Source organism: Priestia sp. TRM10 (assembly GCF_057808375.1).
In genome coordinates this window covers 57,672-115,342 of record NZ_JBJZOT010000012.1, presented here as the reverse complement: position 1 = coordinate 115,342, position 57,671 = coordinate 57,672, and the positions used below count along the sequence as shown (strand labels likewise).

56 protein-coding genes and 3 pseudogenes (1 of these 59 only partly in view) are annotated in these 57,671 nt (G+C 34.9%); 49 read left to right on the top strand and 10 right to left on the bottom strand.

Features of this window, described 5'->3' with window-relative positions; genetic code table 11:
* Position 1 precedes the first annotated feature (1 nt).
* The 26 genes and pseudogenes from ACK3CR_RS11225 (at position 2) to ACK3CR_RS11100 (ending at position 22,356) form a co-directional block, all read left to right on the top strand.
* Positions 2-244 (top strand): hypothetical protein, encoded by a 243-nt coding sequence (locus ACK3CR_RS11225; protein WP_488975434.1) that lies wholly within the window; start codon positions 2-4, stop codon positions 242-244.
* A gap of 20 nt (positions 245-264) precedes the next feature.
* Positions 265-552 carry a hypothetical protein gene (locus tag ACK3CR_RS11220; protein WP_113715398.1) on the top strand — a complete coding sequence of 96 codons (288 nt, stop codon included), beginning with the start codon at positions 265-267 and terminating at the stop codon, positions 550-552.
* A 98-nt stretch (positions 553-650) separates the two neighbouring features.
* Positions 651-1,778, top strand: a complete 1,128-nt coding sequence (locus ACK3CR_RS11215) for a hypothetical protein (RefSeq protein ID WP_488975433.1) — start codon at positions 651-653, stop codon at positions 1,776-1,778.
* Between the two features lie 34 nt (positions 1,779-1,812).
* Positions 1,813-2,286, top strand: coding sequence for a hypothetical protein (locus tag ACK3CR_RS11210; RefSeq protein ID WP_488975432.1), 474 nt, complete (start codon positions 1,813-1,815; stop codon positions 2,284-2,286).
* Positions 2,283-4,898 (top strand): VirD4-like conjugal transfer protein, CD1115 family, encoded by a 2,616-nt coding sequence (locus ACK3CR_RS11205; protein WP_488975431.1) that lies wholly within the window; start codon positions 2,283-2,285, stop codon positions 4,896-4,898. The genes ACK3CR_RS11210 and ACK3CR_RS11205 overlap by 4 nt, the downstream gene beginning before the upstream one ends.
* Positions 4,899-4,913: 15 nt before the next feature.
* Entirely contained in the window at positions 4,914-5,123 is a 210-nt protein-coding gene (locus tag ACK3CR_RS11200; protein ID WP_046218185.1) for a hypothetical protein, read from the top strand.
* A 38-nt stretch (positions 5,124-5,161) separates the two neighbouring features.
* Complete coding sequence (locus tag ACK3CR_RS11195; protein WP_488975429.1) at positions 5,162-7,609, top strand: pLS20_p028 family conjugation system transmembrane protein; 2,448 nt, start codon at positions 5,162-5,164, stop codon at positions 7,607-7,609.
* Positions 7,610-7,657: 48 nt separating this feature from the next.
* Complete coding sequence (locus ACK3CR_RS11190) at positions 7,658-7,948, top strand: DUF5592 family protein (protein ID WP_113715394.1); 291 nt, start codon at positions 7,658-7,660, stop codon at positions 7,946-7,948.
* A 17-nt stretch (positions 7,949-7,965) separates the two neighbouring features.
* Positions 7,966-8,673, top strand: coding sequence for a TraC-like domain-containing protein (locus ACK3CR_RS11185; RefSeq protein ID WP_488975428.1), 708 nt, complete (start codon positions 7,966-7,968; stop codon positions 8,671-8,673).
* Between the two features lie 18 nt (positions 8,674-8,691).
* Entirely contained in the window at positions 8,692-10,620 is a 1,929-nt protein-coding gene (locus tag ACK3CR_RS11180) for a VirB4 family type IV secretion system protein (RefSeq protein ID WP_488975427.1), read from the top strand.
* A 3-nt stretch (positions 10,621-10,623) separates the two neighbouring features.
* Positions 10,624-11,742, top strand: a complete 1,119-nt coding sequence (locus ACK3CR_RS11175; protein ID WP_488975426.1) for a bifunctional lytic transglycosylase/C40 family peptidase — start codon at positions 10,624-10,626, stop codon at positions 11,740-11,742.
* Positions 11,743-11,757: 15 nt separating this feature from the next.
* Positions 11,758-12,342: a MerR family transcriptional regulator gene (locus ACK3CR_RS11170; RefSeq protein WP_488975425.1), complete on the top strand. Its 585-nt coding sequence runs from the start codon at positions 11,758-11,760 to the stop codon at positions 12,340-12,342.
* A 14-nt stretch (positions 12,343-12,356) separates the two neighbouring features.
* Positions 12,357-13,217 (top strand): hypothetical protein, encoded by an 861-nt coding sequence (locus tag ACK3CR_RS11165; RefSeq protein WP_488975424.1) that lies wholly within the window; start codon positions 12,357-12,359, stop codon positions 13,215-13,217.
* Positions 13,218-13,440: 223 nt separating this feature from the next.
* Entirely contained in the window at positions 13,441-13,701 is a 261-nt protein-coding gene (locus tag ACK3CR_RS11160; protein ID WP_120046362.1) for a hypothetical protein, read from the top strand.
* Positions 13,698-14,051 carry a hypothetical protein gene (locus ACK3CR_RS11155; protein ID WP_124052389.1) on the top strand — a complete coding sequence of 118 codons (354 nt, stop codon included), beginning with the start codon at positions 13,698-13,700 and terminating at the stop codon, positions 14,049-14,051. The genes ACK3CR_RS11160 and ACK3CR_RS11155 overlap by 4 nt, the downstream gene beginning before the upstream one ends.
* Complete coding sequence (mobP2, locus tag ACK3CR_RS11150) at positions 14,048-15,235, top strand: MobP2 family relaxase (protein WP_488975422.1); 1,188 nt, start codon at positions 14,048-14,050, stop codon at positions 15,233-15,235. Before ACK3CR_RS11155 ends, mobP2 begins: the two co-directional genes overlap by 4 nt.
* Positions 15,236-15,694 (top strand): hypothetical protein, encoded by a 459-nt coding sequence (locus ACK3CR_RS11145; protein WP_488975421.1) that lies wholly within the window; start codon positions 15,236-15,238, stop codon positions 15,692-15,694.
* A 1-nt stretch (position 15,695) separates the two neighbouring features.
* The gene (locus tag ACK3CR_RS11140; RefSeq protein WP_488975420.1) at positions 15,696-16,076 is read left to right on the top strand and encodes an ASCH domain-containing protein; all 381 of its coding nucleotides are present in this window, start codon (positions 15,696-15,698) and stop codon (positions 16,074-16,076) included.
* Complete coding sequence (locus ACK3CR_RS11135) at positions 16,055-16,330, top strand: hypothetical protein (RefSeq protein ID WP_488975419.1); 276 nt, start codon at positions 16,055-16,057, stop codon at positions 16,328-16,330. Before ACK3CR_RS11140 ends, ACK3CR_RS11135 begins: the two co-directional genes overlap by 22 nt.
* A pseudogene (locus ACK3CR_RS11130) lies at positions 16,323-17,279 on the top strand (ImmA/IrrE family metallo-endopeptidase); the annotation flags it as partial. The gene ACK3CR_RS11135 and the pseudogene ACK3CR_RS11130, both read left to right, overlap by 8 nt.
* A gap of 397 nt (positions 17,280-17,676) precedes the next feature.
* Positions 17,677-18,375, top strand: coding sequence for a hypothetical protein (locus ACK3CR_RS11125; RefSeq protein WP_488975418.1), 699 nt, complete (start codon positions 17,677-17,679; stop codon positions 18,373-18,375).
* Between the two features lie 129 nt (positions 18,376-18,504).
* Entirely contained in the window at positions 18,505-19,023 is a 519-nt protein-coding gene (locus ACK3CR_RS11120; RefSeq protein ID WP_488975417.1) for a hypothetical protein, read from the top strand.
* A gap of 106 nt (positions 19,024-19,129) precedes the next feature.
* The gene (locus tag ACK3CR_RS11115; protein ID WP_488975449.1) at positions 19,130-20,080 is read left to right on the top strand and encodes a toprim domain-containing protein; all 951 of its coding nucleotides are present in this window, start codon (positions 19,130-19,132) and stop codon (positions 20,078-20,080) included.
* A 12-nt stretch (positions 20,081-20,092) separates the two neighbouring features.
* A complete protein-coding gene (locus ACK3CR_RS11110; protein WP_488975448.1) occupies positions 20,093-20,719 on the top strand; it encodes a restriction endonuclease in 627 nt (208 codons plus the stop codon).
* A 75-nt stretch (positions 20,720-20,794) separates the two neighbouring features.
* Positions 20,795-21,625, top strand: coding sequence for a DUF8626 domain-containing protein (locus tag ACK3CR_RS11105; protein ID WP_488975416.1), 831 nt, complete (start codon positions 20,795-20,797; stop codon positions 21,623-21,625).
* A 179-nt stretch (positions 21,626-21,804) separates the two neighbouring features.
* A complete protein-coding gene (locus ACK3CR_RS11100) occupies positions 21,805-22,356 on the top strand; it encodes a L,D-transpeptidase (RefSeq protein WP_488975415.1) in 552 nt (183 codons plus the stop codon).
* A 54-nt stretch (positions 22,357-22,410) separates the two neighbouring features.
* Here the strand turns inward: ACK3CR_RS11100 and ACK3CR_RS11095 are convergent, their stop codons facing one another.
* On the bottom strand, positions 22,411-23,214 hold the full coding sequence (locus ACK3CR_RS11095) for a hypothetical protein (RefSeq protein WP_488975414.1): 804 nt from the start codon (positions 23,212-23,214) through the stop codon (positions 22,411-22,413).
* A 757-nt stretch (positions 23,215-23,971) separates the two neighbouring features.
* Here ACK3CR_RS11095 and ACK3CR_RS11090 point away from each other — a divergent pair.
* Positions 23,972-24,649 carry a DUF7003 family protein gene (locus ACK3CR_RS11090; RefSeq protein ID WP_488975413.1) on the top strand — a complete coding sequence of 226 codons (678 nt, stop codon included), beginning with the start codon at positions 23,972-23,974 and terminating at the stop codon, positions 24,647-24,649.
* Positions 24,650-24,840: 191 nt separating this feature from the next.
* Here ACK3CR_RS11090 and ACK3CR_RS11085 read toward each other — a convergent pair whose 3' ends face one another.
* Entirely contained in the window at positions 24,841-25,122 is a 282-nt protein-coding gene (locus tag ACK3CR_RS11085) for an AbrB/MazE/SpoVT family DNA-binding domain-containing protein (protein WP_488975412.1), read from the bottom strand.
* Between the two features lie 184 nt (positions 25,123-25,306).
* On the opposite strand from ACK3CR_RS11085, the gene ACK3CR_RS11080 reads away from it, so the two are divergent.
* The 6 genes and pseudogenes from ACK3CR_RS11080 (at position 25,307) to ACK3CR_RS11055 (ending at position 29,243) form a co-directional block, all read left to right on the top strand.
* On the top strand, positions 25,307-25,969 hold the full coding sequence (locus ACK3CR_RS11080; protein ID WP_488975411.1) for a ParB N-terminal domain-containing protein: 663 nt from the start codon (positions 25,307-25,309) through the stop codon (positions 25,967-25,969).
* Between the two features lie 277 nt (positions 25,970-26,246).
* Positions 26,247-26,744 carry a DUF6843 domain-containing protein gene (locus ACK3CR_RS11075; RefSeq protein WP_488975410.1) on the top strand — a complete coding sequence of 166 codons (498 nt, stop codon included), beginning with the start codon at positions 26,247-26,249 and terminating at the stop codon, positions 26,742-26,744.
* Positions 26,745-27,227: 483 nt separating this feature from the next.
* Positions 27,228-27,500: a hypothetical protein gene (locus ACK3CR_RS11070; RefSeq protein ID WP_488975409.1), complete on the top strand. Its 273-nt coding sequence runs from the start codon at positions 27,228-27,230 to the stop codon at positions 27,498-27,500.
* An 897-nt stretch (positions 27,501-28,397) separates the two neighbouring features.
* Positions 28,398-28,643: pseudogene (locus tag ACK3CR_RS11065) on the top strand (EndoU domain-containing protein); the annotation flags it as partial.
* 2 nt (positions 28,644-28,645) lie between these two features.
* A complete protein-coding gene (locus ACK3CR_RS11060; RefSeq protein WP_488975408.1) occupies positions 28,646-28,963 on the top strand; it encodes a hypothetical protein in 318 nt (105 codons plus the stop codon).
* A gap of 100 nt (positions 28,964-29,063) precedes the next feature.
* A complete protein-coding gene (locus tag ACK3CR_RS11055; protein ID WP_488975407.1) occupies positions 29,064-29,243 on the top strand; it encodes a hypothetical protein in 180 nt (59 codons plus the stop codon).
* 283 nt (positions 29,244-29,526) lie between these two features.
* On the opposite strand, the gene ACK3CR_RS11050 is transcribed toward ACK3CR_RS11055, so the two are convergent.
* Complete coding sequence (locus ACK3CR_RS11050; protein ID WP_488975406.1) at positions 29,527-30,042, bottom strand: DUF6141 family protein; 516 nt, start codon at positions 30,040-30,042, stop codon at positions 29,527-29,529.
* 511 nt (positions 30,043-30,553) lie between these two features.
* Between ACK3CR_RS11050 and ACK3CR_RS11045 the strand changes: the two genes are divergently transcribed.
* Both ACK3CR_RS11045 and ACK3CR_RS11040 read left to right on the top strand, forming a co-directional pair.
* Complete coding sequence (locus ACK3CR_RS11045; RefSeq protein ID WP_488975405.1) at positions 30,554-31,003, top strand: SMI1/KNR4 family protein; 450 nt, start codon at positions 30,554-30,556, stop codon at positions 31,001-31,003.
* 332 nt (positions 31,004-31,335) lie between these two features.
* Complete coding sequence (locus ACK3CR_RS11040) at positions 31,336-32,244, top strand: restriction endonuclease (protein ID WP_488975404.1); 909 nt, start codon at positions 31,336-31,338, stop codon at positions 32,242-32,244.
* A 257-nt stretch (positions 32,245-32,501) separates the two neighbouring features.
* On the opposite strand, the gene ACK3CR_RS11035 is transcribed toward ACK3CR_RS11040, so the two are convergent.
* The 3 genes from ACK3CR_RS11035 to ACK3CR_RS11025 form a co-directional block, all read right to left on the bottom strand.
* The gene (locus ACK3CR_RS11035) at positions 32,502-33,326 is read right to left on the bottom strand and encodes an HNH endonuclease (RefSeq protein ID WP_488975403.1); all 825 of its coding nucleotides are present in this window, start codon (positions 33,324-33,326) and stop codon (positions 32,502-32,504) included.
* Positions 33,323-33,709, bottom strand: coding sequence for an 8-oxo-dGTP diphosphatase MutT (mutT, locus tag ACK3CR_RS11030; protein ID WP_488975402.1), 387 nt, complete (start codon positions 33,707-33,709; stop codon positions 33,323-33,325). Before mutT ends, ACK3CR_RS11035 begins: the two co-directional genes overlap by 4 nt.
* Positions 33,710-34,532: 823 nt before the next feature.
* Positions 34,533-36,284 (bottom strand): HNH endonuclease, encoded by a 1,752-nt coding sequence (locus ACK3CR_RS11025; protein ID WP_488975401.1) that lies wholly within the window; start codon positions 36,282-36,284, stop codon positions 34,533-34,535.
* 799 nt (positions 36,285-37,083) lie between these two features.
* On the opposite strand from ACK3CR_RS11025, the gene ACK3CR_RS11020 reads away from it, so the two are divergent.
* The 4 genes from ACK3CR_RS11020 to ACK3CR_RS11005 are packed head-to-tail and all read left to right on the top strand — an operon-like array spanning position 37,084 to position 45,228.
* Positions 37,084-39,087 (top strand): site-specific DNA-methyltransferase, encoded by a 2,004-nt coding sequence (locus ACK3CR_RS11020; RefSeq protein WP_488975400.1) that lies wholly within the window; start codon positions 37,084-37,086, stop codon positions 39,085-39,087.
* Positions 39,088-39,100: 13 nt separating this feature from the next.
* Positions 39,101-42,064 (top strand): type III restriction-modification system endonuclease, encoded by a 2,964-nt coding sequence (locus tag ACK3CR_RS11015; RefSeq protein WP_488975399.1) that lies wholly within the window; start codon positions 39,101-39,103, stop codon positions 42,062-42,064.
* Between the two features lie 10 nt (positions 42,065-42,074).
* Positions 42,075-43,352 (top strand): ParB N-terminal domain-containing protein, encoded by a 1,278-nt coding sequence (locus ACK3CR_RS11010; RefSeq protein WP_488975398.1) that lies wholly within the window; start codon positions 42,075-42,077, stop codon positions 43,350-43,352.
* On the top strand, positions 43,336-45,228 hold the full coding sequence (locus tag ACK3CR_RS11005; protein WP_488975397.1) for a DEAD/DEAH box helicase: 1,893 nt from the start codon (positions 43,336-43,338) through the stop codon (positions 45,226-45,228). The genes ACK3CR_RS11010 and ACK3CR_RS11005 overlap by 17 nt, the downstream gene beginning before the upstream one ends.
* 368 nt (positions 45,229-45,596) lie before the next feature.
* Here the strand turns inward: ACK3CR_RS11005 and ACK3CR_RS11000 are convergent.
* A pseudogene (locus ACK3CR_RS11000) lies at positions 45,597-45,965 on the bottom strand (recombinase family protein); the annotation flags it as partial.
* A 409-nt stretch (positions 45,966-46,374) separates the two neighbouring features.
* On the opposite strand from ACK3CR_RS11000, the gene ACK3CR_RS10995 reads away from it, so the two are divergent.
* The 4 genes from ACK3CR_RS10995 (at position 46,375) to ACK3CR_RS10980 (ending at position 49,333) form a co-directional block, all read left to right on the top strand.
* Positions 46,375-46,656, top strand: a complete 282-nt coding sequence (locus ACK3CR_RS10995) for a DNA-binding protein (RefSeq protein ID WP_488974820.1) — start codon at positions 46,375-46,377, stop codon at positions 46,654-46,656.
* A gap of 215 nt (positions 46,657-46,871) precedes the next feature.
* Positions 46,872-47,654 carry a helix-turn-helix domain-containing protein gene (locus tag ACK3CR_RS10990; RefSeq protein WP_410902746.1) on the top strand — a complete coding sequence of 261 codons (783 nt, stop codon included), beginning with the start codon at positions 46,872-46,874 and terminating at the stop codon, positions 47,652-47,654.
* A 357-nt stretch (positions 47,655-48,011) separates the two neighbouring features.
* A complete protein-coding gene (locus ACK3CR_RS10985) occupies positions 48,012-48,746 on the top strand; it encodes a CPBP family glutamic-type intramembrane protease (RefSeq protein ID WP_488975395.1) in 735 nt (244 codons plus the stop codon).
* A gap of 143 nt (positions 48,747-48,889) precedes the next feature.
* A complete protein-coding gene (locus ACK3CR_RS10980) occupies positions 48,890-49,333 on the top strand; it encodes a helix-turn-helix domain-containing protein (RefSeq protein ID WP_488975394.1) in 444 nt (147 codons plus the stop codon).
* A 447-nt stretch (positions 49,334-49,780) separates the two neighbouring features.
* Here ACK3CR_RS10980 and ACK3CR_RS10975 read toward each other — a convergent pair whose 3' ends face one another.
* Positions 49,781-50,053 carry a hypothetical protein gene (locus ACK3CR_RS10975; protein WP_488975393.1) on the bottom strand — a complete coding sequence of 91 codons (273 nt, stop codon included), beginning with the start codon at positions 50,051-50,053 and terminating at the stop codon, positions 49,781-49,783.
* A 294-nt stretch (positions 50,054-50,347) separates the two neighbouring features.
* Positions 50,348-50,998 (bottom strand): uridine kinase family protein, encoded by a 651-nt coding sequence (locus ACK3CR_RS10970; protein WP_488975447.1) that lies wholly within the window; start codon positions 50,996-50,998, stop codon positions 50,348-50,350.
* A gap of 818 nt (positions 50,999-51,816) precedes the next feature.
* Here ACK3CR_RS10970 and ACK3CR_RS10965 point away from each other — a divergent pair.
* The 3 genes from ACK3CR_RS10965 (at position 51,817) to ACK3CR_RS10955 (ending at position 53,433) form a co-directional block, all read left to right on the top strand.
* Positions 51,817-52,350 carry an LPXTG cell wall anchor domain-containing protein gene (locus ACK3CR_RS10965; protein WP_488975392.1) on the top strand — a complete coding sequence of 178 codons (534 nt, stop codon included), beginning with the start codon at positions 51,817-51,819 and terminating at the stop codon, positions 52,348-52,350.
* Between the two features lie 48 nt (positions 52,351-52,398).
* On the top strand, positions 52,399-53,004 hold the full coding sequence (locus ACK3CR_RS10960) for a class D sortase (RefSeq protein WP_488975391.1): 606 nt from the start codon (positions 52,399-52,401) through the stop codon (positions 53,002-53,004).
* A gap of 279 nt (positions 53,005-53,283) precedes the next feature.
* Positions 53,284-53,433 (top strand): hypothetical protein, encoded by a 150-nt coding sequence (locus tag ACK3CR_RS10955; protein WP_488975390.1) that lies wholly within the window; start codon positions 53,284-53,286, stop codon positions 53,431-53,433.
* 569 nt (positions 53,434-54,002) lie between these two features.
* Here ACK3CR_RS10955 and ACK3CR_RS10950 read toward each other — a convergent pair.
* Positions 54,003-54,545 (bottom strand): recombinase family protein, encoded by a 543-nt coding sequence (locus ACK3CR_RS10950; RefSeq protein ID WP_488975389.1) that lies wholly within the window; start codon positions 54,543-54,545, stop codon positions 54,003-54,005.
* 457 nt (positions 54,546-55,002) lie between these two features.
* On the opposite strand from ACK3CR_RS10950, the gene ACK3CR_RS10945 reads away from it, so the two are divergent.
* From ACK3CR_RS10945 to ACK3CR_RS10935, 3 genes are all read left to right on the top strand, one after another.
* Complete coding sequence (locus tag ACK3CR_RS10945) at positions 55,003-56,469, top strand: SulP family inorganic anion transporter (protein WP_488975388.1); 1,467 nt, start codon at positions 55,003-55,005, stop codon at positions 56,467-56,469.
* A 14-nt stretch (positions 56,470-56,483) separates the two neighbouring features.
* On the top strand, positions 56,484-56,891 hold the full coding sequence (locus ACK3CR_RS10940; RefSeq protein WP_488975387.1) for a universal stress protein: 408 nt from the start codon (positions 56,484-56,486) through the stop codon (positions 56,889-56,891).
* 86 nt (positions 56,892-56,977) lie between these two features.
* Positions 56,978-57,671, top strand: the 5' portion of a protein-coding gene (locus ACK3CR_RS10935; protein WP_488975386.1) for an MFS transporter. The gene runs 584 nt beyond the window's last position; only the first 694 of its 1,278 coding nucleotides appear in the window; the start codon lies at positions 56,978-56,980; the stop codon falls past the right edge of the window.

Here is a 57,671-nt window from a genome sequence, read left to right as displayed (position 1 = left end):
GATGTCCATTACACAAAAGGATTTAAAGAAGTCGAAAGATCTTGTAGAAAAGTTATTAAAAGTCCAAGGTCATAAATATAATGATTGGCTTCATCAGCAACATCAAACGTTTATTGAAGAGAATCAAGACTTAATTTTAGAGGCGTTAAGTGCCTTTACAGAACCCGCCGAAGAGAAGGAGACACCTAAAAAAGCTGTTCCTTCCGAAGTTTCTTCTCATGAAAACCCAGTAGTTCATAATTAAGAGGAAAAGGGGAGTATAGAATGATTGATCTATTAAACCAAATGAATGACTTGTCACTTGGTGCTGCCGATGGAATGTCAGGTTTAATTGAAAGTGGAAAGTCTACTTTAAAGTGGGGACAACGGTTAGGACTTATTTGTGCAGCGATCGCGTTTGCAATCGGAGGTTACTTGTTAATGCTTGGTGGTGACCGAGGACGCCAAAAATGTATTGGATGGTTTATTGGTGGGGCTGTTGGTCTTGTGATTGTGATGGGAGCTTTAGGTATTGCACAAGGGGTAGATAGCAACATTAAATTTGGAGGATAAACGAACTTATCATCATCATTTATAAAAAGGGATGAGGAAGCTGTACTGAAAAGTATGGCTTTTTTTCATCTCTTTTTTTCATACAAAGGAGGAAAAACATGTTTGTGATGTTCATGAAAAGTGAAACGAAAGAGGTTCCTACGTTTCAGAAGCTCTCTTTTCAAGAAGCGTGTGAGAGAACACATGAATTAGAACATCAGTATCGTCAACAAGAGAAAAGAGCTTCGATTGACTTTCACGTGCTGAATGAAGAAAACCAAGAGTTATATGCCGGCACGTATCAACTAGGCTCTCACTTTGCTATAAATCTACTCGATCATATCCAAAAACAGTTATCTCAAATGAAAATCAATCCAAACCAAGAAGTTATCAAACAATCTTTTCTCAAAAAGCTATATCACGAAGTGCCTTATTCTTTACATCCTGAGGCCATAGAGTTTCCAGAAAGAGACGAATCAATCTTAACTCCTGGAACCTCTTCTAAAGAAGGATACACTTCGAAACTTTCTCATCTTCATCGAAAAATGATCTATGGAGGAAGTGCTTTATCGGTTTTACTTTTATCCATAGGGTGTTGGACGACGGTTTCAGCTTCTCAACAACAAAATGATGAGGTAGTGCAACTCGAACAAAAATTGAAAGAAGAAGAAAAGTTAACGAACTTATATGAAACAGCTCTTCTAGGAGATACAGAACAGGCAATAGAACAGCTTTCCAAAGGGAAAGGGAATAAGGATTTACAAGTCAATCAAGACGTCTATATGAGCCTTCTGTTAGAAGAAAAGAAGTATAAGGAAGCTGTGAAGGTAGGAGGAGAAAGGAAAGTAGAAGATCAATTGTTGGAAAAAGGAGATGTGCAGCAGATAAAAGCATTCCAAGAACTTTTTCCTTCTTCTACAGGAACCTTTGATGCGGCGTATCTCGAACAACGATGGGAAGATGTACTCTCTCAAAAGGAGGTCAGAATGACGGAAAAGCGTCAACGCATGAAAGGATATGCTCTGCTAAGAACAGGTAAGGTAGAAGAAGCTAAAAAACAAGTTAACCATCTTCAAGATAAGCGTATCCATCAAAAGATTAAAAAGTACGAACAGGTTCAACAAGAAATACAGGATCTTCAAAAACAGATAGAGGAGCAACAGCAGAAGGATCCAAAAGATGAAGCAAAAATTCAATCCCTAACGGAGGAGAAACAGAAGAAAGAAAAAGTTTTAAATGGTATATAGAGTCTTTTAAATAATGGGGCAAGGATGATGAGTAATGAAAAAATATAGGCTAGGTTACGATTATTTATTGCTGGCTAATAAATCATTTACTTATAAAAATGATTGTATTGGTGCCATGTGCATAAATGTAATGTTCAAAGTTTTTAATGAGGATGGTCAAGAAATGTTTTTTGAGGCGGAAGAATTGAAAGATCAAAAAATCCTCCTTAATCATGGGGATACGTGTTATTTATTCGATTTAATTTTTTGTTCCATTGATAGGGAAAATATCATAAGTTTTGAGCCTAACATTCCTTTATTAAGATATTGTGATTATAATTTTCAATGGGAAATTGATTCTTATACAAAAGACTTGGATAAAGGGTTTTTAGATCCTGAAATCATTTCAGAAGATGAGTTTAGGGATATCATCAAAAACAATATGGATGCCTTTGATAATAGTGATAATCGTTCTGCTCAAACCACTGCATACTTTACAGAAGAGATATATAAGGAGGAAGGAGAATGAGAGAATCCACCTCCATCAAATATAAAATAGCTGAAAAACAAGTACTCATTCCATTGAGTGCTTGTTTTTTTATTCTTACCCTATTAGGTGTCAATTTTATATTTAATATGATCCTAGATGTACTGAAAACGAGTTTTAGTGATGTGTTGGATCCTCAACCGTTTCATCCATCCTTTAAGGACGCCTATACGTTCCATTTTCTTGATTACCCTTATGTGTATGGAGCTATAGGATTAGGATCCACCCTTTTGACGGCTAAACTTATTTACAATATCCGTTCTAACTTTAAGGATTTAAACCGAAATCAAAAAGGGTCGAGTCGTTTTACAACACTAGAGGAATTACAGAAACAATATCGAGCTGTACCAGAAAAAGGGGAACGGTACTCCGATGGAGGAGGGGTGCCCATTTCTCGCATGGATAAAGTTAAATTAGTTTCCAACTGGAAAACGTACAGAAAAGTAAAAGGCATTCAAAAATTATTACAAGCTCATCTATTGTTTAAGAGAACGCCGTTTCTATTGATTGATGATAGTCCCGTTAACAATATGATTGTCGGGATTACTCGAAGTGGGAAAGGGGAAACCTTTGTGTTTCCAGCCATTGATGTGTATTCCAGGGCTGAAAACCAGCCTTCTCTTATCAATAATGATACCAAAGGCGAGCTCTTCGCTGCATCAAAGGAAACGCTTGAAAAAAGAGGCTATCATATCGAAGTGCTGAATCTTTTAAATCCTTTAGAGTCCATGAGTTATAATCCTTTACAACTCATTATTGAGGCCTATAAACAAGAAGATTATTCAACAGCTCAGTCGTTATGTAACACGCTTTCTTATACACTTTATTACAATCCCAACTCCAAGGATCCCTTTTGGCAAAACTGTGCCATGAGCTTATGTAATGCGATGATTTTAGCCATCACGGATAAATGTATTAAAGAAGGAACAGAAGAAAAGATTACGATGTATGCCGTAGCCAATATGCTGTCGGAGCTAGGATCTAGAGAGATTGAAATCGATGGAGATTCAGAGGAAACACAAAATGCGCTAGATAAATATTTTCAAGATTTGCCTTCTGATAGTGTGGCGAAAATGCAATATGCGACCTCAAATTTTTCAAAAGGGACGACGCGAGGTGGCATCTTTACTCAAACCATGGATCGACTTTCTATTTTCACATTCGATGAAATAGCGAAGATGACGTCTCGAAATAGTGTAGATCTTAAGCGAGTGGGATTTGGAAAAACCATAAGAGGAAAAGCGACCCCTAGGAAGCGAGTAGAAATTCTGTTTCCTGATAAGACAACGGAAAGCATTAAAACGGATGGAGAAGGGCGCTTTGAATTGAATTTTCAACAAACGTTAGAAGTAAACAAGGAGATTTACATTCAAGAAAGGGAAGGAAAGAAAAAATGTAAAGTGACGATTAAACAGATAGATGAGGAAACCGGGGAAACAACATTAGAGGTCAAGGAAGCCTCAAAAGGTATGGAAATTCAAGACATTATTTATTTCAATAAGCCGATTGCGATTTTCATGATTACACCGGACTATGACTCTAGTAATCACGTCATTGCATCTATTTTTGTACGTCAAATGTATTCAGTTCTAGCCAAAAATGCATCCTTGGCTCGAAGTGGGAAATGCCACAGGGAAGTAGTGTATATTTTAGATGAATTTGGTAATATGCCAGCGATTGAAGATATGAGTAACATGGTGACGGTTTGCCTGGGACGAAATATACGTTTTAACTTAGTCATTCAAGCGTATTCTCAGCTAAAAAATAAATATGGAGACAATGCGGATACCATTAGTGGAAACTGCGGAAACACCATTTATATTTTAACAAGTGACAATCAGACGGCTGAAACGATTTCCAAAAAGTTAGGGAATGAGACCATTCATTCTACTTCTCGAAGTGGAAAAGGATTGTCTTTGGATAAGAGTAAGACGGAAAGTGTAGATACAAAACCTCTTTTAACAGCCAGTGAGCTCATGAGTTTAGAAGAAGGTGAAAATGTGGTGTATCGAGTCATTAAGCGACAAGATCAGGAGCGTAATCGTGTGAAAGCCTATCCAATTTTTAATACGGGAAAAACAGCCATGAAATATCGATGGGAGTATCTTGGAGACGAATTTAATACGGACCAATCCATTTTAGATCTAGATATTGTCTCGCTTCATGAAAAGGTGGATCCAAAGAAACTGATTGTAGATTTTTCATATTTATTTGGAGAAAAGCCTTACGCGTCTGATCAAGAGAAAGCTGCTTCACCGCAACCAACCTCCTCCCAGGAAAAAGAGGAAGAAACGTCTCAAGCGTCGGATGCTCCATTTGCTTCCTCTCCTAAGGATTGGAAGTCGATGACGATCAACGAGTTTTTTGCGTCTGATCCGAATGTATTGAGACTGATTCAGGATAAATTGTTACCGAAATTACCTCAAACGATAGAAGACCTAGAACATAAAGTAATGGAGGACTTCTTGGGTATCTTACATGAACTTGGAGCGAACGATCAAATGGATTCGTATCTCTATGATGCGATCACCAAGCATATTCGGCGTATTAGTGAAGTATTAGAAAATGAGGAACCTCAACCGGTTCAATCTTAAAAGGAGGAGAAACATATGAACACGATTACAAAGGAATTAGAACGTATTATTACGGAGTATACACCGATTGTGGCAGAAGGAAATCGAGTTTCAATTGGGTTATTAGATGGGATCCTTTTTCTTCAAAAGGGGAACGAAGAAGAGGGCGAAGCACCGATGGTGATCCGAGTGGACGCCATGGCAGAACGTCTTTCTCTTACCGTTGAAGAGTTATTTGAAGGCTAATCCAGTGAACGAAACGTTGAAAGGGAGATGAGCACCGGATGAAAGATGAAGAAATTGTAGAGAAGCTTCAAACTTTTCATGATTATCTGGAAGTCGGGAATATTTGGTCGTATTGCTTGAGGTGGATGGGATGGTTTCTCATTCAATCTTTAGCTTGGTTAGTCGATGGGCTAGAAGGCATTACAGATAGTATTTTGGGGATTAAGACCTTTTTCAACTCCCCGGATGTGCAAGGATTTATTAAGGATATCCAACCTTTTCTTTATGTGTTATTAGCTTTTTCCATACTGTACATTGGATATTTGCTCATTATGAATAAGAAGCTTAACCGAGAGCAGATTATGTTTAATCTGTTTATTTCCATTGGGGTTATTGTTCTTCTCAATGTGGGCATGTTAAAAGCTGATAAGTTCACGGATGAGGCGGTTAATGCCGTAGATTTAAATGAAGAAGGAACCACGAGTGAAAAAATTATTAAAGATGGTATTACCGATGTTGCCCAATTGGATGTGAATGGATGGAAAACAACCGATTTAAAGAAACCAAACAGGGTGCCTCAAAAGAATATCAAAATGATTGATATTACAGAAAAGATTGATGATGAATTTAAGATTAACGATAAAGATGGGTTGAGTGACACAGGAAAGCAGATACTCAAAAAGAAATTAGCCCTCAATGGGGAGGGAAAAGAAGGCTTAGCCAAGTTAGATAATGGATGGTTTGACTTTTTTCCAGAACAGTACTACCGATGGCATTGGGATTTCTGGACGATTGCTATTACGCTCTTTGTTACCGGAATGACGTTACTGTTTATCACAATTAAATTAGCTAAGTTATGTTATGAATTAGCGTTTAACTCCATTTTAGCGCAACTGTTAGCTCCGGCAGACATTGCCGATGGTCAGAAGCTTAAACAGGTCTTAAAAAGCATTATGAACACCTTTTTGATTATTATCATGATTTTTATTTCGATGAAAGTGTATCTCATGGGAACCCAATTTATTAGCGATAAACTAGATGGAATCGCCTATCTCATTGCTTTAATTGCGATTAGTATTGCGGTTGTTGATGGTCCAGTGATGTGTGAACGTATCTTTGGGATCGATGCGGGCTTAAAGAGTGGATGGGCTGCTGTTGCAGGTGGTGTGGGCCTAGCCAAAGGTATAGAAAGTGCCATGGGATCCGTTGGAAAGGGAAAAAAGGCATTAGAGAAATTAGGAGGATTAGGGAAATCAGGTGTCGGTGGTCTTTCTATGGCAGGTGGAGGCATGGCTGGCATGGCTGCCGGTTTAGCTAAAGGGTCTGGTCAAGGACAAGGAAAAAAAGAGACCTTACCGGAACAAATGAAAAAAGCAACAGGTCAAGGGCAAGGTAAAGGACAACAGGAAGGGCAAGGCAAAGGTTCTGATTTAAGCTCTCATGTTCCCGGACAAGAACAAGGAAATGGGAAGATGGAGCAAGGTCAATCGCAAGCCGGTGGGTTACATCAAGGCTCCTCTCTTCAAGAAGAAATGAAAGCAGCCGAATCCAAAGAAGGAGGCGCGCAGGGGCATGATCTTTCGTCTAACGCTCAAGAGGAACAGAACGCGTCTTCTACAGTAGAGAGTGGAGGAAATGGCGGGCCAGGAACAACAAGCTTACAAGATGAAATGACGGCTTTGGAAGGCGAAAATGGTGCTTCTACTACAGAAGGCATATCGGGAAAGCAAGGATTGGGTCAAGGACAAACGACGCTTCATGATGAAATGAAAGCCGTAGAAGGAAATGGAGGTCTTTCTTCTTCTCAAGGCTCTATCTCTTCTTCTAATGGAGGATCTAAAACGGTAGATGCACCATCCGTTCAAAGAGGAAGCAATCTTCAACAAGAAATGAACACATCAGGGAAAACGCAAGGCTTTACCTCTTCTTCTAATGGTGGATCTCAGATTATCGATACACCATCTGTTCAAGGAGGCAGCAGTCTTCAACAAGAAATGAACAAATCAAGGGGAACACAGGAGATTTCCTCTCCTTCAACTCATGGTTCCCAAACCATTGATACTCCACCACCTGTACAAAATGGAACCACGCTTCATCAGGAAATACCATCTACAGAGAATTCAAGTTCCTATGAGGCACCATCGGAAACTCCGTCTTCTATGCCAAATGTCATTCATACCTCTGCTTCTGCTCCGTTACAGGAGAATATTCGTCAAGCCGAGGCTCAAGTGGCAGCAACGCAAGAATCTCATACCGTTTCTTCTTCGGCTCCCGTTCAGAATGCTTCCCAACAGGAAGTGGTGCCAGCGAGCACGGAAGAGATTCCGATGCCAAACCAACAACGGACGGAAACGCGTCATATTGGGCAGGTCATTCGAGATAAAGCTGTTTCTACATGGAAGGAATCGAAGACGGTTCATCAAACGAAGCGTACCTATCAGATTGGGCGAAATACAGGTGCAGGGTTAAGGGGCCTCGTAAAACGAGATCAGAATAAGAAAAAATAAAGGAAGTAGAGATGCTCTACTTCCTTTTTTATATGAAGGAGTGAAAATATGGCGAATTACAATATTCCTAAAGAAGTGACGACGGAGCTTAAAATCAATAAATCTCTATTTCTCTTTGATTTACTGTTCATTATTGGTTTATTAATCTTCACGATGATCTTAAATATTTTTATTCATCCGACGTTACAAATTCCGTATTACATCTTCATGGGCATTGTGGGTCTTATCATGATTTGGAGACCGCATACGAACCCGAAAAAGAGAATGTATCAAGTGCTGTTGATTACGATGATGCGAAAGAAAAATACGTATTGTGCGATTGATCAAGAAGAGGATTGATAAAGGAGAGAAGACGCATGGCTTTATTTGAAGAACAACCGATTCAACAACCTGCATCTCAAATGAAAAAGGGAAAGAAATGGTCTCAGGAAGCTCCTTTCTTTTTGGATGAAAAGGAGATCAAGACACGTAAACGTTCCTTCTTACATCCTTTTGCTGCCTTGAGAGAGAAACGAGCTAAAGCAAAAAAAGAGAAATCACCTCAAATCAAGAAGCTGATTGCGGAGATCATACCCATTGTCGATTATACCGAAAGTGGTTTATTTCAATTAAAAGGAGAAGGCTTCTTTGATATTTGGCAAATCCAAAGTAAAGATATTTTTGCGATGAACGAAAAAGAGGCTTCTTTCCATATTTACAGCCTGGCAAGTGGTTTTCAAAGCTATCAAGAAGCCTTTAAGGTTGTCTCATTAAATCTTCCCGTTTCCACAGAACAACAACAACAATATTTAGAAAAGAAGTTAGAACGGTCCCAAAACCTTCTCTATGAGCGTTTTCTTCAACAAAAATTAAAAGAGCTTCAATTTTTAGAGTGGGGCCGAACAAATCGGGAGTATTTTGTGTTTATCTATGGAAAAACCGAATTAATGGTCAAGGAAAGAAGAGAGGATCTTATTCGCTATTTACAAAGAACAACCCCTCTTATTGAGGTGAATGATAAGAAGAAAATTGAACTAATCTATAAACTTTATAATCAAAATGCCAAACTTGGCAATAAACAATAAAGAGAAGGTGGGAGAAACATGGCATTTCCTTTTTTAAAATATAAAACGAATGAAGAGGTCAAAAAGAAAGAAGGCTATAACCCTACGTTATTGAGTCAAATTCAACCGCAAGGTGGCGTGAGTTTTAAAGAAAATTGTGTTCGGAATGGGGATGGCTATTCCACTTGTGTGCATGTTTATGATTATCCAAACAATGTTAACGACTTCTGGTTAGAGCCGATTCTGAACATGCCTAACGTGATTACCACCTTGGATGTGGTGAGTGATGACCGAAAACAAGTCATTGATTCTATCAATAAGAATATGTCGGAACAAAATGCTCGTCACCTTCATGCCAAGGAGAGTATTGATCGGTTAGATGCTGAAAACCTGTTTCATGAGATGAGGGAGTTATACCGTCAGATTGTGAATGGGGAAGTCATGAAACGCATTCATCTACGAATCTACTTGGCAGCTAAAACAATTCCCGATCTAGAAAAAGAGTTTAAGAGGGTCATCGAGCATTTAGAATCTCATAACTTTCGAGGTGCTATTTTCTTAAATGAACAAGAGTATGAATGGGAGTCGATGGTTACGGACTTTGATACCCAATTACAATATGTAAATAAGAGAAAAGGAAAGGAAATCCCTGCGCTATCCCTAGCCGGTGGGTTTCCTTTTCATTTTACCCAGTTAGATGATCCCTATGGGATGTATTACGGCACGACCCGAACCGGTGGAAGTGTGATCTATGATCTTTTCCATAAGGATGAACATCGTAAAAGCTATAATGCCGTTCTCATGGGGTTGATGGGGGCCGGTAAATCCACGTTTTTAAAGAAACTGACGATGGATAATGCGATTAAGGGTTATAAGATTCGGGGCTTTGATATTACAGGAGAATTTCGAGAGTTAGTTCGTGATTTAGGAGGAAAACAGATTGCATTAGATGGATCAGAGGGGAAAATCAATCCTCTTCAAGTGTTCAAAACCTCTGAAAGTGAACTGAATTGTTTTACGCAACATTTATCGAAGTTGACGATCTTTTATCGCTTTATTGCTCCAGAAGCTAAGGATGAGGAGTTAAAAGAATACGAGAATCTCTTGCGTAAATTGTACATTCATAAAGGCTTATGGAGTGATGAAAAAGGAGAGAACAACACCATTACGAGTCAACCTGTAGAAAAGTATCCGATTTTTAGTCATTTCCTTTCCTTTGTGAGAAAAGAACTGTATGCCAACTTTGATAAGAAAGAACATCATGCTCATTTAGGTGTCAGTCGTACCCATCGCTTGGAGTTAATTGAGTTGAATTTGATGAACTTGGTGGAAACCTACGCTCATCTTTTTGACGGGATCTCCACCATTGAAGATTTTAATGAAGAACAAATTGTGTTTTTTTCCCTACGTCATCTATCGAGCTTAAAACCGGAAATCTTCCAAGCCCAACTGTTCAGTGTAATGAACCTCCTTTGGGATAACATGTTGCAACAAGGCTCTCCTCAATTTGAAGCTTACAACCGAGGAGAGCTTTCGTTTGAAGATGCCATTCGTTATCTCATTGTCATGGATGAGGCTCATCACGTGGTGAACACTCGAAAAGGAAGTGAGCACGCGCTCCGTTTCTTAACAAAGTTTAGCCGGGAAGCTCGTAAGTATTTCGGTGGGTTGATCTTTGCCAGTCATTCCATCAGAGACTTTGTTCCAGAAGGCTCCGATCTATCAGCTGTAGAAGAAATTAAGATTCTATTTGAACTCGCTCAATATAAATTTATCATGCAGCAGGATAACAGTAATGTAGAAATGTTACGACGGATTTTTGCCGGACAGCTCACCGAAAGTGAGTTGGATGTCATTCCGAACTTAGCTCAGGGGGATGTCATTTTATCGATTAAAGCTGTAAAGAACATTCAGTTTCACATTGAAGTGACCGATGAAGAACTCGCTTTATACGGAGGAGGCGCATAAGGAATGCATATTGTCTTACAACTCATTCCGAAGAAGTACTTAATCGGAGGCGTTCTCGCTCTCGTTGGTATCATCGGTTTGGTTCTCATGGGGGCTGTGATTACTTTAGTAGGTGGATTAGAAAGTGATTCGGGCCAAGAGGATGTCACAATCGTTGGAGGAGGAGGCATTGGAGCAGGAACGGCTAATGTCTCTGCCCAAGTTCAACAGTATCAACCCTTGCTTGAAAAGTACGCGAGTAAGCATGGATTAGATCCTTCCTATGTGCCAATTATGATGGCACTTATGATGCAAGAGTCAGCAGGAAGAGGCAATGATCCGATGCAATCAAGTGAGTCTTATTGTGGAGAAGTAGGATGTATTACGAGTCCTGAACTTTCGATTGACCAAGGAGTTTCTCACTTTAAAAGTGTGTTGCAAAAAGCGAATTATGATATCAAACTTACGCTTCAAAGCTACAATTTTGGCCCTGGATTTATCAACTTTGCCATGAAGAATGGTGGTCATTATACCAAAGAATTAGCGATTCAATTTTCTCAACAACAATATCAAAAGTTAAAGCATACGGGCATCTATCGTTGTGTTCGTCCTGAGATGATTCCCTACGGCGCGTGCTATGGCGATAGCCTCTATGTTGACGCCGTGTTGAAGTACTATACCGGCACGATTTCAGTCGATGGAAAACCAACGGCACCTGTTAGTGGAGGGAATGGAGGCAATGGTTCTAAGGGAATGGCAGCTGCTCAAAAAGGAATGAGATTCGTGAACAAAACCGTTTATGTATTTGGAGGAGGACGTAATCCAGCTGATATTGCTGCCGGACGATTTGACTGTTCGAGCTTTGTCCGATGGGCGTTTGAACAGGTCGGAGTGAATCTTGGACCGATGACAAGCGTCACCACGGACACGATTAAAGTACAAGGGCAAGCGATCAATCCAAAGGATATGCAACCGGGTGATGTCATCTTTTTTGATACGTATAAGGTTGATGGACACGTTGGGATTTATCTCGGAAACAATCAATTTATTGGCGATCAATCCAGTACAGGAGTGGCCATTGCAAGTATGGCTCCTGGAACGTATTGGTCCAAAGTATTTAACGGAAGAGTCAAACGTTTCTAAACAGGAGAGTGACGTATGGAAAAGAAAAAATGGATCCTATTTATCACGCTTGCGGTGTTTATCGCAGGCGTTACGTTTTTCAATATTTATCTCAATCGAAACATCTCTCAAACGACCTCAGCGAAACAAGAAGCTATTAGTAAAGAGACCTTACAAGAAGAAAATCAAGCACTTAAAAAGCAATTAAAAGAGGTTTTACCTTCTGCCCAAGAGCAACAAAGACGCAACTATTTAGAGACGATAAACACCTTTTTAGATGTTTCTTATCATCAGGAAAAAGAAGGCTTTACGGAACGAAAAAAGAAAGCGAAACGAATTATGAGTTCGGAATTATATGAACAGTTTTATCCTTCTGCTCAATTTGAATTGGGCGACACATACCGTTCAAAACCTCAAAATATGCAACTCTATTTACAACAGTATGACAGCAATTTAGATGAGGTTCAAGTTATTGCCGAGTTCCAAAATCATCTTCAAATCTCAGAAGAAAAAGTGGAAGAAACGACGAATATCATCGCTAAAATTTCGTTGCGTAAAGAAGAGAATCGATGGATCGTCACAAGTATAGAACCATTAAAAAATGAAATTGTATCGGAATAGAAGGGAGAAGAAACATGAAGGCATTGAAAGATTATAAGTATAACTTGCGAAGAAAAAGATCTTGGATGTTTTCTCTCATCATGGCGTTTATGTTCCTTGGATTCTTTACCTTTTTGACCTCAAAAGTGTATATCGCTTCGGATGAAAAATTGTATCATACCGAAACGAGAAAAACGTTAGATTTAAGCTCAAGTGGAACGGTAACGTTAGAGAAACGAACGTATTATCCGGTTCAACATCAACTCGAAATGGTGTTAAGAATGGATCAAGTCGATGAAGAAGATTTTCAGTTTAAGGCGCAAGAAAAAGCAAATTCAGGAGTAGATTTACCGATTAAAGTTTTGTACCAAGATGATGGATATTACGTCGTAAGGGTCAAACAATTATCCTCTAATTGGGAAGCCTTAGCGTTTGATTTGTATCAAAAACCAGTGCAAGAAGAAAGCGTGGATGTGGAGGGAAGTGAAGAAAAAACAGAGGAAAAAGAGCCTGAAGATGAGCTTGTTCAGACCATCTCCTCTGATCAAAGCAAAACGTCTACAAGTTCCGAAAAGTCATTAAAAAATATGCAAGCTTACGGCTTATTAGTGGTCGATATTCAGCAAAAAGAAGTGAAAAAGAAAATGAAATCCTATGAAAAAGCGATTGGGGTTGAAATGAAAAATCAGAGAGCTTTACGAAAAGAAATTGGCGAATTAAAAGCCGATATGGAGTATCAAATTGAGACGGAAAAAGCTGAAACGGAAGCACAAATTTCACTCAAAGAAGATGAGATTCGGATGAAAGAAGAGAGCATTAGTCTTTATAAAGATGAGAAGAAAATGTTAAAGGAAAAGCTCAAAAAGTTAAACGAAAAAGAGCAAGATCTTCACTAAAATTGAAAAAAGGCAGGTCGACCGTATATCAACACTACGTATTTTTTATATCAACAGTATATCAACAGTAGGTCGGCAGTATATCAACACTTCGAACGTTTCTGTGTACCCACGTTTTTGTTAGGCTTTGCCTAACCCCACACGGTCCGTGGGGGCAAAAACCCCTTATGCTCTTCTCTCTTTTTGGGTGTAGAGCACAGAATTTCGAGAGAGGATGAATGTAATGGATATTATCGTACGAAATATTGATCCAACAGCTGTAAAAAAGTTTGATGAATTGGCAAAAGAAAAAGGAATTTCACGACAAGAATTCTTGAAAGGTCAGCTTGAAACGCTGGCCTTTTTCCGTGAACAAACCAACCGTGAATTGCAACTTGAAAACATGTTAGAGAAAGTTCTTCAAATGATGGGGCAGTGCTCAAACACGATGGAAAATATGAATGACATTATGCATGAATTAATGGGAGGAGATGAATCGTTATGATAAAAGAACGTATGAAAATAACCTTACCACCGAAAGTCAAAAATTATATTCAAGCTTATATGGAGAAACATCACTTGCGCTATACAGGAGATGCGATTTCTCGTATATGCAAAGAACATGAGGAAGCACAAAAGGGAGAGAAGGATTCGTTAGAAAAAGTGGTAGAGGCGGTGTCTCAAAATATAGAGGATCTTTTAAAAAGAGAACGACTTCATATGAGAGAGGAGTTGTATTCTCTGGAGAAAAATATTCAACGCTCTACGCTCAATAGTATAAAAACCGTAGAAGATTACGGGATAAGACAAAGGGGTGAGCTCTTTGCTTCTTTTTTAGAGGAGTATAAAAAATGAATTCATCCTCTATTACACCGGGAGTCGTACTCAAAGTAAGATTTGTTACATCCAATAAGAAAGCTTATCAAGATTATGTGGATTATGTAGATCGTGACGATGCCAAAAAGGAACAGGGGGCACATGAAAAACTGTTCACGCTTTATCAAGATTATTTATCGAATCCTGATAAAACATCTGCTCTATTTACTCAACAATCGGATCGATTGGATGAAGAGGAGAAAAAGAAGGTTAAACAGTTATTCCAACAAGCGCAAGAAAATCATAGCCTCATGTGGCAAGATGTCATCACTTTTCATAATCCTTGGCTCGAAGAACAAGGGCTATATGATTCTCGTAGCCATACGTTAGATGAAAAAAAAGTCATGGATATTACACGGAAAGCTATGAATGAAATGCTTAAAAGGGAAAAGTTAAATGAGTCAGCCGTTTGGTCAGCTGCCATCCATTATAATACCGACAACATTCATATTCATATCGCTACGGTTGAACTTCATCCTACAAGAGAACGAGGCATGAGGAAGCAAAAAAGTATCGATGCAATGAAGTCTCAAGTCGTTAATCAAATGATGGATCGTGGAGACAGTCAAAAGAAAATCAATGATTTAATTCGTAAACATATGGTAGGCAGCAAGCAAAAAGATTCTTCTTTTAAATGGAGAAATCGAGAGCTCAAACCACTCTTTTTACAAATTTATAATCATCTTCCAGAAGATAAGAGACAGTGGCAATATAGATACAATACTTTAAAGCCTTTGAAACCTTACATCGATGAGTTAAGTCGAAAATATATTGAAAAATATCATGCAAAAGATTATCAAACGTTTGTAAAAAAATTAGATAAAGAAGTGGACGTTTTAAAGAAAGCCTACGGTGAAGGGAAGGAAGATCGGCATCGCTATAAACATTATAAGCAGAATAAAATTGATGAGTTATATAAGCGCATGGGCAATGCTTTTTTAAAGGAAATGAAGGAATATGATCGCAAGGAGAAGGCGCTTCAAAAGAAGCGCTTTTCTCATCCCAAGCAACAAACCTTCACCCAACAAGGTTCGATCCAACATGCTTTTCGGAAGATGGAAAGAGCCTTTAAAACAGAATATGAGAGTTGGAAAAACCAACGTCACTATGAACGTTTACAACAAAAAATTGAACGAAATCATGAACAGGAGAGGGAGTATTAGATGAATAAGCAAAGACGAATGATTTCTTTAGATGAAACAACGGATCAATATATTCAAGCTTATATGGAAGAACATCATTTTCGTTTTCCAGGGGAAGCGATTGAGGATATTTGTAGGAAGTATCGAGACGAAAAAGAAAAGGAATGGTCTCTACAATATATTTCCGAAGTAGTCAGCCAAAATCTACATGAGGTGTTAAAAAAGGAGCTCACGAAAATTCGTTTAGGAGCGAACGCTGCGGATAAAAATAGCCAAATTCTCATTGAATTACTGAATGGAATCTTCTTTAATAAATCGGAATTGGGAACGGGTTTTATTCCAACAAGCGTTCAAGAGGTAGATCCTGTACGCATTGCAAGAGAAGAAGTGGAGAGACGGATTGCTCACCAACGCCAAAAACGGATTGATTGGGAAGAGTCGAGAGGAAAGCAAGAAAACTTCTCGAAAGAAAGGCATTAGGATGAAAGGATTACTCATAAAGTCTCCGTGGATTGAGCTTATTTTTCAAGGGAAAAAGACATGGGAAATTAGAGGATCCAATACATCTATCAGAGGAAAGATTGCTTTAATTAAAAGTGGAACTAGCCACGTTTTTGGTACTGTTGATGTAGTGGATAGCAAGAGGCTTACATTCGATGAGTATGAAAAAAGTGAACAGTTTCATTGCATTTCGGGGAATAACAAATTTCAGGCACCATACAAACGCATACATGCTTGGGTATTAGAGAATCCCCAACGTTTTAAAGAACCTGTACCGTATCAACATCCCCAAGGCGCTGTCATTTGGGTGAATCTTAAAGACAAGGAGGAGGAAGCAAGATGTTATTCAATGAAAAAGTAACACTAGGAATCATTCAAGAGGTAGGAGATCAAGAAGTGATTTTATCGGTCCAAGGAGAGAAAGTGATAGTTTCTCTTTCTGAAGGAGAAGCCGCGGAACTTCATCAATACGTGCAAGTACAAGAGAATTGGTTAGTTCCCATCCATACTGAGACGCATGAGCTCTTTTTAGAGTATGAGGATCCTTGGAATGAGGAAGAAATGGAAGAATTAATGGAAATCAGTCGTTCTCATGAGGTGAACGAAGATGAGTAAAACCTATAAGAAAAAGTCAGTGGAAGAGAAGAAAAAAGAAGTGGAAAACCTCACCAAAAATATGGAGAAAAGAATTGAGCAACACTTTCATTCTCCTCAAGATTTAAAAGAGTATCTGAGCTTTATGGGGAAGTTTTATCAGTACTCGATATCCAATGTAGCCTTAATACAAAGTCAATTCCCGGGAGCACAAGCTGTCGGGTCTTTTGCATTCTGGAAGAGTAAAGGGTTTTCGGTTCAAAAAGGGGAGAAAGGCATTGCGATTCTGGTTCCTCAACGAACCGTACCGAAATTTAAGGATGAAAAAGGAAAATGGAAATCGGTGAATAAAGCTACAAAAGAGGAGAAAAAGCTGATTGAAGAAGGGAAAAAGGAGGTGAAAAATGGCGGATTGTATTTTTCAGTTGGATTTACGTTCGATATCGCTCAAACGAACGCAACAGCTCAAGATCTTCCGAAGATTTTTCCCAACCGTTGGCTAGAAGGAAATGTAGAAAACTATTCTATGCTGTACAAAGGAATGGAGGCCATTGCGGAAAAGAACGGCATTTCCATTGTGGATCCGAAAGAGGAGCTAGGATCCGCAAAGGGGGTAAGTTATACCTTAACAAAAGAGGTGGCTTTAAATCCCCGTAACTCTGAAAAACAGAATGTCAAAACGCTGTTGCACGAATTAACCCACGCCGTTTTGCATACAAAAGAGAAGTTCGGTAACTATACACGTGCTGAAAAAGAGTTCCAAGCAGAAATGACCGCCTACACGGTAGCTTCTCATTTTAACATTGATACAAGCGATTATTCGTTAGACTATCTCGCAAATTGGACGAAGGGTAAAGAGTTTAAGGATAAAACGCAATTGTTAAAAGAAGTTCATTCGACGTCAGTTAGTTTTATTGAAACAATTGAGGACCAACTTCAAAAGGGAAAAGAGCCATCATTAAATAAGGAACAAGGCCAGCAGCATGAAACAGATCCTCTTTCTTCTGCACATATTGGAGAGAGGCTAAAAGCATCTTACACGCACTATAGACAGTCTCTACAACAAGAATCTCCTCAAGATACCGACAGTATATTAGGTCGCTTAACAGCTGAAAACAACTACTACAACTCAAGACAAACAGCTTTAAATAAAGGATGGATGGGGGAAAAGGATATTGTGAAGATGGAAAAACAAGTGGTTTCCTCTTTTCATAAGGAAGAGAAGGATAAAAGCCCTCAAGCTTCACCCTTAAAAAAGAGAAAAGGAACGGTGAAAAAGAAGAAATCAGAATATGAGTTAGAGAGATAGGGAGCGAATTTAAAGCTCTCTTTTTTTACATTTCATTTAATCCAAGGAGGAAAAGAAGATGAAAAAAATCACATCGGTTACACCAGAACAATTTAAATCCATTACCGAGGATAAACGGGCATTAAAACGATTTGTGCAACGCCCTCAAAATACTAAAATCGAAGCTAAATGGTCCAATTTGAGTCCTGGGAAACTGAGTTCTTTAGAAGAGAATGCCGTGTATCTTTTACAGGAAGGAAAAACATCAAAAGATAAGGGGAAAGAGATGAAACCAACTGTTTTAATGGTCTCTCGGGATTCAGAAGGGAAGAAAGTCGCCTATGAAAGTGAGGTAGGCGCTACCTTTTTACAAGAGGCAGCAAAAGATATGCCATTAGATATAGAGGCGTTAATGAATAGAGAGAAAGTTCAAAACCTCATCCGTCAATATGCAATAGGGAATAAAGGAGAAGAAAAGTTCCCAGAACTCAAGATGGAAAAAACCTTAAAAGATAAGAATACACTTTTCTTTTCTGTTACCTCTATTGATACAAATAGGGATGGAGACCTAAAAGGGAATATTAATCTTGAGACAGGACGAATCAAGGTATATGAGAGAGAAATAATAGATGGAGAGAATTGGAGTGAAAATTCTTGGATTCTTCAAAAAGAAGCGAATCTCCAAGAACTGATTAAGGGTCAAGATATTGCACCTGCATTCGATTATGCAAAGGAAATGAGCCAAAAATATGAAACATACTTACAGGCTCAAAAATAAGAAACACCCGAACGGACGGATACGGTTTTAGATCGTATTGTTGCTGAACAGAACTATTTTACTTTTAAAGAAGACTTAGTCCAGGAACATGGACTTTCAGAGGAAGAGGTTAAGGGAATTGAACGTCAGGTGATGAAAGCCTTTCATCAAGGTAACGAACAAACACCAGAGGAGAAGTTTAAAGAAGCCTATAAACAACAGCTTCAAGAAGTTTTAGAAGAGCCTCAGGCGGAACAAACCTACAAAGAGCAGTATAAACAAGAGGTATTGAAACAATTAGGTTTTTCTCCTTCTAAAGAAAAAGAAGAGTCAAAAGATAAAGAGAAAACTACGAATGGTGTTCAAATGAAAAAAGAAACCCCAGAAGAACGGGAAAAGCGTCTTCAACAAATGAAGGAATTTGAAAGCAAACAACCTTTTTCTAAGGTCTATCAGCTCAAAAAAGAGGTTTTAAAGGAATTGAAGGATCTTCCTCTTACAGATGCTCAAAAAGCGAAACTGACGCAATTAGAGAAGTCTTTAGATCAGGAGAAAAAGGCTTATGATAAGGATCATGCCCAAGAAAAAGGCATTAAAAAGCTTTTTCAAGGAGTAAAAGGGAAAAAGGCAGCCAAAAAGAAACGAACAGAATATGAATTAGAACGTTAAGAAAAAGATTGAAAAGAGAGCTGAATGTTAAGCTCTCTTTTTTCATTTTATAGAAGAGGGAGGGTCTTCATTGGGGAATCGAAAATTCGTGCGAAAGGATGAGAAGATGAAAGCAAAAGAGGCCGATTTGCTATCATACCTAGAGTCCAAAGGCGAAACGTTCAAGAAAGAAGGTAAGTATTATCGTCATACCGAACATGACAGCTTAATTATTCGTGACAATATGTATGCCTGGAATAGCCAAAATGAGAAAGGATACGGGGCCATTAATTTTGCCAAGATGTACTATAATTTATCGTTTGTAGAAGCTGTACAGGACATCAACGATCGAAACCTTAAAACCTTTACTCGTTCCCACTCTAATGAGCAAGAATCAACAAAGCCTTTCCAATATCCTCAACACCTTGAAGTGAAGAATCAAGAAAAGCTCAAACACTATTTAATCCAGGAACGAAAGATTGATCCTCGTTTAGTTCAATGGCTGCTTCAAAAGGATTTAATCGCACAAGACAAACGAAATAATATTGTCTTCAAATGGAGAGAACAAGGAGGAAAAGGCAACATTATAGGAGCCGATCGACAAGGAACCATCAGAATGGACCATGGGCGAGGTTCCTTTAAACAAGTGCTGCCCGATGCCAAAAAGGATGCAGGGTTTACTGTGGATGTAGGAAAGCCCACGAAATTGTATATGTTTGAAAGTCCGGTGGACCTTTTATCGTATTGGAGCCTTCAAAAAGAGAAACTTCAAGGTGCTCGGCTTGTGAGTATGAATGGTCTCAAAAGTCGTACCGTTTTACAATCTTTCATTGATGCAAGGAAAGAAGGATCCGACATTAAAAAAGTGGTATTATCCGTTGATAACGATGAGGCGGGAAAGAAGTTTATTCAAAAGATGCATTTGCTTCTCAAAGAGGACATGATTCAACCTAATCTTCCGTCCAAGGAAAAAGATTGGAATGACGTATTAAAAAAGACAGGACAAGGGAGAGAACAACAACCTCTCCACCAAGCCAAAAAGAAAAGAAAACCGGTATACGAACAGGAGATGGCATAAGTGGAAAATACAATGGTAGCTTTTACTACCTTTTTTCTTATCATGATCGCCTTTTACCTTATACGTATTGTTTATCGGAGATTACAAGAACGAACGGCTATGAAACGATTGGCCCGTTCCGGTATTCAATACATTGATCAAATGGATGGGTTTCAATTCGAGACGTACTTAAAAGCCTTGTTTCAACAATTAGGGTATAAAGCTCACGTAACCCCTAAAAGTGGTGACTTTGGGGCGGATCTTATTATGAAAGGACAACAAAAGATTGTCATTCAAGCAAAGCGATATGGATCCAAAAATAGAGTCAGTTTATCAGCTGTGCAAGAAGTCTATGGAGCCCAAGCTTATTATAAAGCCGATGAAGCGTGGGTTATCACGAATAGTTCCTTTACGAAATCAGCAAGAGCCTTAGCCGAAGCGTGTAACGTGCAGCTATTTGATCGCAAAGCCCTTCAAGAGTTGATTTTAGAAGTAAATCCTACTCACACAGCCGAAAAGGTGTATCGAGAGATAGAACCAGAGCCTCGTACATGTCCAACGTGTGGTAAGTCATTAGTGGTACGCCAAGGAAAGACGAATCGCTTTTTTGGATGTTCCTCTTTCCCTCAATGTCGTCATACCGAAGCGATTCATAAATAACAGGTCACATGCATTCATGCATGTTTTAAGTCCCTTTAAGGGACTTTTTTATTTCAACATAAAGGGGAGAATAAAATGAGTTCTTATAATATTTATCAAACATTATGTGATGTGGTGAAGAAGGCTTATCCGGTAGAACAGTATCCTAACAATGCTTTTACGAAGTTTTTTGTTGATATTAAAGTCAAAGAAATGAAAACGATCCATGGACGCTATTATCCTAAAACGAGAAAAATTGAGATCTTTAACCTTTCTCTTCCCAATGGTCATATTATAGCCACTTCTTTACATGAAACTGCGCATCACATTGACCACTGCTTACGTCAAAAAAGTGATCATACCAAAGTGTTTTATGAAGTTTTCCATCACCTTCTTGTTACCGCAATGGGGATGGGGTTAATGAACAAAGAGGATATTTTGACGGAGGAAGACAGTGCTGATAAGGAGCGATTAGAAAAGCATTTCGGTCCCATTGAAGAGTGGGAGATTCCAGACCAGGAATATAAGAAAGATCAATATGTAATCAAGGTGCGTAACTCCTTTTCGATTAAGGATAAATTGAAGAAGAGAGGGTACAAATACAGTTCTTTAGAGCAAGCGTGGACGAGAGAAATCAATGAAGACGAGGTAGAAGAAGAAAAAAATACGGTTGCTCAATGGATCGATGAAAAGTGTATTGTCGTAGAGCAAGCCAATACGATGAAAATTGAGTCGTATTATTATCTATGTGTTTCTAATTGCTATGATCATCGAGATTACTTGAAGGAAAATGGCTTTAGATGGAATGGATATGGGGTGAAAAAAGCCTGGGTGAAAAAGATCCCTACCCAGTCTTTACAAAAAGAAGAAGCAAAGCTTTTACACCTAGTCGATGTTAAGGTGAAGGTGACGGCTAAGAACAGGTAATTACTTCCTCCTTTTCTTTGTAACCCAACATTTTAACTATTTTTTTACACTATTTAGTAATTAGGGATAAATCTTTTTACCTAAAATTCTATTTATCATGATTTAATGAACAAGTATCTCTTATGAAGGGATACTTGTTTGTTTTATATAAAAATAAGCAATAGAGGAGAATGGGCTTTATGAAGAAACTATTTAAAACGATGACTGTTTTGGCTTTGTTCATGGTCTTGTTAAGTGGAATGATAGCAGGTAAAACGGAGGCAGCAAGTAACACAGCAAATCAGGATCTGATCATTATCAACAAGTATTATAATAAACTAGCGTATTATCATAATGGCTACCTTGAAATGGTAGTGCCTGTTGCAACAGGGAAGACGTGGGATAAAACACCGGTTGGATTTTTTAAAGTTGTTAATAAAATTAAGAATCGACCATATTACACGGGTAAGATTCCTGGGGGAGATCCGCGCAATCCATTAGGAAAACGTTGGTTAGGAATTAATGCAAATGGAACATATGGTGATACATACGCCATTCATGGAAATAACAATGAAAGCAGCATTGGAAAATATGTGAGTCAAGGGTGCATTAGAATGCATAATGCTGATATTGAAAAGCTTTTCGACAAAGTTCAAGTGGGAACGTCAGTTAATATCACCTATTCTTATAGAAGTTTTCAGGAGCTAACCAAAGTGTATGGCTATAATTTCAAAGGATATAATACGAAGTAATACATGAAGGATCCACTCTTCAAGAGTGGATCCTTTTTTTGTTGGGGGCTTTCATTAACTTTGCGCTTCGACATAGTGATCTTCTAAAACCCCTTTATCCAAGTCAAGAGTAAACAAATGTACAGGATAGTCTACATAGTCTTTACCTTTTTTCATGGCTGTAATTTGAACTTTAGTATCATCCACCCAACCAGACTGAAAATAATCATATTCCTGTCTATCTATGCTTCCTGCTTTTATCTCTACAAATTTTGTCAATTCAGTTTTAGCTTTTCCATAATACACTCGAATAGGCGAGGTTTTATCTCGCTGAGAAGAACCTAAAGAGAAGGTCACAGCCCTATATTCAATTACATTTTCATGACCTGGAGAATAGCTTTTTTCAAACGTTATGTATCCTAAATTTTTATGGATGACTTTAAATGGATTTGTATCCTTTCCGTAATTACGCTTAAACTCAATCACTTCTGGTATTTGTTCATCACCATCTAGAGTAATAAAGGCCTGTTCATTATTCAGCCATTCAACGGAAATATTCGTATCATTAAGATTCATTCCATCGTTATGTATACTCGTCTCAAGGTACTCTTTTCCATGTTTAATTCTAACGGTTGAGGGACCAAAAAAACCTGCGTTTTCCCCTCTTTCTATCACTTCAATAGCTTGAAGATGATCTGGGGAATAACTCTTTACAATTACCGTTTCTTTAAACCATATCAAGTATAAAAATATTCCTACAGAACATACAATGAGTGTTAGTATGGCACCCACACAAACGATTATCCAACCTAAACAACCTAACCCTAGAAATGATTTTTTTAATTTATTCTGGTTATGGGTTGTTTCTTCTTTATTCACTTTCATCACCTTTACCTTATATTCCGAAATTATCCACTTGTTTGTTAAGCTTATCACATATATAAGATCTATGTTTTAAAATTGATAAAAGAATATGAGCAATGAAAAGTCTATATTAAAAGAGGTCTAAATTCTACATTTACTGGACGAATATCCACGAAACAAAAATATATGCAGAATAAGTGCTGTGCTCCTCATGACGTTGAAATTAAGCTTTTAAATGCCTATTATAGTCAGAATCCTTATCCATAAATTCTCTTAGGAAGTTATTAAGATTATCCATCTCCTCCTCACAAAGAACTTTACCATCCAAAGTTATCTTCTGATTACTAATTTGCTATATAAAACCCTTTTAAAGTAAGTGTATATATTTCTGAAATTTCCATATTAATTAAATTATCTGTGAAAATTATCCTATGTAAAATGTTCTATTAAACTATATACATGTCTAGCATCAATGATGTATTATATACAATGCTCTCAAATTTCAACTTGGAAATGTAAGAATATGTTGAATTTAGAGTAATATTAACCCATTTGCGTGGAAATGGGTTGTCATACTTGTGGAGCGAAAAAACCGGGTACTCGAAGAGGGAATTGGATTCTAGATCACCAACCTGGTAATAGTGTAAGAGGAAAGAGAAGACAACGACTCTACCCTCATTGTAAAAAATGCTCTAATACCCAAGGTGGCCACTTTTCTAAGTATTCTAAAACAAGAAGAAAAGTACTACACAAATGAGAGGATGTAATGTAATTGTTAGCAAATGAAATTTTAAAAACACTTGATAGTTATGCTAAAAAACTTGATTTTCCAATGTTTGATAATATAACCTTCAATAATGCTAATAGTAGAATCTCTGTTTATAGGAATGAACAAGAATGGTTAATTGGATTTGAGATGGTTGGAGCAAGTTCTAATAATATAGAAAATCTTTTATTTGCCTATGGTAATGGGATTAGAAATAATGGTCTTGTCATAGCAATTGATGATATCTTTGATAACTTCAATGACTCTTACTATGATAATGATGGTAATTTAATTATTGATCCATTTAATATAGAAGTTGATTTAAACGATGAAACAATTACTCTTACTCCTTCTAAAGCAGACTATAGCAATATCGGAATAAAGGAACCAGAACCATTTAGTCATACTAAATTAGTAAGAATATTGTCCGCATATTATCCAGAGAAGTTTTTATTGAAAGATGATGAAATCCTTGAAGAAATAGGGGTTGATAATATCCCACTATTTTATCGTACTGAAGCGTGGGAACATCCTGCTCTTACGGAAAACCAGTTACCAAGTGATACTGAATTCTTTAACAGTTTAGCGTTAGCTATTGAAACAGGTAATACTCAACTTATAAGTAATAATAAACCTAATACTAAATGGGTCAACTGGATAGAAAATGATTTAGAGGAATATTAAGTAGAAAAGCATTTTATAAACAACATGTAGCGCAATTACTACATGTTGTTTTTTTAGTAATAAAAAGTACATATTAAAAGAGGCCTGAGTTTTGCATTTGGTGGAGGAATACCCACGAAACAAAAGATAAATGCAAAATGCAGGCCTATCATCACATCTACACATACTCATTTATACCTGTCTTTTATCTCTTAGACGTAAACATCAATTTTCCCTACTTCTTTAGAAAGAATCTCGATTCCTTCTCGACTAAGTACCACTTTTCCGTTTGCTAATACCATATTTTCTTCGGATACTTTACCTGTAATCATACATGCTTTATGGTATTGATATTTTCTTAAGATGATTTGATTCTCATCTACGAAGATTTCTAAAGGATCATTCTTCTCAATAGCAAGGTTTTCTCTGAGCTCCTTTGGTAAGACGACACGACCTAATTGATCAACTTTTCTTACAACACCTGTATTTTTCAAATAAACAACCCCTTTGTTTTCATGATAATTTTATTGTAGCAAATATAGGAAATATTAATAATGTAGTAAATTCATAAAATGATGGAAAAATAAATTCTTTCTGTTGTTTTTTTGATTTGGCCTCTGTTCAATCCTATATAGGGGTATATATACTAAGTATATAGAAAGAGAAGGAGGGAGAACGATGGCTCATAAAATCACTGTAACTGGCTGTCCGACTAGCTCAATTCAAGACTATGGTAAGTACCTGGCTTTTGATATGGAGGAAAAGGGAAGTCCCAATGCACCAAAAGGTATACCATTTAAAAGTAATGCCATTACCTATACGGTTGTGCTGAGTCTCAAACAATTTAACAAATTAAATATAGTCCAAGAGGAGTTTTCTCAACGACGTTTCGTGGTTCAAGGGGAGCCTTGTTTGGATATTCCGTTTGAACAATGTACAGGTGAGATTGGCGTTATCTGTATGCAGATACAAGAAATCGAGGACAAAGGAAAAGAGGCAAAACAACCGAACCAAACACCGAAAAAGGGTTCAAGAGCTAAAAAACAAGAGGGAAGTCAACCTCAAGAAGAAAGTAAACAACAGCAAGAGAAAAAGCAGATTCTTGTTCCAAAGGGAACGAAGGATTGGATGTCCTTAGAAAAAATTAAGGTTCCGGAAATCTTTCTTCAATTTACCCCAGGAATAGAGAAACAAAAGGCAGTAGAAGAAAGTATTGAGCAGAATGGAACGGTAGATAAACCCATTATTATTAATCCAGATACACACGAACTTGTAGATAGTTATAGTCGTTATTTTATAGCCAAGAAAAAGAATTTAGATCGTGTTCCTGTACATTATTAAAGGGAATTCCTATATTTATTGAGTGCATAAACTCTCTAGTTTTTATGCACCCTTTTTATGTTTAAGGATCACTAAAACCTTGGTAAAATAACGATGTATAAAATCTTGCATAACGGAGAAAAAAGAGAAGTTCCAAACTCCTTGGGGGACAAGGGTTCTGGAACTTCTCCACTTCCTCTAAGATAGATTATGGGATTAATAATTTCTATCTAAATCTATTAATTCAAAAAAGCTGGGTATATCGTTTAGTTAGGGATATATGAAAAAGGAGGAAAGAATGATTAAATTTGTAACAATCTCATTTGCTCTCTCATTTATCTTAGGAGGATGTTCTAATTTGAATAATGATCAAATAAAAGAAGAAGTCTTGATCCCAAATGGGCACAAAGGTTGTTCCTATGTAATTTATAATAAAAAAGGCGCCCCTAAATTAGAAAAAAAAGATGATAAGATTATTTATAAATTGAATGAAGAAGGTGCAATTGCAACTTCATCTTCCGAAAAGTTTGGTTGGAGTGATCCAGACTCCGATACCCAAGATGTTGAGACTAAATACTACTATGTTGATGAAAGTGGAAATAAAATAGATGAAATACCCTTAGAAAATATTCAGCAAGCCGGTATAGGATCATCATCAAAACCTGCCGAAGGAAAGAAAGAAATAAAATTTATGCATTTCTTTATAGGGAATCAAGAGGAATATAGTAATTTTCAGGAAAGCACGGATACCGGTGGTTGCTTTGGATATAAAGAAATTCTAGAAAAAGTAAAATAAAAAGAATAGTTAGGTTGTAATATAGATTAGAAAGCTCCCTTTTTTAAATGTAAGCATAAAAGATAAACTTAAAAGAGGAGACTTATTAATGGCTATTGTATATTTAAAATTAAAAACTGGGATCCCTTATTGAATGATTGGAAATCCTTTTGATGGTCAGCATAATTAATATATAGAAGATGATATGTCTTTAGAAAAAAGTGCATAAGCTCCTAAGTTTTTATGCACTCTTTTTATATTGGAGAAGGGAAGAAAGCTTGGTAGCTCAACGGTGTATAAAATCTTGTATAAAGGAGAAAAAAGATAAGTTCCAGATTCCTTGGGAGACAAGGGATCTGGAACTTATCAACTTCCTCTAAGATGTATTATGTAAACTAGTTTTGTATATAATATTCATTTACTTTCTATTTTTATTTCTTCCATTTTATGAAATAATTGTTTAGTTCCTTTAAAATTAGATTATTGCATATGTAAGGAGGGGAAATGATGAGACGTGCAGTAGGGATATTTCTTATTATTCAATCTTTTTTAACTTACATAATTGTAGATGCACTTTGTGATCCTTTTAAAATCAAGGAAAAAACTACAGCGATAGATTTAGATACTGGAGTTACTTCAGTATCCTATTCATATAGATTACCTGGGATCTATTCGTTAAGTTGTGTCATTCTAATTATTACTTTCATTCTTGGAATATACTTTATTCTAACAAGAAAAAAGAAACGAGAATTAAAAGACCAATATTTTTACGGCTAAAGGGTGCTTAACTTCAATAAACAACTACAAGGATCTTCTAGTCTAAGGTTTTTTGATTGGATTAGAAGATTTAAGTTGGATTGATGCGATAATCTTTATTGTCTTTTCCTTATTCTTAGAAAAAGTATCAAATTCAAATAGGGATGAAATATTGTATTGTTATAAGAAGTAAAGGGGTCCCAAAAGGAGATCCCTTTACTTCTTATAACAATCATTATCTCAACTAATCGTGAATATCTTATACATCTTAAAAACATAAAAGATTTCTTATAATTCCTGTTATATCAAGTAAATAAATTATATGTTTTAATAAATTAAAGAGGTTTTAAAAAAGGGGTACATTATGGGGATTACAGTAAAGAATTTATTGTTATTTATTTTATGGGGAGGGTTAAGTGCTTTTATTTTTCAATTAGTTTCTCCTTCAAGCCTTTTAGTTCAATGTATACTTATATTTTTCATTGGATCTATTGGAGCATACCTAGGAAACTATTTGAGAGGCCTACGTAAAAAATAAATGGGATAAAAGCCTTTTATTTAAAAAGATTTTACTACCGATAACGAAGATTATGTTAACTAATTTCGTATAGTTTATATATAGTGTTTTATGGTTTATCTTTCGATGAGATGGAATTAAAAGGAATTTAAGAAGAGGGAAACGGCATTCGAACTGTTTCTTGTTACAGTGGGGATTATTGTTCTTACCCTTCTTGATTATTTTATGTTTGACCAGGACAAAAGGAGATAGGGATGGTTTAATAAGAAATCCAAATCTCAACAATTCGTAATATGTATTTTAGTTTTGCTTCTTGCTTTCGGTGTAAATATTGTTTCTATATTAAAAATCCCCTAGTCTTTTTATTTCTAGGGGATTTTTAATTTCCTAATAAGTTTTGGGTTTACAAAGCAACTATTGAAATAAACGGAGAGACCAAGTTTTCTATATTTTTTCCTGATAGTTGGAATCATGTCAAAGTGCTAGATGCAATCAAATGTGCGAGAAGTACTGTAGATAATTTTAGTAATGCAGAAGGGTACGTTGGTAAAACAAAAGAAGGAATGAGGGTTAAAATGTGGTTAAATGATAAGGGAATTGTTGATACCGCCTTCCCAATTTATTCTAGAGGAAAGGGGGAAAAATAAAAATGGAATATACTTTTGAACTTAATGTAGATGATTTTTATATCCCAAGGCTAAATAATGAATTTAAACTTATTGAGCTAGTATTTGAAGATATGGCTTCTGTTGGTGAAGCTATTTTCAAAGACTTCATGGAAAATGTAATAACAGAAAAAAGTGAACGTGAAGAAATTTCAGGGAATATATGTAGCTTAGAAATTTCAAAAAAGTATACAATAATAAGCACTGAATTTGTAGATAGTTGCGTAAACAATGAGTTAAGAGTTGAAACTAATGAGATGTTCAAATTAATAAATGAGTGGGTCGAAAAAAACGATCTTTGAATCCTTAAGCTTTTGCCGAGCTTAAAAGAGACCTATTCAATTATATTTTCAATAGATAATAGTTTTAAAGGAAACAAGATTACAACATAGGGGAATAGAATTGATGAAAACTTTATTATGCGGTACATGTGGGAAGGAAATCCATCATGCTGTTTATACAACTCTAGTACTAGAGGGCAAAGAAACTGATGTATGTAACTACTGTCTTATTAATGTTCATGGCCTTGATAGAGATGTCTTCAAAGATGAACCATTCGATATAGAGTTTTATAACGTTTAATTAAGATAATTGGATTTTTTCTCGTAGATCGGGGAAGGATCTTATTAACAACACATGTAAATTACTGATGAAATGAGGTGGGGGGAAGGGGGGAATAAGGTAGTATAGAAAAAGCCTTTATATGAAAATATAAGGGCTTTTTTTGACAAGAACAAAAGTTATGTTGCCTGATTTATCGTTACTTTAATAAACCTTGATTATCTTCTACCTGTGTGGCTCAACAGTCTTGTCCTATAGTTAGTAATGAGATTGATACCACATCTTGTTACTCAAAATGAATCTTTCATACCCTTTGTGTTAAATCTATAGCTTTTACTATTCCTTCAGGATTTTGGGAGCCCACCACCACAGTTTTATTTCTGTTTAATTGTAATTCTACCCCTTGGTCTCCCCCCATGTTATAGGCAGTTTCTCCTTTAAAATTTATACGTATGCCCCAACCTCCAAACCGTGTAAACGAGTTATACTTAATGCTCGTATAACTAACCATATCCTTAAATAAAAAGGACTTGTATCGAATATGGAACGGTGCAAAACGGATATATATACCATCTTCACGTACCTCTGTTATTAGCTTCATGAACCCTAGCAGACCTAGTGGAAAGGCAATCCCAAAAATAAGCCAAAGAATTAGCAGAACGGCGTTAGGAGCTGGATTATCGCCCATTGAAATGCCAAAGATAACTTGTTTTATGAAGATATACCACATAAACACTGCAATAGCCAGAATCACAATCCATATCCAAATTTGGCGAGGGCGCTGAACTTCACGAAAGATAACATGCTCTTGTTCTTTCATTTAGAACCACCCCTTATCATAAGAATATTTTTCTACTTTTACTCTAACATATTATTTTACCTAACATTTTTATTTTTAGAATAAAAAACCTGTATTTCATATATGATCTTTTTACTTAAATCCTTATTTAAATTAATATTTAGCATGAATTATATTTAGTGTAAAAACCATGGTTTTTGAGGCATTGTTGTAATCAGGCGTTTTACTTCTTAAATCCAATCCTTTTTTGTTTCAAAACTTATTTTAAAATCTGCATATCATAAAAGAGTGTTTTTGATACATGAAAAATATATCAATATTACTTCATCTCCCAATTGCAAAATACGCGAAGGGGTGCAAGGGAAGCTGCTAGTAAAGGAAAGTAGAGCTCTTCTCTCTAAGAAGAATTAGGGTATATTGTATCCGATATGCAGAAAACAGGTTTTTTAAGGAAGACAATTGAAGACACATTAGAGCAACAATATAAAATGTTAGATAAACTAAAAGTTGAATATAAAAAGGTGGAATTCTAATGAGTATATTAGATAACTTAACTAGTAAATTTAGAGTGGATGCAATAGAGGAACCTTCAACGGAAGAATCTATAGAACAACTCAAATTGTTTTCTCCTGTAGAAGTACCTGATGATTATATAGATATTATTAGAACAGGTACAGATGTTGAGATTAATGCCCAAGTTGAGGATGGAGATGGTGAATATGAAATGTATCTTCGTATTTGGGGAGCAGACGCATCTCTTGAAAATAGCGAGGGGTATAATCTAGATAAATATATTCCTAACAGTCTTATGATTGGTGACAACGAGGGTGGTATGGCAATTATTTATGGTACAGGAAAGGAAGGTCTTGGTATATATCTAACAGGGTTTGGGGATTTGGATATAAGTGATGCCATTTATATTGCCCCATCTCTAAAAGATTTATTAACAAAAAATGTAGGAATAGAAAATCTGGAAGGATGATTTTTAACTCTTAAAGAGCATGGCATATAGCCTGCCCTTTTTTTATGCGGAAAATGAAGATTTTAGTCACAATTTCTGTTGCAAAATTAAGTATATCCATCCTAAAAAATCATGAAAGTAGTAAGAAATACAGAAAGATGCAAGGGAGACAGGTACAAGTAAACAATTAAAAGTTTTCTCAATATTCATCCCGAAATGTTATAATGAAACCGAAAATGATACGTGAACAGTTTAGTGCACTTCAACGTATAAAGAAACAGCAACCTATTTTGGCTTGCTGTTTCTTTATACATACATAAATTTGAAATATATAATCAAAAGGAGATTTTAAAATGGCCGTCCCAGATTATCAGTCATTTATGTATCCATTATTAGAACTATTTATGGATGGTAATGAACATACTTTACAAGAAGCATATATATACTTGGCAGATCATTTTAATTTGACAACAGAGGATAAAGAAGAGGTTCTTCCTAGTGGAAAGCAACTTGTTTATCATAATCGAATTGGTTGGGCGAGAACTTATTTAAAAAAGGCTGGATTAATTAAAGATGTAAAAAGAGCTACATTTGTTATTACAGAGCGTGGTCAAAAATTATTGCACGACCCCCATGTAACAGAAATTAATAAAAAATATTTAATGAATTACGAGGAATTTCAAAAATTTCAAAATAAAAAACAAGATGAGGATAATGGTTTATTAGATAAATGCGATAAAGATGATCTAACTCCACAAGAGTTGCTTGATCAAGGATATAAGGAGATTCAGCAACAAATTAGTGACGAAATTCTTGAACGTGTGAAAGGGTGTACACCAGAGTTTTTTGAAAAACTTGTAGTTGAATTGTTAGTGGCTATGGGGTATGGAGGCTCTATTGAGGATGCTGGTAAAGCAATTGGGAAAAGTGGAGATGAAGGTATTGATGGTATTATTAAGGAAGATGTCTTGGGGTTAGATATGATTTATGTACAAGCAAAGCGATGGGAAAACGTCGTTGGCCGTCCTGAAATTCAAAAGTTTGCTGGAAGTTTAGAAGGTCAACGTGCACGTAAGGGTGTTTTTATTACAACCTCTGATTTTACAAAAGGTGCAAAAGAATATGTAAATCTAATTGAGAAAAAAATTATTTTAATTAATGGAACGGATCTGGCGGGTTATATGTTTAAATATAATATTGGTGTTTCAAAAATAGCTGAGTATATATTAAAAAAAGTTGATTTAGACTACTTCGAAGAATAATAGTTTTATGGACACCATTTAATTAAGCTCTTCCTTTAGCTATAAACGTCATTTAATTCTAAGATAATCACGATAAATAAAAAAGAAATTTACAATTTCCTCTGGCCTTATTTCTGTTTCAAAAATTATATTAAAATCTACGTATCATAAATGTATGTTTTTGATGTACTTGAAAAAGGGCGGTTGTTTGGCAAACAAGATTATATGAAGAAACGAAAAGAGCAAACTCTAATAGATAGGGGGTTTGCTCTTTTTATTTAGCTTTTAGATGCAACTATTTTTAACTTTTCTACATCCTTTTTTGAATTTAAAGCATGCATTCTGCGATGACAGTTAGGACACAGGGCAACTGTATTCTCAATCGTATCTTCTCCACCTTTAGATAACCATTCAATGTGATGGGTTTCTAAATAAGGGTCACCTTTCTTAGTATGAAATGGAGCAGGTTCTTCACATAATTGACAAACCCCATTTGCTCTTCTCTTGGTATACTCTGAAACGTATACATCTCTTTCATATCCCTTTGTAACAACCATTCGAGAACCGGGTTTATGAGAAGCACGTGAAGCTCTTTTCATTAACTCGTCTTGTGTCAGCTTTTTTGCTTTTTTCTCTTGAATCTTCTCTCTAGATTCAAAAAATTCCGTTGGAATCAATATCTCATTGTGTTCGTTCTTTAAACTTAAGGGAAACACCCAAACAAGTCGAAGTTCGTCGTTTCTGTCGAGTTGTTCCTCCTGATAAGGACTACCTGACAAGTAAACCTCACCTTGGAAAACATATTGATTTTGCGTAAATACTTCAAATAAATAAACAGTCACATCCGTATGAGTCGATTGATATAGCTTCTTGTTTTGACTATAATCTAAACTTTGATTTCCTACTTGCCCCATCCCTGTATAATGAAATACATTGCTAATCCAACGATCATCATACAAAGACTTTGTATGGTCAGAAATGAGAACTAAGGCATTCGTACGGTGTGAAAACCTCATTCCTCCAACCATTGCACATTTAAATGTACTCATTAGTTCTTGATTTGTTAAAATGTCAGAAGGTTGTAATCCATGTTCGAAGCTCATATATTCTCCCTCTCCAGTCTTTTTACTATGGGAATATCAGCAGGAGCAAAATCAAACCTTGCTAATTCTTTTATAGTGATCCATTTTAAATCATCATGAACAATTGGAGTAACCTCACCTTCTAAGATTTTTGCCCAATAGAATAATAGATGAATGGTATAATCATTGTAACTATATATATTATCGTCATAAAATGATCTAACTTCTAACTCTACTTTTAATTCTTCTCTTATCTCCCTTACTAGACACTCCTCAGGTGTTTCACCAGACTCGATCTTACCACCAGGGAATTCCCACTTACCTGCCAAATCATCTCTTGAATTTCTTTGAGCAATTAATAGCTGATCCTTATGTTTTATAATAGCAGCCACAACTTTCTTCATAAAAACACCTTCTCGAAATTTTTTGCATACTCTTTCCTTTATTTTACCTGAACAAAGTCCTTACTCTCAATGAGAGAGGCATTATTTATTGTTGGATAGAGTGTTGATTTAATTACATAACGCAATAATCAATTACAATAAGTTGGTTGGCTAACTATATATGAATTTCTCTTTTCTGTATACATCGATATAATCTCATCTCCGATGTTATAAAATTGGGGTAATAAGATGAGATACTTTGTAATAGAGGATGAGGAATTATCAAATCACGATGAAGAGATGATCTCCGTATTTGAACACACCAAAAGAAAAAACATTTTAATTATATAATTAAAATATCCCTATTTAGGTGCAAAATACCAACAATTTTCTTTATAATAGTAATTAACTTTTATAAATAAGTTAACTAAAAATAGTTTTTATGATTAAGAATGGACTAGGTGATCAAAATGGTGAATTCCACAGATACTACTAAAGTTATTGATACCAATGCAACATCATCTGCATTTGGTTGGGACTTCTAAAGTAATGCAGCTATCCTATTAGCCATCAAAAATATAGGAAATTTAGAGAGCTTAAAAGTTGAGGGTAATATTGATGATATTAAGCTATACCTAAAAGATAATAAAAGAATCTTTGCCCAAGCAAAGTCACAAGAAGACCCCACACCAGGTACAAATACATTAACAAAGTTAAAAGATACTCTTAAAACTTTAATAAACGCTATGAATCAGGGTGAGTACGAACAAATAATTTATATCTCAAATATAATGAAACCATTAAAAAATAAGGATTTAAATTACTATTCTGGTTATTTATATATTTATTTACTATAGACTTCTACTAACTTAAACATGTTATATTCTTCAATAAATGGTTCAAGCAGTTTAGTTATTTTCTCTACTTCATCCTCATTTATTATTTGTATTGACAATTCAACGTTTATGAATAGTGCTCTAAATAGCATATCTAATCTACCACCATATATTTTGCCATATTTCTCTGACTTTTTCTTTTCTAGAATTTGAGCTTTTAGATCCTTTCTATTTTCAGTTTCTTTTAAATCAAGTTTACGGCAAGTATAATAGTAATCTGGAGAGGGACAAATGTCTAAAATGTATACTAAAGAGTCGTAAATTTTATGAATAGCTTCTTTATCAAAGAAAATTTGATTAGTCATTGAATAATGCAATTGTAATGACTCTATTAGATGTAACAAATCGCCACTTGTTTTAATCTTATGACGATTATAAAAACGATTACTTTCCCTATAAAAAACATCTTGAATGTTAATTTGCTCCCTATATTCTCCAGAGGAAACTTTTTCCTTTTTAAAAGGTTTATTAAAATTATATAAGACAAACGGAATAAATTCTTTTGTAAGCCAATTGTATGTTTGTTGTACTGTCCAATATGTTCTTATTCCAAATTCCTCGTCTTCTCCAATGTACCACCAAACTAACCATACATCATTAGATGGCTCCCAACTGTGAAAATCTTCAACTAGACTATGAATAAAACAGTGAAATCCCGAATTGTATCGATCAGTTGGTAAGTTATTGTATATTTTAAGCATATTTCTTCCCGATGAATCAAATATGTGCCAATAACCTTCGCCATGGTAATTATCGTGTTCCTGAGCAAATTCTAACATTAACTTCCATATATTTTTATTTATCTTAATGAGTTTGTATTTTAATTTTTCATCATTTACAGGAATGAACTCCTCACTTTGCAATGTTTTTTCAATTTTTTTCAATGCATTTAAATATTCATAAATGAATTTGTCAATAACATTACATAAGTGACTAGTTTCGCTTGCATTTAAATTAAATCTACAGCTACCTAATTGGATTAAAAAATTGTTTTCATCTAGCTTGTCTACAATGTAGGGACGCATTAGTAATTTAAAAGGTGTTTTAACTCCTTTATAAAGCACTTGAAGAATTTCTTTATGAGACAAACTAATCTGTACACCACGAATATAAAAGCTATTGAAAGTAAATAAACAATAACCTTCTGGATCATTAAGTTTAGGTAAATTTCCTTCTAACATTACAGAATGTTGTTTTATTAAACGGAAATTATTGAGTTTATCATCTATTTCTATGTAATCTTGGCCGTAATCTGCAATAAAGTTGTTAACTTGATCTATGTATTCCTCTATTTTTAGCTCTCCCTTTGCTACTAAGCCCCGCATTGCTTCAACCTTCAAAGCATATGCGGCATCCTCTTTAAATTGTTTAATTCCTCTTTCTATATCCTTTATCTTATTTTTCGCTTTTCTTAGCAATCTATAAGTTATTTCCTCTGGAGATTCATGATTACTTTTTTGTATATTGCAGTAACTGCAAGCAGGTCTTAAGTTATAGAGACTATTTATATCAAAGTTATTTGTTAATTTATATCTTTTCAAGACTTCACTAAGTTCTTCGGGATTCTTTTCAAGACTTTCTGCTAATATGTGATCAACATGTAAATTTGTATATTCAATAGGTTCTCCGCAGACTGCACATTTTCTTTTATAAGCCTGCCACAAAGCATATCTGATTTCTGGCTTGTTCTTAAGTTTCATGATGGTTCCTCCCGTTTTTAAGCTACTCTCTCTTATTATCATTTATACTTTGCTTAAAAGTGAAATTCATCAGTTTAAATTTTATTTTATCATTTAATTCCTGGCTACATTTGTAACGCGTAAAAAAGAGTGGTTAAGTACTCACACTTCAGTACAATAACTCTCGGAGTTAGTATAGTTTTATGAACACCATTTAATTAATTCCATTTTTGGATATAAACTTTATTTAATTCCAAAATATTCACGACAAATAAAAAAGAAATTTACATTCCCTCCTTACTAAATAGAAAGTAAAAACCCCTCACTTGCACATTATTCTCCTATCTTATCCTTATCACCTATTCTTTTCTGATTCGTTGGCCATAACAAAGTTTTAATCGTATTCATTTTCCCCCTATAATATATAAAAGAATGATATTATAGGGAATAAAATATAACCTTCCAAATTATGGATTTATCGTAAGGCAAAAGTGAAGAGAACTTAGTCCCCTCCAACTTTACATAGAGGGGCGGTCATGATAATCTCACTTGGTGAATCTAATTCTTAATAAAACGGATTTTCTGATTCAAAACTTATGACCGAAGTCCTTATTAATTTGTAATTCTCTGCACGATTTATTACAACACTATGTATTTTTTATTTACAGAACACAAGATTATATAATTTATTATAGGTGTAATAATCCTATTTTATAATGACAAATTAATGCTATTAAATATATTATTATATAATAAATGTAGTGATCTATAATTATATGTGATATATCAATGAATAGAGAGATAAGAAGGAGTGTACTGATTGTTACAAGACAACATAAACCACAATAAAACAGTGAAGTCTAATACGTTTTTTTTAAATGATTTAAAAAAGAAGCTTCCTGAATTTTTCACTGAGAATAAATTTGATGAGGAAGGTAATATCATTGAAGAGAGTAAGTTTGATTTAGAAAAATTCCAGTGTGCTTTAAAAGAAAAAAATGTTGAGGAATTAACAAGTGGTCATCAGTTAGCATTTATTGGTAAAGATTATGCTAAGAAACAAGCTGGTGAACATGCGACAACGGTAATTGTACCAAACAATGATCATAACAATTTAGCAGAAAATAAGGAGAGTAAGAACTTATTTTTCTCAGGTGATAATCTAGAAACATTACGTCATCTACAAAATAACTACTACAACTCAATCGATCTTATTTATATAGATCCTCCTTATAATACAGGTAGTGATGGGTTTGTTTATCCGGATAAATTTGAATATAGCGATCAAGCGTTAAAAGATATGTTTGGTATGAATGATGAAGAGTTACGCCGTCTGAAAACAATTCAAGGAAACGCAACACATTCGGCATGGCTAACATTTATGTTCCCTAGAATCTGGTTAGCAAAAAGATTGCTATCAGATAAAGGACTTATGTTTATTTCAATCGATGATAATGAACAAGCTAATTTGAAATTAATATGTGATGAAATCTTTGGTGAGGTTTCATTTGTCGGCAGCATTGGATGGGAATCAAAAACAAAATCACAAAATACGAAAACCTCATATGACAAATTACAGCCAAAGATTGAAACGATTTTAGTTTATTCAACTCTTTCCATTAATCACTTTAATTTAGTGGTAACAGGTGAAAAGGAGTATCCACTTGAAGATGAAAAAGGCGCCTACCGAGAATATATATTAGAAACGATGAGTGCAGGGGGAATTCGTGGAAGAGGTACAATGGTTTTTGACATTGAAGGCATCCAACCTCCTCCAGGGAAACAGTGGAAGTTAGGAAAGGATAAAATTGAAGAGTATAAGAATAAAGGTAGTCTAAGTATCAGAGATGGTAAAGTCATCATCAAAATCCGACCAGATGAAGAGAAAAGCTATGAAACGGAACCGTTCTGGGGCTTCTTCCCAAAATCAATTGGTACGGCGGAAACAGCGAAAAAGGAATTAAATAAATTGATGGGTAATACAGAGCTCTTTGACACAGTCAAACCTTCTGAATTGATCAAACGCATTGTGTTCCATGCGACGGATAAAAATAGCACAGTGCTAGACTTCTTCGCAGGGTCAGGTACGACGGCAGATGCAGTAATGCAATTGAATGCGGAAGATAATGGTAATCGTCAATTTATATTAGTGCAACTACCAGAAAAAACATATTATCTTGATGACGATGGCAATAAAGTAGCGAATAAAGGAAGCGAATCACCTTTTAATACAGGTTACTTAACGATTGACGAAATTTCACGCGATCGTATACAAAAAGCGAGTGAAAAAATTAAAATGGAAGAAGGTTCAGCGCTTCCTGAGTATTTCGATGGTGGCTTTAAACACTACCAGGTAGTGGCTCCAAATCAACCAACTTTAGATGACTTAGAAGCATTTGATCTTGAAACTGGACTGTTTAAAGATACAAGTGGTCAGTTAAGACAGATTTCTGAAAGTGGATTTGACGATATGATTCAACCATTCTCTTCTGAAGGATTACATGTAGCAGGTAGTGCAAGTGGTGAAGATACCATTAAAGTAACTTGGCTAGTATCGGACGGCTACAAATTCGATGTACCGGTGGAAAATATTAATTTGCAAGGTTACACGGCATTTTATATTGATAATAGTCGTTTGTATTTAATTAACGAACATTGGAATTCGCAACAAACAAAAGTATTGTTAAACTTAATTGGGAAGAATCAATTAGCTGTCCAAACAATCGTTATGTATGGCTATTCATTTGGTTTGGAAAGTATCCGAGAACTAGAAATTGGCTTAAAACAATTAAATGGGAAAGTCAATTTAGTGAAAAGATATTAGGAGACAGTGGGATATGAAAATATTATTAGAAGAACTGCCTCATCAAGAAAAAAGCTTGAGTGCCATTATGAAAAGCTTTTCAGGAATAGATCATGAGGTGAATGATTATGGAGTAAATGCTGTTTATGCAAATCCACTCATTCAAGGAAGATATCAAGAACAAACAAATATCGATGTTAAAATGGAGACTGGTACAGGGAAAACATATGTTTACACACGCCTAATGTATCAAATGCATCAACAATACGGGATTTTCAAATTTGTCATTGTCGTTCCAAGTCCAGCGATTAAAGAAGGGGCTAAAAACTTTATCCAAAGTGATTATGTGAAACAACATTTCTCTCAATTTTATGAGAATACACGTACTGAGCTAAATGTTATCAATGCTGGGGACTTCAAAGCGAAATCAGGTCGTAAAAACTTCCCAGCACAACTTTTAAATTTTATAGAAGGTAGTCGACAAAATACAAATACGATTGAAGTATTATTAATTAATGCAGATATGTTGCGCTCAAAAAGTATGAGCAATAAGGATTACGATCAAACGTTAATTGGTGGTATAACAAGTCCAATTGAAGCTATTAAAAATACGCGCCCAGTAGTCATTATTGATGAACCGCATCGTTTTCCTCGAGACAAAGCGAATTATAAAGCGATTGAAATGATTAAACCTCAAATGATTGTCCGTTTTGGCGCCACTTTCCCCGAAAAGGTTGTGGGGAAAGGAAAAAATAAAGTAGTGAAAAAAGATTATTACCGAGACAAACCGCAATTCGATTTAAATGCCATTGAAAGTTTTAATGGCGGTTTAGTCAAAGGCATAGATATTTATTATCCGGAGCTTTCAGAAGAGCAAGCGAACAATCGTTATCGAGTAGAGAGTGTCAAAGCGAAAGAACTAGTTTTGAAACAAGGGAATAGGACGTGGACTTTGAACGTGGGCGATAATTTAGCAGAAGTAGACTCGGGTTTTGAAGGAGATGTAGAATACATAGGTTCAAAACTGTTAAGCAATGAATTAGAACTAGAAAAAGGCATGGATTTAATTCCAGGTACGTATCGTTCTAATTATCAAGAGCTTATCATTCAGGATGCTATCGATAAGCATTTTGAAATCGAAAAAAGAAACTTTTTAAGAAACAATCAAAGAGAAAATAACGCCCCAAAAATTAAAACATTAAGTCTTTTCTTTATTGATAGTATTAGTAGTTATCGTAAAGAAGATGGTTGGTTAAAAGCAACGTTTGAACGATTATTAAAAGAAAAACTAACAAGCTTAGTGAGAGAATATGAGCTTCGAAATTTGCCTAGAGAAAAAGAGTACTTAGAATTTTTACAAGCGACCCAAATAAGTCTTTCAAGCGATAAACAAAATGTTCATGCAGGTTACTTTGGTGAAGATCGTGGGTCTGGTGATGAAGCTATTCAAGGTGAAGTAGAAGATATTCTAAAAAATAAAGAAAAGCTATTAAGTTTTAAAGATGATAATGGTCAATGGCAAACGAGACGCTTTCTCTTCTCAAAATGGACATTGCGTGAAGGATGGGATAATCCAAACGTATTTGTCATTGCCAAATTACGTACGTCTGGTAGTGAAAACAGTAAAATTCAAGAAGTTGGTCGTGGGTTGCGCTTACCGGTTGATGAAACAGGGCATCGTATTCAACAAAATGAACATCAAGCTAGACTAGCCTTTTTAATTGGCTATGATGAAAAAGATTTTGCGCAACAATTAGTAGGTGAAATCAATCGTGATGTGAAGGTTAACTTAAATCAAGAAAAATTAACAGAAGATATGATTCAACTGATTGTCATGGAAAGAAAACAAAAAACTTCTGACTATACAGATGAAAATTTGTTAGAGGATTTGGATAATCTTGGGATTATCAATCGAAAAAATGAATTTAAAAAAGCAGTTACGATTGACGGCGTTGAAAAAGATGGCTTTGAGTGGTTAATTGAATACTATCCTGAATTGAATACAAATCGCTTACGTGATGATAAAGTTATTGATAAGAAAAACTCTTCCGTTCAATTGCAAGTGAAATTAAGAAAAGAAAATTGGGAAAAGGTAAAAGAGCTATGGCGCCAATTTTCAAACCGCTATATGTTGGAATTTGAACGTATCCCGGAAACTATTCGATTAATGGCCGATGAAATCATTGGAAACTCATCACTATATGAGCGAGAAATTCCGAAACAAAAAATTCAGTCTGTATCTACGAGTGAAAATGGAAAGAAAGTTGATTTACAAATTCAAGAAGGAACGTACAACAAGCGCTATTTGCCAGGAATAGCCTACGGCAAATTCATCCGAGCTATTCATACGGCAACAGGGATTCCAATTAAAGACATTCACGCAAATGTTTTAAAACAGATTAAGTCTGATTTAAAAGGAGATGTACGTTATTTAAGTGCTGTTTCACTTGAGAATATCACGCGTGAATTTAAACGTCGCTTTGATGAAGTATTTGCGCAAGCCTATGCTTATAAGAAATTAGACTTCCAAGCACGTACATCAATTTATAATCCAGAGTCAGATACGTTTGTCGACGCTATTAATGCTGAAGTATTAGGTGTGAATAGAGATGAACAAGCAAAAGAAGAATCTCGTTATCTGTATGATATTCCACCCATGCGTTATGACAGTATCATACCGGAAAGAGAGTTATTACGTCATAAATATAATGACAAAGTGACGACGTTTGGCAAATTGCCCAAACGCGCGATTCAAGTACCAAAATATACAGGTGGCTCAACAACGCCAGACTTTATTTACATGATTGAGAAGGAAGATCAAACAAATGTCTACTTATTGGTTGAAACAAAAGCCGAAAATATGCGAGTAGAAGATCAACGCATCGTAGAAATTCAAAAGAAATTTTTTAATGAACTTCAAGAGCAAAATGTTCAATTTGAAGAAGCTACTAGTGCACAACAAGTCTATTCAATAATTCAAAAATTGACAGAAGAATGAGGAAGGTATAGTGGATAAAAATATTTCTTTATTAGATTTAGTGAAAAACTCTTGTTTGGTAAAAACTGGAGCTAAACCTAAATTACCGATACAACTACCAAATGTAAGTGATGGCATGTTAGATGTCTATCGTATTCCATTAAAGTATCTTTACTATAATAATGAAAACGGCCGTATTGCTTCAGCTATTTCTAGAGAAGACATTTTATTGGAACCTGCTAGAGATGGTGAAAATCCAGAATACAATCAAAAAATCGCTAAAATGATTGTAGAAGATAATTCTACAAAGTTAAAGAGTACAAAAAAATCAATTCAAGAATCTGGTCAAAAAGTTTTTGGTTATGTGTTAGCAGACGGTCGAGTGATTGATGGAAATAGACGATATACAGCGCTGAGACAATTAGCTGAAGAAACTGGTGAAACATATTTATTCGAAGCTGTTATTTTACCTTTTACTTATGAATCAAAAACAGAGAGAGCAGAAATTAAAAGATTAGAACTTGCTATTCAAATGGGTACAGAAGAACGTCAGTCTTATGATCCGGTTGATTTATCAATTGATATTTATCGAACAGTAGTCATGGAAAAATTGATGACAGAAAACGATTATGCGAAAGAGTCAGCAATTAAACCAAAAGAGATTAAGCATCGTATCTTAACAGTGGAATTAATGGGTGAATTTTTAAAATTTATTAATGCAAAAGAAAATGCATATCACATTATTAAAGATACGAAATTATACACACCATTATATGAATTAGCCAAAAAATTAGATAGCCAATTCCCTAAAAAAGGCCCGGCCTATGAACAAAGTAAAGTTACAGCTTTTGCTTTGTTAACTAAAATGTTAGCTACAGGTGGAGATACTGGACGTGAAATTCGTGAATATTTTAAAGATGTCTTAATAACAAATGCTAATGAAGATTTTAATGAAGCAGTTGAAGATACGATTGATGATTTAAGAGATATTTTTGATAGCAATCCCGTTAACTCTACAATGGATTTTAGACGAGTTATTGAAGAGGTAACACCGGAATTTAGAGACATCAATACTAAATATGTTCAAACACGTAACCGGCAAAATCGTGGTAAAAATATCGATAACTTTATTGATGGTGTGAAGGAAACTGTCAATACGCTAAAAGATATGCATAAAGGTGATGGGTTAACAGGAAATCTAAACTTTAATAACTTCAGTAAAGATCAAATTAATGAAATTAGAGAGCAATTAGTTCAAATAAATTTAATCAGTAGAGAGCTGATAGATATTTATGATGATGAAATCTAATCCTGAATTGGTTACTGTCATATATAAAGAGAAGACATTTTTTCAATTTCAAGATACGATAGATGAATATTTTCAACAGGGTAAAGTGAAACGAATGTTAGAACGCTATCGAAGTTACTTTATAAGTTATGATACCTTGTTAATTAATGGTGATATTAATTATGTGGCATTACAAGAATTAATTGAGAAGATTGATAAAGCCTTGTCTCGTATTAATGCACCATCCTTAATAGTCAGTGATGAAATTCAAGCGTATATTCAACAGAATAAGTATGCAATTGAAGAGCATCGTATCGCAGGAAGTACAATCAAGTCATTTGATGATAGATGGCAAGGTGAGTTGAATACTTTTAAAACCATTTTAGATGAAGAAATATCTCGTCCCTTAAAACTAGAACAATTATGGGCAAGTTTTTATTTGGCAATGATGAAGAAAGCTGCCAATTTTTCTGTTCCAGGTGCAGGTAAGACGGCCATGACATACGGCGCATTTGCTTATTTAAGTAGTGATAAAGTGAATCAGGTAAGACAATTGTTGGTTATTTCACCAATCAATGCTTTTGAGGCTTGGCGTACAGAGTATATGGAGGTTTTTGGAGAAAAACGCAATTTAAAGTTTATAAATTTACGAAAATCTAAATATCGCGATACTGGTAAACTTCGAATGGACTGGGGTAAAAGCGATGTCATTGTCATTAACTACGAAGCATTAGAAGGGAAATTGGCGATTTTAAATGAGTTAATTGATGAACAAACGATGATTGTCTTTGATGAAGTGCACCGAATAAAAGGGGTCGCAGGACGTAGAGCGAAGGCAGCGCTAAATTTAGGTCTCAAAGCGCAATATCATTATGTTTTGACGGGTACACCGATTCCTAATAGTTATAAAGATATCTATAATTTTTTACACTTACTTTATGATCAAGAATATGATTCGTTCTTTGGATGGGAAATCAATGATTTGGAAAATCCTAACGCAGAAGAAATTAACGAGCGTATTCAACCTTTCTTTTGGAGGACAAATAAACAAGATCTACAAGTGCCACCAGCAGATCCGGACATATTGAAAATTGTGCAACCTACTGAAAGACAAACTAGCTTAGTTCAAGCAATCTATGAAAATGAAGGAAATATTTTAGCACTTTATTTAAGACTGTTGCAAGCATCTACAAATCCTAGTTTATTGTTAGAGAAAATTGAATATCAAGATCTAGGATTTTTACAAGATGAGATTGATTTGTCACAGTTCAACGCTTTAACTGATGAAGAAAGAGAATTAGCAAGACGCAAAGCCTATGAACAATTAGACGTAGGAACTATCACTTCTGCAAAGTTTGAAAGAGGCATTCAATTAATTGAAGAATTAGTGGGTGAAGGGAAAAAAGTGATTGTCTGGGGTATGTTCGTGGAGACGATGAAAAAGATTAAACGCGTTTTAAAACAAAGGAAAATACATGCAAATCTAATTTACGGAGAAACACCAAAAGACCAACGTGTTAATTTGATTAATGATTTTCGTGATGGAGATGTACAAGTCATGATTTCAAATCCGAATACTTTAGGAGAATCAATTTCATTGCATCAAACAGTTCACGATGCAATCTATTTCGAATATAATTTCAATTTAACGTTTATGTTACAATCTAGAGATCGTATTCACCGTTTAGGATTGGCATCGGATCAATACACACGTTATCATTATTTAATGACTGATGGGGATCGTGCTCACGGTGGTTTTATTGATCAAGCAGTGTATAAGCGCTTAAAAGAAAAAGAACAAATTATGCTTGATGCAGTTGATGGTGAATTACTCGTCCCAGAAATAAAAGATGATTATTTAGAAGATGTAAAAAACATTATTCAAAAATTAATGTAATTAGATACATATATAGTTTTAATTAATCTTTTTTAATGGATGAATTTCTTCTATATATAAAATTAAGGTTTATGGAATAGCAAAAAAAGTTAAAAATCCCTACTAAGTAATGGATATATTTAGTGGGAAAGTTATGAAATTAGGGTTAAGTGAAGAACATCTCATAGAGTTTTTAATCAAGGAAACCCAAATAAATAAAAGAAGTTAATAAAAAACATTAGGGATACATATGTCCCTAATGTTTTTATGTTTCTACAAAGTAATTGTAGTTACTTTCTGGCTCTTACTAATAATCCTTTTACTTCTTTACCGCAGAATCAATTCCCTCTCAATGACGTTTCTAAATATGGTTCCATTATTATTGGGATATTGAGGAAATAGGTTATAACACTAACAATAAAGGTTCCTAGACTATCCTTATACTGAGTGGTATCCAACAATGGCATATCCAAGACCACAATATCAGCTTCAAACTTTTTTGTAGTATAATTACATTATTGTAAAATTTCTTCCTTATTACAACCAAAGCAATCTAGAGAATGAATATAAAGAATATCTCCTTTACGCATCATCCGTTTCATCAGTTGATACTGCTATATATTGAAATTTTTTCCATTTTGCTTGTCGATGAAAATATCCCGAGGAGAAATTCCAGCTTCCTCCATCGATTGAAGTTGACGACCTTCGTTTTGATCTCGACTACTTACTCGTATGTATCCAAATTTTCCATTTTCCATTTTTATACTCCTTTTGTATTTCTCTCCCTATTATTCTATCAAAAGAGTTCGTAAAAGTGTATGTATTTAGAAGTACGTTCGTAATTTAAATTTTAACTTAAATGAACATGAAAAAGGCTAGATTTCTAATCAAAAAGAAATATCCGTAAAAGTAAACTTTTATGGACGTTCATTTTGTGAACGTTTTGTTTATATTCACTTTTTATGGAGTGAAAAGGTAATTAATGGATGTAGTCATTATGTGTTTCTTGATGTAAAAATTAACCAAATTAATTTCTGTTAAAAAGATTTGTGCTTGTTTTTACCTAGAGCCATTTTATGTGAACTGAAAATACACTGGATATAAATGGTGCTTTATAATTTAGTTTCTGATAGGATATTATTATGGTAATTTTTGGAGGTGTATGTCGTGGATATAAGTTTCTTTTGGATTGCAGTGGGTTTAGCTGCCTTTGGATATTTTATAGGAGATGGTTTAAAGAATTTTAGTAAACCACCGAAAAAATCTAGTTACCCTCATTTAATTAAAGAAAGAGATCTGCATCTTTATTTTAATCTAAGTAAGGGCGAAGTCGAAGATTTGTTAAACAAATATAATGGTGCTCCTCGAATAGAGCTTAAAGGGACTACATATTATCCTTATCAACAATTCATAGATTGGTTATCTTCTAATGACATTTATAAGAGATAAAACAGAGAAAGCATTTGATCTTTTGAAAGATTAAATGCTTTCTCTATTCTAGTTATAAATTTCAATAATGAACATTATGGTAACTAGTATTGCATGGAAAAAGCCTGATATAACACAGTTGCAACTGTAAGTTAACAAAATGCAACTGTAACAAGATGGAAGAATAAGGGCTGTTTTGAGATAATTCAGTTATTGGAAGAAAGGAGTCTACATATATGACATTTGGTGAAAAGCTTTTTAAGTTAAGAAAAGAAAAAGGGCTTTCTCAGGAGGCCTTAGCTGAACAATTAAACACTACACGGCAAGCCGTTAGTAAGTGGGAAAATGGTCAAGGATTTCCCGAGACTGAAAAGCTCCTTAGAATTGGAAACATTTTTGAGGTGTCCATGGATTACTTATTAAAAGATACAATTGGATCAGAAAAAGATAATGAGGAAGGTTATTATGTAAGCAGGGAAATGGCAGAAGGATTTTTGTTAAGTGCACAAAAAAGTGCTAAACATATTGGATTAGGATTTGGTCTTCTTGCTCTAGCCTTTGAACCGTATTTAATCTTTAAGCAAAATTCGGCGTTTGAATTACTTCTCATCATTTTCATTGCTACATTAGGAGTTATTGCTTTTGTAACAGCAGGGTCTGACCAGGGACAATATATAGTTCTTAAGAAGGAAGTTTTGCTGTTCGATTCTAAATTTCTTAAGGAGCTAGCAATGAGATACGAGAATGTTAAGAAAAAGTATTCAGTGATAGCCGTGATCGGTGCTTGTTTACTGACCGTAAGTTTCCTAGCCTTTGCGTTGGAAAAAAAGTTAGATATGGGTGTCCTGGTACCTTACTATCCCATTTTTGTAGCTTTAATGGCTATTGGTTTATACATTTCAGTTCGCGTTATTACAATTTTATCTGCGTATCAATTATTAGTAAAAAATGAAGAGCATACAAGCCGGTTTAGTTTTAAATTAAAGCAGAAAGCAAGAAAAAAGTTCGATAATTTTTAAAAATGAAACTTACTATAATCGGGCACAATTGTTGAGCAACACAGGTAGAAAATTATCAGTATAAAATACGTAGGAAAAGAGCCTTTACTAAAGCACGAAAAAAGTTAGACGAAATTTAATTGAATATAAACTAGATTAGATATTAAGTAATAAACAAAAAAGTCGTTATTTCTGATCAGGTACAAGAGGATAGGTCACTATATAGGGGGTAAACAGTAAATGAGATGGATACTTCTTTTAATCGCAGGATGGACCACCTTAACTGTCGGTCTGTTCCTAGGTTCTCTTTCTGGTACAATGGTCGAGCAACAATTTAACGTATCCAGAAATACCAAATTGTTAATTCAAGGGATTGTAATGAGTGGGCTGGTGGTGCCAACTATTCTGTATTTGTATCGGCATGTCTACCAGCTCACGGGTATCAAGCCCAAAAAGCCGATCTATTCATGGAAAAGTATTTATCATTTTATAACAGGAATCCTTCTAGCTACCGTCCTGGCTTCATTAGGCTTTATAATCGCTTCTTTCCAAGGATGGATTATTATTGAACAATGGCATGCGCCCAATCAGTGGTTTACAGCACTACTAATTAATATGGTCATTGCTATTTTGTATGAGGCTTTGCCAGAAGAATTAGCATTACGAGGGATGATATATGATGTATTACGCCACCGATTCGTCACTTGGTTAGCCGTATTATTTCAAACCCTGTTATTTTTGTCTATTCCTATAGCCGTCAACCAGATTCAAGTCATCGTTGGACTTGCTCCAGGAAACTCTATTACCTTATCTTATATTCTAGTAATTTTATGCTTTGGGGTATGTTTGCAGTTGCTGCGTTTCTGGACGAGAAGTATCTGGACAACAATGGGTTTTCACCTTACATACTTAGAAATTTCTAGATTTGCCATCTCTCAAAATGGCTATGATGTTCCCCCTATGGTAACCTACCATGACTCAATGTTAGGACTTGGTGGATTATTTATTGTAAGTATGATTATGATTGGGGGCATCATTGTATCACTTTTCATATTAAGCTTAAAGCGATTTATATGGAAGAATTCAAATTCAACCCATAGTTCACTTTCATAAAGTAATATAAAACAACACCTAATCAAATAATCAGGTGTTGTTTTGTCTATTCTTAGAATACATCTTATGTTAACTAATGTTTACACCTTATTACAAAGCGTTTGTAGCTACTTTTACATATTTGTTATAAAGTGGTTATAGAGGTGAGTTGTTTGAAATTAGGAGATGAATTGCAAAGATTGAGGGAAGTAAAGAAGATGTCTAGGGAAGAGCTTGCTCAACTGATGAATGTATCTAGACAGGCTGTATATAAATGGGAAAATAATAAAGGTTATCCTGACATCCAGAACTTGTTAAAATTAAGTGAGATATATGAAACAACTATTGATGATCTGATTAAAAGTGATTCAACTTTACAGGTCAATATAAATATTAATGAGGACGACAAAAAAGACGAGGATGAAATATTACATCCAGGCTTTTATATAGGAATCGGTATTGTATTTTTGGGTATCTTTCTTGGTCTCATTTTGGGGAATTTAATCATTTCTACTGCATTAAATATTGTTGGAACATTACTTATTTGCTTTTATAAAGATATTTTAAAACTCTTTCGAGAAATAAAAAAAGATTTTAATGAACAATAATAAAGAAGCTTTGGTTCAGAGTAACCAAAGCTTCTTTATTATTATCTATAATTCATGATATGTAAATAATAGCTTTATTCTTTATAAACCTGATATTCCAAATGCGACAGCAACAAATAAAAAGATTATAACGGCTATTGTAACAACCGATAGTACGATTTTTTTCCATATATTTTTTGGACTTAAGAAAGCAAAAATTAAGGTAAAGGTCAACCCAATCAGTAACCATGTATTAATGGTTATTGATGAGTAATGATCGTCTGTAGGAACCATAAAATAAAAGGAAATAGTTAAAATTAAAAAAATAAATGAAATTTTACCAAAATGTTTTCTCAATGTGTGTTTCCTCGCTTGATTAGTAGTTTATAAATAAAAGATTTGAACAACACAGTTTTTATTTAACTACGTTGCTTGTTGATTATCCTCCGAAATCACCGAGGAGGATTCCTATTGCAAGGGCCATACAATATTTGCTGCAAGGGGCAATACAACCGTTAAAAACATAATTGCACCGTTTCCTAGCATTCCTACAACTTTTAAGATCCCTTTTTTAGTGAAAAATGAAAGAATGAAACCAATAACAGATGGTAGTGAGGCAGTGAGTAGAAACAACATAACGCTATATCTCAACCAACTACCTATAAAGAACGTTTCTCTAATTCCGAATACAGCAGAGACCAAAAATAATACCACAGAGATAATACCTAGTATCTTTTTCATTTTATGCTCCTTTTCATGCAAGGATAAGTAAATGTTTTATGCTTTGTAAGGATTAGACGAGGAGGAATAAAAAAGGTTTTGGAATGCATCTCATTTTTATAGTTCAATAATAAAGAAGATGGAATAAATATTTTTCCTAAAGTTAATATGCCTCCCTCATCTATGTCCGTAAAAATGTGATTAATAGATATAAGGGTGTGCTCGTTCATAATAGAAAAAAAGGATAACTATTTAGTTATCCTTTTTTACACTTAGTCTTTCAATAATGTTTGTTATGCGAACTAGAAATTATTATTATTTAAATGCAAATGTGTTTTTTTCTAGTGTTATGGTTTCATCAGTCATTTTGATAATAACATCGAATCGATGACTATACAGATGCATAAATAATTCGTACTGAATTCGACGCTCTTCATGAGATTGCCTTAAATAATTGATATCAGTTCCTCTCTCAATAATATCACGATTCGATCTTCTCATTAATTCCGTTTCACCGTCTGTATAGAAGTAAATTCTTAAATCAAATAAATCTGGATTAATAAAGGCAACACTCATCCCTTCTACAATCGTTACTTTATTTTTTGAGTAAATTAACTTACTGTTCATATAATGCGTTTCTATTGTACATAAATCTAAACCTTCTCTAACCATCTGAATATCTCTTTCTAAAGAAGGCAAATGATGTGCTGATGGGTGACAAGCCGTCATTTTATAACGATGATTTTCGTTTTCATAGGTATAGTCAATAATTGCATGCTTTCTTATATTCGAACTAACAATATATGGATCTGTATTAATGTAATTTACTTCATTTTGATTTAATAGGTTTACGAGCTTATTGGAAAATGTGGTTTTTCCAGCCGCACCATGCCCTGAAATGCCAATCACAATCTGTTGATCAGCTATTTTAATCCAATTTATGATTTCCTGTAATAACGTATCCATCATTCTTCTCCTTCTAATAATATACTGCTTTTTTCTGATGGAAAGGATATTTGAATATCCTTTCTCCTTATTATAAATGCAAATGAAAATTATGGTATAATATTCCACTAATCTCTCGCTACCTTTAAGCAATTTTATTAACATGTTCTTCTTCATCCTGTCTATCAATCTGACAAGCGAGTCCGTGAAAGTATACTTATAGGAAAAGAAAAAGCATAAAACCCTTATCAGTCAATGATTTTACGCTTTTTTATTATCAGTTGATTATGCAACTTGCTTATTTAGAATTTTCGGTTTGTTTCTTACCCTCTTCAAATCCCTTTTTAAACTCAGAACATGCAGCCAGTGAAAACAAAGTTGCTATTAATAACACCAAACAAATAATTTTCTTCATTGTAAACTCCCTTATCCTACAAAAAATTTTTTCTATTATTCTTATATAATACATAAATAACCATTACAGATTAATTGTAACATTTTTACAGGTTGAGAAACCTAAACAAAACCTTAATTTTTATATCTTCCACCTGAAGTAGAGAACCTCTCTCTTGTAATTCCATAAGGAACTTCCTACTGAGGGAAACCCATATTATAATAAGTGTTCTTCGTTATTATTATCTTATATGGGGTACTTTTCCGAGTGGGAAAGTACCCTTTATAATTTTTTAATAAATAAATTATAAATAAAAATATGTCAAATAATGAATCTTTTATATTAGGTCTATATGTTTATATGATTCACAAAATTTTGTTGATAGTTCTCTATAAATGTTATAATGTGTTTATTGATGTAACATTTTGAAGGGGAGGAATTTACTATGGTTAACATGAAAAAGTTGTGTGTAGGTATTATGGCCTGTGGTGTGGTATTTGGGGTAGGTAATGTTACTGCACAAGCAGCACCAGCAGAAGACAAAGATTGTTCAGATTTTGCAAACTATGATGAGGTTGTTGCTTACTGGAACTCAAAAGGATACACAGCTCAAAATGATCCTGAACGTTTAGATGGTTGGGGTAATAAGGTAGATGATGGTATTCCTTGTGAAGCTCCTGAAGGATACGACACTTCCAAAATCAATGGTATTAGTAAAACCTCAACAGATACAGATGAATCTGCTCAAGAAGAAACTAAGCAAGAGGAAACCACTTCAACAACTCCAGCAACAACAGAAGAAAAAGCAGATGATAAAGAACAAGCAATTACTACAACTAAAGATGAAAACGCAACTGAAGTGAAAGAACAAGGTGAAGCGCTTCCTAAAACAGCTACAAATGATGTTGCTATGATGGGATTAGCTGGTCTTATGGCTGCTGTTGGTGGAGCACTAATGATTAAACGTAGAAAGAAATAATAGATATAAACTAAAAGGCAGGCTTATACCTGTCTTTTCTTTATAGAGGTGGTAATATTGAGGCGTATTTTAGGATATATATTGATTCTAAGCGCGCTAGTATTAGGCTTAAATTCCTTTTGGAATTGGTACGAAGGGAAATCCTCGGCACAGGACTTAACAGAAGAAGAGGTTAAAAAATATGTAGACTCTTCAACAACTATAGACAAACAAGAAGCAAAAACTAAGCAGGTTCCATCTTCAAAAGTGAGTCATAATAAAGGAGAGGAAGTAGCAACTCTCGTTATTCCAACTCTTGGACAAAAATATACAGTGTATTGGGGAACAGATGAGGAAAGTTTGCAGAAAGGTGTAGGAATGTTTGTAAGTGACTTAACCACTACACCTGACGGAAATGGTCATACCGTATTAAGTGGCCATAGAGATACAGTTTTTACGGGTTTGGATAAAGTCGAGGAAGGTAATGATTTGATCGTTAAATATAATGACCAAATATATACGTATGAAGTTAAGAAAACATGGATTGTTGATAAGGATGACCGAAGTGTAATTGTAAAGAAAGATAAACCAACTTTAACTCTTACAACTTGTTATCCATTCCATTATGTAGGAAGTGCACCAGAGAGATATATTATACAAGCTGAAAGAATATAATGACCAGTTGGTTCGGCTAGGACTAAATATAAGACAAATACTCATATCAGTATGATTTTTATTACTGTTGGCTGCCATTAAGAGGAAAGGAACTTAAAAAAGGGATTCCGGTGCAAAAAATTTAAAACATCTGTAAGTAATCTCTCAAACTTGAATATACTGATACTAGTAATCTAAAAAAAGATGTGATTAGTATGAAAAAGAAAAATTTATTTAAGATTAACTAAATTAAAAGTAACAGAATGCTTTTTGACTTTAAAAGATAATGGGGGGTGTTACATGGATAAGATTTTTTTACTTAATGAACGATACACAGACCTTGTAAAGGGATTTGAACAAGGATTAAAACGCGAATTAACAGAAGAAGAAAAGAAATTTATCATGTGGATTGTTGAAAGGGAAAGCGAAAATAAAAACGTTCCTGCGTAGGTAGGACGTTCTTTTTTATGACCAGCAAAAGTGTCAATAAACAATTAAATGCGCTGTTTTCCTTCCTCTAATGAACATTATGTTAATTAGAAATGAATAGGATATACATCTGAAAAACATAATATTAAATATTCCTTTATTTTGTAATCGCTTTCATTTATACTAAGGATAGGCGGGATAGCATGAGTGGCTGTCACAGTATTTAGCGTAGGTGGGGCTGATACAGGGAAGCAGGGCATATAAGAAATGTCCTTTTTATTTGAATAAAGTTGCTTTATCTCATTATTTAAATGCAGATTGATTACTATTGATATCGAAATCTCTATACTTTTTACATAGGAATAGCGCCCCATTAATGGGGCGCTATTTTTGTATAAAAAGATCCGTGAAAAAGGTTGCTACCTATAAAACGTGTTATGTTAACAAAGTTATAGTTATGAAATACATAGAGATAAAACTAAGGGATTTGAAATGAAATAAAAGTCCATAAATATTATGGACTTTTATTTTCTAAACTCTAGTTCCTATTGAATAATATATAGCAGATATGGGAGTTGAAAAGTAAGTAATTAGTTGTCTAGGTAACGATATAATGTTGTTTTACTAATCCCTGTAGCTTCTGTAATTTGAGAAATCTTATATTTCTTACTCCAATACATTTCAAGAGCACGATGAACGTTATAATCTGGTTTCTTTGGACGTCCACTATTTTTCCCTTTTTGCTTAGCTTCTTTTAAACCAGCTCTGGTACGTTCACTAATGACATCATGTTGAAACTCCCCCATACGTTTCATCATATCGAAGAAAATTTTCCCTTCCGAGGTTGACGTATCTACATTATCCAGAATGGATACAAAGTTAATGTTATGGTCAGAAAAGTATTCAATTAATTCAATGAGATGTCTCGTAGAGTCCGCAATGCAATAGAATTTATAGACCATTACGGTATCCCCTTCATTTACATTCCCTAACATATCATCAAATTCCACACGTTTATTGATCGAGTTCGTTTTTTCTTCATATATTTTTTCACAATGACGCTCTTTTAAAGCGTTCAATTGCTTATTTACATTCTCATCGTCACGATATGGACGAGTATAGCCAATGATCACTAAACCATCTCCTATAAGGAAGTTTTCTTTGCATTTTATTATTGTAACAAATTATCGATACCGTTAACATTTGTTTTATTGAGAGATTAGGAAATCTAGACAGAACCAAAAAAGAACGTTTTTGGAACTAAAAAATATAGACTTTTACTTTTCTTTCTGTTAAAGTTTTATTTGTTAACAGCGTCCCGACTTCTATGAGAGTTAGAAGTCACTATAAATAAAAATAGAAAGGAGTCTTATGTACCTTAAGAAGATAAGTCATTAGACTACAGTAATTTGCGTAAAAAATAGGAGTATACGTATACTATGGAAAAGGTATAAAAGAGTTCACATATATAAGAATAGTGAGATATACTCTTTTACTTTTTTTATGGTTTTAAAGTACCTAAAAGGGACATTTATGGTACTTTAAAAAGATAATTTTTCCTAATACATTAAGGAAGGTGTTTTGATTCAGATGGTAAAAAAACTAAATAGTGAATGGTTTGGAAATATAAAAGGAGATATCCTTTCAGGTATTGTGGTAGCTCTAGCCCTTATTCCAGAAGCGATTGCTTTTTCTATTATTGCAGGGGTTGATCCTATGGTGGGGCTTTATGCGTCCTTCTGTATTGCCGTTGTGATGGCTTTCGTTGGCGGCAGGCCTGCTATGATCTCAGCTGCTACCGGAGCCATGGCATTACTTATGGTAACGTTAGTAAAAGAGCATGGGATAGAATATTTATTTGCCACAACCATTTTAACAGGTATTATTCAATTAGTCTTTGGGATCTTTAAAATTGCACGTCTTATGAAATTTATTCCCCGGTCTGTTATGGTAGGATTCGTTAATTCATTAGCTATTTTAATTTTTATGGCACAAGTTCCTCACTTTGTAGGCATTTCTACGATGACATATGTATTTGTAGCCATTACATTGGCTATTATCTATATTTTACCACGTTTTACAAAAGCTATACCAGCTCCATTGGTAGCCATTGTTGTCATGACGATTGCAGCTATTGTAGGTGGTTTTCAGTTGAACACAGTAGGTGATTTAGGGGAAATTACACAATCATTACCAATGTTCGCGATTCCTGATATTCCTTTGAATATGGAGACATTATCTATTATCTTTCCTACTGCTTTAGGGTTATCGATTGTCGGACTAACGGAATCCCTATTAACCGCATCAATTGTCGATGATATGACAGATACACCAAGTGATAAGAACAAAGAAAGCCGCGGACAAGGAATTGCCAATATCGTAGCTGGTTTCTTCGGTGGTATGGCTGGTTGTGCGATGATTGGTCAAACGGTTATCAATGTAAAATCTGGGGGAAGAGGACGTTTATCTACATTCGTAGCTGGGGTATTTTTAATGTTTCTTATCTTGGTTCTTGGAGACTGGGTTGTAAAAATTCCAATGGCTGCTTTAGCTGGCGTTATGATTATGGTATCCATTGGGACATTTGACTGGTCTTCCCTTCGTACTTTAACAAAGGTTCCTTTAACAGATACAATTGTCATGCTTGTCACAGTTATTACAGTAGTAGCCACACACGATTTATCTAAAGGGGTTATTGCGGGAGTTATTTTAAGTGCTATCTTCTTTGCAGCTAAAATATCCAAAGTCGAAGTATCGACAAATGAGTCTTCACATAAAAAAGTCTATACCGTTAAAGGACAATTATTCTTTGCGTCTGTTCAAGATTTTGTGGATTCTTTTGCTTTTGAAGGAAAACAAGAACTTATCTTGATTGATTTTTCAGAAGCACATATTTGGGATGATTCGGCTGTCGCAGCGATTGATAAAGTGGTATTGAAGTTAAAAGAACAAACGAATGCTGAAGTAAGACTAACGGGTTTAAATGATGTTAGTAATAAACTACTTCAAAAATTAGCCACGTATAATAACCCAAATGCACGACCATCTAATCATTGATAGGGGGACAATGTATGTATAAAAACATTTTATTAGCTGTAGATGGCTCAGAGCACTCTAAAAGGGCTGCTGCACATGCGATACAGTTAGCTAAGCTAGTTACTGATGCTGAAGTAGAAATTATTTCAGTCATTGATCTTTCTAAGGTGAAGACAGAGGTTTTGCACAGCGAATTGAAACAGAAGAGACAGCAAGGTTTAGCTGAAATAGAAAACTTGTTTAAACAAGAAAATGTAACATGCAAGTTAACGATTGAACGCGGTGAACCAGGTCCAACGATTGTATCGTATGCCAACAAACATGCATTTGATATGATGATTATTGGAAGCCGTGGGTTAAATGCACTTCAAGGAATGGTCTTAGGAAGCGTCAGTCATAAAGTGGCTAAAAGAGTAGATTGTCCTGTCATGATTATTAAATAGATTACGATTAAGATACAAAATAACCGGTTTTTCTTATAAAAGAAGGATCGGTTTTCTTTTTATTACTTAAATGGGGATGAAATGTAATGGAAAAAGGGATGGGAAGACAGGTTCCATTTTATTATGGATGGATTATTGTATTTATTTCAGCAATGGGAGTATTTTTATCAGGCCCTGGACAAACATATTCTAATTCTATATTTATTGATTATTATATTGAGAATTTTGGTTGGTCTCGTTCTCAAGTCTCAAGTATTTATTCTATGGCTACCTTAGTAGCAGGATTATTAATGATTTTCATCGGAAAAATTGTAGATCAGTTGGGACAACGGAGAATGACAGTCATTGTAGGAATCGTTTTTGGTCTTGCTTGTTTATTTAATAGCCTAGTGACTAATATATGGATGTTAGCGATTGGATTCTTTCTTATTCGCTTATTTGGTCAAGGGAGTATGACGTTGCTTCCCAATACTTTAGTTCCGCAATGGTTTATTTCAAAAAGAGGTAGAGCCATGAGTTTTATGGCTATTGGAAGTTTTGCAAGTGCTACACTATTTCCTATCATAAATATGTGGATAATTGATACTTGGAATTGGCAAGTCACTTGGCAATTCTGGGGTGTTGTATTGCTCATTTTCTTTGTTCCTATTGCTTTAATAGGAATTCGAAATCGGCCAGAGGATATCGGACTATTACCAGACGGTGCAAATCAACATCATAGGGATAAAAACCCTAACCATGTTATTCAATCGTCTCCACACGTAAGTGAAGAGGATTGGA

Excerpts from the sequence above, each read along its gene's own strand:
- ACK3CR_RS11125 (WP_488975418.1), top strand. The coding sequence starts at position 17,677 with ATGAAAAAAATCACATCGGTTACACCAGAACAATTTAAATCCATTACC.
- ACK3CR_RS11225 (WP_488975434.1), top strand. The coding sequence starts at position 2 with ATGTCCATTACACAAAAGGATTTAAAGAAGTCGAAAGATCTTGTAGAA.
- ACK3CR_RS10945 (WP_488975388.1), top strand. The coding sequence starts at position 55,003 with ATGGTAAAAAAACTAAATAGTGAATGGTTTGGAAATATAAAAGGAGAT.
- ACK3CR_RS11210 (WP_488975432.1), top strand. The coding sequence starts at position 1,813 with ATGAAAAAATATAGGCTAGGTTACGATTATTTATTGCTGGCTAATAAA.
- ACK3CR_RS11100 (WP_488975415.1), top strand. The coding sequence starts at position 21,805 with ATGAAGAAACTATTTAAAACGATGACTGTTTTGGCTTTGTTCATGGTC.
- mobP2 (WP_488975422.1), top strand. The coding sequence starts at position 14,048 with ATGAATTCATCCTCTATTACACCGGGAGTCGTACTCAAAGTAAGATTT.
- ACK3CR_RS11060 (WP_488975408.1), top strand. The coding sequence starts at position 28,646 with ATGGAATATACTTTTGAACTTAATGTAGATGATTTTTATATCCCAAGG.
- ACK3CR_RS11200 (WP_046218185.1), top strand. The coding sequence starts at position 4,914 with ATGAACACGATTACAAAGGAATTAGAACGTATTATTACGGAGTATACA.
- ACK3CR_RS11180 (WP_488975427.1), top strand. The coding sequence starts at position 8,692 with ATGGCATTTCCTTTTTTAAAATATAAAACGAATGAAGAGGTCAAAAAG.
- ACK3CR_RS11195 (WP_488975429.1), top strand. The coding sequence starts at position 5,162 with ATGAAAGATGAAGAAATTGTAGAGAAGCTTCAAACTTTTCATGATTAT.
- ACK3CR_RS11190 (WP_113715394.1), top strand. The coding sequence starts at position 7,658 with ATGGCGAATTACAATATTCCTAAAGAAGTGACGACGGAGCTTAAAATC.
- ACK3CR_RS11145 (WP_488975421.1), top strand. The coding sequence starts at position 15,236 with ATGAATAAGCAAAGACGAATGATTTCTTTAGATGAAACAACGGATCAA.
- ACK3CR_RS11115 (WP_488975449.1), top strand. The coding sequence starts at position 19,130 with ATGAAAGCAAAAGAGGCCGATTTGCTATCATACCTAGAGTCCAAAGGC.
- mutT (WP_488975402.1), bottom strand. The coding sequence starts at position 33,709 with ATGAAGAAAGTTGTGGCTGCTATTATAAAACATAAGGATCAGCTATTA.
- ACK3CR_RS11015 (WP_488975399.1), top strand. The coding sequence starts at position 39,101 with ATGAAAATATTATTAGAAGAACTGCCTCATCAAGAAAAAAGCTTGAGT.
- ACK3CR_RS11005 (WP_488975397.1), top strand. The coding sequence starts at position 43,336 with ATGATGATGAAATCTAATCCTGAATTGGTTACTGTCATATATAAAGAG.
- ACK3CR_RS11050 (WP_488975406.1), bottom strand. The coding sequence starts at position 30,042 with ATGAAAGAACAAGAGCATGTTATCTTTCGTGAAGTTCAGCGCCCTCGC.
- ACK3CR_RS11070 (WP_488975409.1), top strand. The coding sequence starts at position 27,228 with ATGATGAGACGTGCAGTAGGGATATTTCTTATTATTCAATCTTTTTTA.
- ACK3CR_RS10985 (WP_488975395.1), top strand. The coding sequence starts at position 48,012 with ATGAGTGGGCTGGTGGTGCCAACTATTCTGTATTTGTATCGGCATGTC.
- ACK3CR_RS10965 (WP_488975392.1), top strand. The coding sequence starts at position 51,817 with ATGGTTAACATGAAAAAGTTGTGTGTAGGTATTATGGCCTGTGGTGTG.
- ACK3CR_RS11105 (WP_488975416.1), top strand. The coding sequence starts at position 20,795 with ATGAGTTCTTATAATATTTATCAAACATTATGTGATGTGGTGAAGAAG.
- ACK3CR_RS11185 (WP_488975428.1), top strand. The coding sequence starts at position 7,966 with ATGGCTTTATTTGAAGAACAACCGATTCAACAACCTGCATCTCAAATG.
- ACK3CR_RS11205 (WP_488975431.1), top strand. The coding sequence starts at position 2,283 with ATGAGAGAATCCACCTCCATCAAATATAAAATAGCTGAAAAACAAGTA.
- ACK3CR_RS11160 (WP_120046362.1), top strand. The coding sequence starts at position 13,441 with ATGGATATTATCGTACGAAATATTGATCCAACAGCTGTAAAAAAGTTT.
- ACK3CR_RS11220 (WP_113715398.1), top strand. The coding sequence starts at position 265 with ATGATTGATCTATTAAACCAAATGAATGACTTGTCACTTGGTGCTGCC.
- ACK3CR_RS11025 (WP_488975401.1), bottom strand. The coding sequence starts at position 36,284 with ATGAAACTTAAGAACAAGCCAGAAATCAGATATGCTTTGTGGCAGGCT.
- ACK3CR_RS11110 (WP_488975448.1), top strand. The coding sequence starts at position 20,093 with ATGGTAGCTTTTACTACCTTTTTTCTTATCATGATCGCCTTTTACCTT.
- ACK3CR_RS11155 (WP_124052389.1), top strand. The coding sequence starts at position 13,698 with ATGATAAAAGAACGTATGAAAATAACCTTACCACCGAAAGTCAAAAAT.
- ACK3CR_RS10940 (WP_488975387.1), top strand. The coding sequence starts at position 56,484 with ATGTATAAAAACATTTTATTAGCTGTAGATGGCTCAGAGCACTCTAAA.
- ACK3CR_RS11140 (WP_488975420.1), top strand. The coding sequence starts at position 15,696 with ATGAAAGGATTACTCATAAAGTCTCCGTGGATTGAGCTTATTTTTCAA.
- ACK3CR_RS11040 (WP_488975404.1), top strand. The coding sequence starts at position 31,336 with ATGGCCGTCCCAGATTATCAGTCATTTATGTATCCATTATTAGAACTA.
- ACK3CR_RS11045 (WP_488975405.1), top strand. The coding sequence starts at position 30,554 with ATGAGTATATTAGATAACTTAACTAGTAAATTTAGAGTGGATGCAATA.
- ACK3CR_RS11075 (WP_488975410.1), top strand. The coding sequence starts at position 26,247 with ATGATTAAATTTGTAACAATCTCATTTGCTCTCTCATTTATCTTAGGA.
- ACK3CR_RS11080 (WP_488975411.1), top strand. The coding sequence starts at position 25,307 with ATGGCTCATAAAATCACTGTAACTGGCTGTCCGACTAGCTCAATTCAA.
- ACK3CR_RS10955 (WP_488975390.1), top strand. The coding sequence starts at position 53,284 with ATGGATAAGATTTTTTTACTTAATGAACGATACACAGACCTTGTAAAG.
- ACK3CR_RS11170 (WP_488975425.1), top strand. The coding sequence starts at position 11,758 with ATGGAAAAGAAAAAATGGATCCTATTTATCACGCTTGCGGTGTTTATC.
- ACK3CR_RS10990 (WP_410902746.1), top strand. The coding sequence starts at position 46,872 with ATGACATTTGGTGAAAAGCTTTTTAAGTTAAGAAAAGAAAAAGGGCTT.
- ACK3CR_RS11035 (WP_488975403.1), bottom strand. The coding sequence starts at position 33,326 with ATGAGCTTCGAACATGGATTACAACCTTCTGACATTTTAACAAATCAA.
- ACK3CR_RS11215 (WP_488975433.1), top strand. The coding sequence starts at position 651 with ATGTTTGTGATGTTCATGAAAAGTGAAACGAAAGAGGTTCCTACGTTT.
- ACK3CR_RS11165 (WP_488975424.1), top strand. The coding sequence starts at position 12,357 with ATGAAGGCATTGAAAGATTATAAGTATAACTTGCGAAGAAAAAGATCT.
- ACK3CR_RS11175 (WP_488975426.1), top strand. The coding sequence starts at position 10,624 with ATGCATATTGTCTTACAACTCATTCCGAAGAAGTACTTAATCGGAGGC.
- ACK3CR_RS10975 (WP_488975393.1), bottom strand. The coding sequence starts at position 50,053 with ATGAAAAAGATACTAGGTATTATCTCTGTGGTATTATTTTTGGTCTCT.
- ACK3CR_RS10970 (WP_488975447.1), bottom strand. The coding sequence starts at position 50,998 with ATGGATACGTTATTACAGGAAATCATAAATTGGATTAAAATAGCTGAT.
- ACK3CR_RS11135 (WP_488975419.1), top strand. The coding sequence starts at position 16,055 with ATGTTATTCAATGAAAAAGTAACACTAGGAATCATTCAAGAGGTAGGA.